We start from the raw sequence: 56,529 nt of genomic DNA on the forward strand, positions 1-56,529 counted from the left end.
CTGAAGGGCTGGTTCGATGCGGGGGTGGCCTGTGTTGGACTGGGCTCGCAACTGATCGGCAGGGAAACCATCCAGAATGGGGATTTCAAAGGATTGGAGAACAATGTGCGCAAGACATTGGCCTTGATAGCCAAGATTAAAAACAAGTGATACCAAATAGAGCAATCTTTTTACGAGCCCATAACCTCCAAAATCCTTTTAAAGCTTATTCAAAAACTTCTTCTAAAAAATGGGTCATCCGTTGCCAAGACCTATCATTGGCCAATGGGTTAAACTGCATGCCACCATCGGGGTCATTGGCATTGGGATTTGTGAACGCGTGGCCTGTATGCCCAAAGACATCGATTTCCCAAGAAGCATTGCGTTCTGTGAGTTCATAGCCCAATGAAACGATGTCTTTTGGAAACGCCATAGGGTCTTCCCACCCGTGAAGCACTAGAATTTTAGCTAGGATGTCGCCTTCATGTTCAATACCCGGTGGATCAAAAATTCCGTGGAAGCAAACCACTCCTTTCATATTAATTCCGGAGCGAGCCAAATCCAAGACACATTTTCCACCAAAACAGAATCCAATGGCGCCTACATTTTTGGCATCGGCCATTTCGTTTTTCTTGATGGTCTCCATGGCAAGAAGTATTCGGTTCAGAAGTTCTTGCCGGTCTTCCAACATTTCGTTCATCAGAGTTTCGGCTTCTTCAGCATTTTTAGCCCTTCTGCCCTGACCAAAAACGTCAATGGCGAAGGCTAGATAGCCAAGTTTGGCCAATTCCTTGGCTTTGTCTTCTTCAAATTGCGATTGTCCCATCCAGGTATGGGAGACCAACACTACGGGACGTTTTCCTTTTTGGGAATCGTCATAGGCAATTACGCCCTCATAGGATTGTTTTTTGTCTGAGTAAATGAGTTGAGTTGTTTGTATCATTAGTTTGAGTTATTCCATAGGCTGCCTAAATTATAGTATTTTTTCGTTGGTTCACAATACTTCCACTTTAAGAATGTAAACATTTTTCTGCGGCCAGTCCCCGTCTCCAACGGGCACTTGGTTAATGGCATCCACTATGTCCATGCCCTCAACCACACGACCAAAAGGGGTGTAGGAACCATCCAAGTGGTACGAACCGGGATTGGTGACCACAATGAAAAATTCATACGGGGAAGCCAATTTATGGGGATTGTCGCGCTCACTGCTGGGCATGGATATGGTACCTCTATGGTGCTTGTATCCTTTTTTGGCATCGGGTGGTAGTAGGTATCTGCCAATATCTCCACGCTTTCTTGCCGTTTTGCGGTCATCCGAGTTTCCCCCTTGAATGATAAAATCTTTTACTACGCGATGGAACTGAGTGCTGTCAAAATACTTTTTTCGTGCCAGATAGATAAAATTGGCCTTGTGGTAGGGCACATCATCATACAATTGAACGATAAAACTGCCCATGGTAGTCGTAATCTTTACCTTATTTTTTTTGAGTTTCTTGGCATAATCAAAAAAGAAATCGATAGCATTTTCCTCATCAAGGACAAATGCATTGTCCTCTTCTTCTTCTTCTTCAGAATCATCTTCAACCTCTTCTTGTTGAACAGAATCAGCAGGAACGGCAGTTTCTACTTTTTGTGGGGTTTTCTTTTTTGGAGATTCCCCACAAGAGACGAAAAAAAATAATAGTATACTTGTAATTAAAGCGAATGGTCTTAGCAACATGAATTTTGATGCATTTTGTGAAATAGCTCTAAAATTAAAAAATCTCCCTCTTCCAGGAGAGGAATCCCACTATAAAATGTCCCCGACAGAGCGGATTCAGTGGTTAAAGCAAAATAATAATAAGAAAATCAATCCAAAAAGAGCGGGGGTCATGGCGCTTTTTTATCCTGATGCCTTTAGGGAAACCCGTTTGCTGCTCATTCTCCGAAAGACCTATGAGGGTGTGCATTCCAACCAAATTGGTTTTCCGGGTGGTAAGGTTGAAAAGCAGGATGCCGATTTGATGGATACCGCCCTTCGGGAGACGTATGAAGAAGTGGGGGTGCATCCTGATTCCGTACAAGTGATACGGGCATTGAGTGAAGTTTATATCCCTCCCAGTAATTTTATGGTGCAACCCTATATGGGGATTTATCCAAAGCCACAACCCTTTGTGCCACAAGAAGATGAAGTGGAGCAAGTGGTGGAAGCTTACGTAAAGGATTTTTTGGATGATGCCAACCTCATTGAAGAATTGTTGAGTACATCGTATGCAAAAAATATAAACGTACCGGCTTATAAATTAAATGGTTATACCGTTTGGGGCGCCACAGCCATGATGTTGAGTGAAATCAGGGAGCTTTTACGGCAAGTCCTTTAGCGGCTATTTTGTAAATTTGCCAACAAGAGTTACCCATGGGTCTATTCAAAACAAATCCTTTCGGTCATATTCTGTTCTTAAAACGTTGGTTGATTCGTATTGCGGGTATGATGACGCACCAACGTTATAAAGGATTCAACACCCTTGAAATAGAAGGTTCACAAATTATCCGTGACCTGCCGGAAACCAATGTACTTTTTGTGAGCAACCACCAAACCTATTTTGCGGATGTTGTGGCCATGTTCCATGTGTTCAACGCCAGTTTAAAGGGTAGGGATGACAATATTAAGAACTTGGGGTATCTATGGAACCCTAAACTGAATATCTACTATGTGGCCGCCAAGGAGACAATGGGAAAAAGTTTGCTTACCAAGATTTTGGCCTACGCAGGTTCCATTAGTATAGAACGGACATGGCGAGCAGACGGTCAGGATGTAAACCGACAAGTAAAGTTTAGCGATATCAGCAACATTGCCAAAGCACTTGATGATGGTTGGGTAATCACTTTTCCACAAGGTACCACGACACCATGGAAGCCACTTCGTAAGGGTACGGCGCACATCATAAAAAGATACAAACCTGTGGTGGTTCCCGTGGTCATTGATGGATTTAGGCGTTCTTTTGATAAAAAGGGACTTCGGGTAAAAAAGAAAGGTATTTTGCAATCCATGCAAATTAAGACTCCTTTGGAAATTGACTATGACAACGAGTCGATTGATGCTATTTTGGAAAAGTTGGAATATGCCATTGAACAACATCCATCTTTCCTAAAGGTAATCTCCAAGGAAGAATTGGCGGCTTATGAGGAGGAAAACCAAAAAAGGAGGTATAGTTACAAAGGGAATTAAACCTCTAACTTTTTCAATTCTTTATAATTCTGGCGCAACCGCTTCAGCAGTATTCCATACAACAGTTTGTAGAAAAGCCAAATAAGGAGCAAAAATACCGCGATGAAAACTATGGAGAAAGCAATGGTCATTGCCCAAAACATGGTGGTATTGCCATCTTGTAGGGCTGCTTCCATAATTTTCTTCCCTTCTGGACCGTAGACCAATGTACCATAGGAATAAATCACCGTGTATATTGTAAAAATGCTTAGGTTGAACCAAACGTATTGGGTAACTATTCTTTTAACGGAAAGTATGGTCTTCATCAACTTTTTGGAAGAATCAGTGAAAGAGATTTTACGGTAATTGGTATAGAACCGGTAGATAAAGTATATAATAATGCCGTAATTGATGAAATTAAGCACCATCAAAACACGATAAATGTGCAACGCTTTGAGTTCTTGCATGGACTCAGCATCGCTAAAGATAATGTTGAGCGCAGCCCAAAAGACAAACTCTATGATGCTAATGTAAAATATCCATTTTACTATAGAAGATGACTTTTTCCAAATCATCTTATAGATTTGGTCATAGGACAATTTGGGAAGGTCGGCCTCCTTCTTTTGCCAGTCTTTTTTTAATAGTTCCAATTCATCCACCATAAGCTACGGATTTAGTATGGTTCTTAATTTATTTTTTACCCGGTTCATTTTCACTCTGGCATTCACTTCGGTGATACCGAGCGTCTCGGCTATTTCTGTATAATTTTTATCTTCCAGATAAAGAAACACTAGTGCTTTGTCGATGTCGCCCAATTGCCGTACTGCATCATACATCAATTTCAGTTGTCGCTCTTCGGTATCGTCATAAGGATCAGCCTTTATTTTATGTACGACTGAATCATAATCTTGCGTATTTACCCTTCTTTTCGACTTTCTGTACAGCGTAATGGCCGTATTCAACGCCACTCTATACATCCATGTGCTGAACTTGGAGTCGCCCCTAAATTTGGGGTAAGCTTTCCACAATTGTATCGTGATTTCTTGAAAGAGGTCATTGTGGGAATCCTTGTCATTGGTATAGAGGCTGCACACCTTGTGAACAATATTTTGATTGTTCTCAAGTTCGGTAACAAAACGATGTTCCAGTTCTTTGTTCAAAAGGTTGGTAAGTAGTTTGACTTATTATATGTAGCTACAAAACGTTTTTTGTTACAACAGTATCCAAAAATCTTTATTTGCGATAATCCAAGGCCGGTGGTCTGTTGCCCAACAAAGGAATGTACTTGAAGTCAGCACCCCGGCGTTCCTCAAGTTCTGCCTTTGCAGCTTTTACGGTTTCAGGATTATTAAAAATATCCATAGCAGTAAGCGTTAGTGTCTTGGCCGCTACCATCATCCCCTTGGTTCCGATGGATGTTCCGCCAGCGGCTACGGCTTGCCAACTGTGGGCTGGCGTACCGGGAACCCATGTTGCGGTTCCCAATCCTGCGGTAGGAACAGTAAAACTTACATCACCTACATCGGTGGAGCCGTAGGCCCGTGCTTCCTCTTTATAGGGTTGAATGTTCTCTGCGGTTTCCATATCTAAGGATTTGGCACCTAAGGTTGTGGATATTTTCTCTGCGAAAGCCTTTTCTTCAGAAGTATAGGTTACCCCTCCAACTTTGGTAAGGTTGTCATACATGATTTTTTGAAGGGTGAGGTTGGGCAGCAGCTCGTGTGTTCCCCCAATCATTTCATATTCCATGGTGGTTCCAGTGCCCAATGCAGCGCCTTCGGCTGCTTTTACAATGCGGTCAAAAATATCGATGACCACATCTCTTTTACCATGCCTTGAATAATAATATACTTCAGCAAAATCGGGCACTACATTTGGTGCTTTCCCACCGTCCGTGATCACATAATGTATTCTGGCGTCCTGCGGAATGTGTTCCCGCATCATATTTACCATGGCGTTCATAGCTTCAACACCATCCAGGGCAGAACGACCTCGTTCTGGTGCTCCAGCGGCATGGGCGGAGACCCCATGAAATCTAAACTTAGCTGATTTGTTGGCCAAGGCAGCCCCTGCGCTGGCTTCATTCTCTGCACCGGGATGCCAGTGTAGGGCAACATCCACATCATTAAAAACCCCTTCACGAACCATATACACTTTTCCTGAACCACCTTCTTCGGCTGGACAGCCATAAAAGCGAATGGTGCCCTGTATTTTTTTGGAAGTAAGCCAATCTTTTACTGCAATGGCTGCGGCTGTGGAAGCTGTGCCAAAAAGATGATGTCCACAGGCATGTCCCGCTGCTTTATCGGCCGATTTCTTTTCGGGAACCGCCTGTTGCGATAAACCGGGTAGGGCATCATATTCACCTAAAATAGCAATTACTGGATAACCGGAACCATATTCTGCCTTAAATGCTGTGGGGATACCAGCAATTCCTTTTTCAATGGAGAAACCCGCATCTGAAAGTGTTTTTTGCAATAAGGCCGAACTCTTCTCCTCCAAATATCCCATTTCTGCCAACTCCCAAATCTCATGGGCAATATCACCGTATTTTTGAGTTTTGGCGTTTAAGTCCTTCAATACTTTTTCTTCATCTTTTTGGGAAAATACAACAGTTGCGGAAAGTAACAGTGCAATACTGATGGGGAGGATTTTTTTCATTGTATGGAGTTTTTGAGTCAGGTTCTAAATATACTAAAAAACCGACCTTTATATGAAAAAGCCAACCTTGTATTGCGTAATTTTGCAGGTATGTCTGCCATGAATATACCGCAATCAAGCTACCCAAGGGTAGTGATTATAGGAGGTGGTTTTGGAGGAATCGCCTTAGCCAAAAAGCTTAGTAAGAAAGATGTACAAGTAGTGCTTTTGGATAAGCACAATTATCACAACTTTCAGCCCCTCTTATACCAAGTTTCAACAGGTGGATTGGAGCCGGACTCCATTGCCTATCCTATCCGAAAAGTCCTTCAGGGATACCCTAATTTTTTCTTTCGATTGGCCAAAGTGACCAGTGTGGATACCATGGCAAGGGAAGTAAAGACCAATATTGGTGAGATTACCTATGATTATTTGGTAGTTGCCGCGGGTTCAGAAACCAATTTCTTCGGAAACAAAAATATTGAGACCAAGGGCATGGCCATGAAGAGCATTCCCCAGTCCTTGAACCTGAGGAGCCTTATTTTGGAAAATTTTGAGCAAGCACTTCTTACGGATGACCTCCACGAACGGGATGCCTTAATGAATTTTGTGATTGTTGGAGGCGGACCTACCGGTGTGGAATTGGCTGGGGCTTTAGCCGAAATCAAAAAGGGAATATTGCCCAAAGATTATCCCGATTTGGATACTCGTAGGGCGCAAATTAATCTGGTGCAGGGTGGAGACCGAATCCTTCCGGCAATGAGCGAAGTGGCTTCGGCCAAGGCTGAACGTTTTTTGGAGGAGTTGGGTGTGAATGTGTGGAAAAACATTAGGGTCATGGATTATGATGGCAATTACGTAACCACCGACACCAAAACCATTTTTGAGACGGCCACATTGGTGTGGGCTGCGGGTGTACAAGCGGTTGGAATAAAGGGATTGGACGCCAAAGAATTTTTGTGTAGGGGAAATCGTTTACGAGTAAACCATTTCCATCAAGTAGAAGGATTCACTGAGATTTTTGCCATTGGCGATGTGGCCCAAATGGAAAGCGAAGATTTTCCGTTTGGCCACCCCATGATGGCGCAGCCAGCCATTCAACAAGGTAGAAGCCTTGGTGAAAATTTGGTACGGTTGGTGGAAGGCCTACCCATGAAACCTTTTGTCTACAAGGACAAGGGAAGTATGGCCACCGTTGGTCGTAACAAGGCCGTGGTAGATATGAAGAGAGTGAAATTCCAAGGTGTTTTTGCATGGTTTGTGTGGATGTTCGTGCACTTGTATTTCTTGATAGGATTTAGAAATAGGGTGGTGGTCTTCATCAACTGGGTGTACAATTATATTCGTTTTGATCGTGAGGCACGGTTGATTATTCGACCGTATAAAAAGCAGAATCAAGAATTGAAAAACCAACTAAATAGGGGGAGCTGACTTATTAAGATTACTATATAAATTTATCTTCTCGGATGATATTCATTCAAGACCTTTGCCAAATGTCCACGATTTACATGCATATAGACTTCGGTGGTAGTAATGCTTTCATGGCCCAGCATTTGTTGAATGGCCCGGAGGTCAGCACCATTCTCCAATAAATGGGAGGCAAAGGAATGCCGAAAGGTATGCGGACTGATGTTCTTCTTCAATCCAATGGTTTCTGCCAATCGTTTTATGATGGTAAAAATCATGGCTCTCGTGAGCTGTTTTCCCCTTCGATTCAAAAAAACGAAATCATTATGTTCTTTTTGAATGGGCAAATGTGTCCGAACCTCATTTCGGTATATGTTGATGTACTTCTGATTGATATTGCTGATAGGAACAAAACGTTGTTTGTTCCCTTTGCCCGTAACCTTAATGAAATCCTCATCAAAGTACAGGTCGGACAATCGCAAGTTCACCAATTCAGATACACGAAGTCCACAGCCATATAAGGTTTCCAAGATAGCTCTGTTGCGTTCTCCCTCTGGCTTGGAGAGGTCTATCGCGGAAATGAGGTCATTTATTTCATCAACGGACAAGGTGTCTGGTAACTTTCTGCCAATTTTGGGAGTTTCTATCAAATCCATGGGATTATCAGAACGATAGTCCTCAAAGACCAAATAATTAAAAAACCCTTTCAAACCCGAGATAATTCGGGCTTGTGATCTTGGGTTTATTGCTTTGGCCACATCATAAATGAACTGCTGTACTGTTTCTTGGCCTATTTGTACTGGTGATTCGGAAATATTGTGCTCATCAAGGTAATCCTTTAGCTTTTGCAGGTCCAAACTGTAATTGGTAATGGAATTGGCACTGAGTCCCCGCTCAATTTTTAGGTAGTTTTTATAATCCTGTGATGCTTGTTGCCAGTTCATGGTTTAAAGATAACCACAATAATTTTGACCACTAGGCTCTTTTTTGGCGATTGGTCAATTGATATGGCTTTTTGGTCAATTTATGATGGATACGGAAGTCGGGTTTGAATACATTCATCACTTGTTTGACATTAGGTTTTTAACATTTGGAAATACTATATCCATTGAAGACCCGTTTAAATGTTTAGCAAATTTTAACAACTATGAACAAGACATTTTTATTGGTGGTGATAGCAATGATTGCCATTAGTTTTTCGTCAATGGCCCAATATGTGGACCGCACTAATTTTAAAGCCGGATTAAATGCAGGTCTTCCTGTGGGAGATGCCGGGGATGTTTCCAGTTTCAGCCTTGGTTTGGATATCGCCTACCATATTGGGGCCTCCGAATTGTTGGATTTAGGTTTTGCAACAGGGTTTATTAATGCCTTTGGGGATACCACAACCATTTCAGGAGGGGGGATAAGTGTAGAAACTGAGTTCGAGGACTTTCAGTTTTTGCCGGTAGCTGCATCACTTCGATTATACCCGACCTATGATTTTAAATTGGGAGCCGATGTAGGCTATGCCGTAGGCATAAACGAAGGCAACGAGGGAGGGTTTTATTTGAGACCCCTAATTGGATACAACATTACCGGAAACACTGAATTGAACATCTCTTATGTGAATATTAACAATGACGGGAATTTTTCAATTGCAACCTTGGGAATCTTGTTTTTGTTCTGATTATTGTCCAAAGTAGTGGTACATCAGAAATAAATTGAAGCTAGAAAGTACATCAAAATTGAATTATGAATATATAATCATAAACTGTTTATAACCCCAAATCCAAAAACAGTTTGAATCATGAATATTAACCAATAAATACTTTGAAATGAAAAAATTACTGTTTGTTTTTACGATTGTTCTCTTGTTTTCAGTGTCGCTAAAGGCCCAAACCAGTTATAAAGCGGCATTGGGACTGGGGGTGGATGCCATAGATAATGCCACATTTGTTGGTGTCACGGGCAAGTATTTTTTTACCTCCAACCATGTTGGTCAAGCCGATCTGGGTTTTGAGGACAATGCAACCATTATCACGGCATTGTATTCGTATCACAAAGGGTTTGCCCGTGCAGCCGGATTGCGTTGGTATGTGGGGGCAGGACCGAGTATCATCCTTTTGGATGGCGGTGAAAATGGTTTTGCGTTGCGACCTCATGCAGGACTTGACTTTAAAATGAACGGAGTACCCTTTGTCATTAATTTTGACTGGAGACCTTTTATTGGTCTTAGTGATGATTGGGGAAATGAGGTAGGATCCTTTGGCTTAGGTCTACAATTTGCTTTTAATTGATTGTGAACATAAATAAATGATATGAAGGGCAGAGTATCCTGCCCTTTTCTTTTTATTGTATTTTTAGCCCCATGAAACTAATGATCATCAATGGACCGAATTTAAACCTGTTGGGCAAACGGGAACCAGAGGTCTACGGAAACACCACTTTTGAGGACTACTTCGGAAAATTGAAGCAAAAGTTTCCAAAGGTGCAACTGGAATATTATCAATCTAACATAGAAGGGGAACTTATCCAAAAGATTCAAGAAGTTGGGTTTGATTATGACGGTATCATCTTAAATGCCGCTGCCTATACCCATACTTCTGTGGGAATTGGAGATGCCATTAAAGCAGTGACCACTCCGGTTATTGAAGTGCACATTTCAAACACACATCAGCGGGAAGAATACCGACATGTTTCCTACATATCCCCAGTTGCCAAAGGCGTTATTTTGGGGTTTGGGCTGCAAAGCTATGACTTGGCGATACAAAGTTTTCTAGGCTAAGGGGTCTAAATATTTTTTATCCGCATAAAACGTCCCAAAAGGTAAAAGGGAGGCTATGAAAAGGACAATGAATCTTTTAATGCTCCATTTGTGTTCCCAACAGAACACAACCGCCACTACCACATACAAAATGAATAGAATGCCATGAGCCATCCCAACCACTTTGTTCGGTTCTGGGATATCGGCCCAATGCTTCAAAGGCATGGTCATGCCAAAAAGCAATAGATAGGAAATTCCTTCTAAAATAGCAGTGGCCCTAAAAAGCTTTAGCATAGTTGAGACTTAAAGATGGATTACTTCATCATAAGCATCGGCTACTGCTTCCATAACTGCCTCGCTCATGGTGGGGTGGGGGTGAACAGCCTTTAACACCTCGTGTCCCGTAGTTTCCAATTTACGGGCCACAACAGCTTCCGCAATCATATCGGTAACACCAACGCCAATCATATGGCAACCCAGCCATTCGCCATATTTGGCATCAAAAATCACTTTTACAAAACCATCAGGGGTTCCAGCAGCTTTTGCCTTTCCGCTTACGGAAAATGGAAACTTGCCTATTTTCAGTTCATATCCTTTTTCTTTGGCCTGTTTTTCGGTCAATCCAACTGAGGCTACTTCAGGAATACAGTAGGTACATCCAGGAATGTTACCGTAGTCAAGTGGTTCTACGTGCATACCAGCAATTTTTTCAACACAAAGAATCCCTTCAGCAGATGCTACGTGAGCCAAAGCTTGCCCAGGGGTGACATCTCCAATGGCATAATAGCCAGGAATATTGGTTTGGTAATAATCGTTTACCAAAATCTTGTCTCGATCTACGGCAATACCCACATCTTCCAATCCAATATTTTCAATGTTGGTCTTTATCCCCACTGCGGAAAGTACGATGTCAGCTTCCAATACTTCCTCACCTTTTGAAGTTTTAACGGTAGCTTTTACGCCATCCCCAGAAGTGTCCACTTTGGTAACCTCTGCAGAAGTCATGATTTTCACCCCAGCCTTTTTAAAGCTGCGCTCCAATTGCTTGGATACGTCTTCATCCTCAACAGGAACAATATGGGGCATATATTCAACCACGGTCACCTCGGTTCCCATGGAGTTGTAGAAATAGGCAAATTCAATACCAATTGCACCACTTCCTACAACAATCATTTTCTTGGGTTGTTTTTCCAAAGACATGGCTTCACGATACCCAATCACTTTTTTGCCGTCTTGTGGTAAACTGGGCAATTCGCGGCTTCGGGCACCAGTTGCAATAATGATGTGGTCTGCTGTGTACTCGGCAGTATCACCATGCTCACCTTTTACCAAAACTTTTTTCCCAGGCTGGACCTTACCAAATCCGTTGAGCACCTCAATTTTGTTCTTCTTCATCAGGAACTGAACCCCTTTGCTCATTCCTTCTGCAACACCACGACTTCTTTTAACCACGGCACCAAAATCGTGTTCTACGTTTTTAGCGCTTAGGCCATAGTCTTCTGCATGCTTCAAATATTCAAAAACCTGAGCTGATTTCAATAGCGCTTTGGTTGGTATACATCCCCAGTTAAGACAAACACCACCTAAACTTTCCTTTTCCACAAGGGCTGTTTTGAATCCAAGTTGTGAGGCTCTGATTGCAGTAACATATCCTCCGGGACCACTTCCCACAACAATTATATCGAACTTGCTCATTAGATTTTGATTTTAGTTGTTAGCATTGAAGCCTGCTTTATGGCGGGCAGGTGCAAAAGTACGGAATTCAATCCCCAAATCCCAAGTACAACAAAGTCAAAAATCACTTAGTTTGTGAAATCAGATTTTATCCTCGCCAAACATCTTTTTATTGAAGGTCTCAGAGGCTCCTTTTGGAATGGAAAGCGATTTCCACTGTGCGCCTTTTATCATTTTTCCGATAAAAACCAATTGCCCCACATGACTGGCATAATGGGCCAATTGCCGGTTGACAGCCTCTACAAGGGTATGTTCTTCCTTTCTTATTTTGATTTTGGCTTCAAAATCCAAGGTTTTCATTTTTTCAAGTGCATCGAACAAGCATTTCCAACCCTTTTCCCAAGCATCGAGCATTTCATTTTTGGTAGTGTAGGGTGCTTCAAATTCCACCTCCCGATTGCGCCAAGGTTTCTCACCATCTTCCATCCAAAAATTGGTCCACCGGCTGAGCATGTTTCCGACCATGTGCTTTACGATAATGGCTATGGAGTTGTCCGTTTGTGAATGGGTCCAAAGGATATCTTCATCGGTTAGTTGGGCAAAAGTTTTATCGCCCATGGTTTTATACCGATGGAATTCAAAAATGACATTGGAAAGGTAGTTTTCTTGAAAATTCATTCGTTTTCTGCGGGATCAAAGCCAATACTGATAGAGTTGATACAATACCGTTGCCCGGTAGTTTCCCGTGGACCATCATTAAAAACATGACCCAAGTGACTGCCACAATTGGCACACACCGTCTCAGTTCGAATCATACCATGTGAAGTATCCCGAATGTATTCAATGGCCCCTTCAACTGCTTGGTCAAAAGAGGGCCAACCGCAACCACTTTCAAATTTATGCTCGCTTTCAAAAAGTTTGGCGTTACATGCTTTACAATGGTAATCACCACTTTCAAAATGGAGATTGTACTGTCCTGTAAATGGGCGTTCGGTTCCCTTTTGGCGCAATACGTAGTATTCTTCTGGGGAGAGTTTTTTTTGCCACTCCTCCTCTGTTTTTTGGATGTCGTATTTCTTGGTCATGTAAGCATTAAAATTAGTTCCCGTCTGGAATGAAGTCCAGAGCCACCCCATTGATGCAATGTCTTTTTCCGGTAGTATTTCTTGGACCATCGTTAAAAACATGCCCCAAATGTCCACCACAGGTAGCACAGTGTTCCTCGGTGCGTGCAACTCCTATTTTATAATCCACATCATAGGCCACGTTGCCCTCAATTTCACGGTCAAAACTTGGCCATCCAGTTCCAGAATTGAACTTGTGCTCACTTCTAAAAACAGGGGTTCCGCATCCGGCGCAAACATAGGTTCCTTTCTGTTTGTTGTCCAAAAGGTCACTGGTAAAAGCGTTTTCGGTAGCTTCTTTCCTAAGAACATAATATTCCATATCCGTAAGTTCGGCTTTCCATTCCGCATCGGTTTTAGTGACTTTAAAAGCGGTTTCTTTTTTAGATTCCTTTTTTTCTTCTTGCGATGTGCCCTTGCAGCCCACAAAGGCCAAAAGTATGATCAATAGCAATTTTCTTCCCATTTCTTCTTCGTTTGTTGAAATAGACGTGGTTTTTTGCCTATCCTTTCAAAAATACCAAAAAGAAAAGTCCCACAGGCAACCCATGGGACTTTGAAAATTTAGTTTTGGATTGACATTAATTCAATTCCAATTTTTGAACTTGATTTTCCTCGATACCCAAAGCGGACATTACATTTTCAATATTGGAAGTATCCATTTTAGAGGAATTGGCAAAAACGCTGGGTACAAATACAATTCTAAAGATTTGATCGTCCGTAAAATCGGTACTCAAGGTAGATAGGTCAAAGTTACCCTCAATAAAGAGTTCGGCATCAACAAAAGTGTGCTCAAATACATATTGGATGGTCCCTTCGGGAAGGAAGAAGTTTTGAGGGATTTGACTCCAAAGGTCCGCATCACTACCATCTTGCAAACCAACGGTACCCGCCCAACGATACACCAAAACGGCATCAGCTTCAAAAACTTCAAAGTCGGTTACATCACTAAAATTGATAAGGGTACTGAAAAGGTTTGAATCCCCATCATACCCAAAGTTGACACCTTCTACTTCCACTACCTGTCCTTGGATGCCATCTGCCCCGTCCAAACCGTCAAGGCCATCAAACCCTGGAGGTCCTGGAGGTCCTGCTGGACCCTCACAGGCTACGGTAAATAATACGAGCAAGGCTCCGATAATTGTGTTGAATTTATTCATGATTTTGGATTTTTGATTTGTTTTCATTTTTTTCTGTTTTTCAATAAAAATCAAAAAGCATTCCATTTTTTCAAAAGAACTGGATTTATTTGATAGGATTCAGCTAAAATCGTAATCTTGAGCAAAGATGTGTTATATTGTAAATGCTAAATGTAGTTTATGTCCAACGTAATTGTCCATAGTTTATTTTCAGAATTTGATATCAATCTTTTTAAGGCCGGAAAGCATTTTCGACTATATAATAAATTAGGTTCACACCTTATTGAGGTTGATGGGGTCAAGGGGACTTATTTTGCAGTTTGGGCTCCTTCGGCCAAGTCAGTGTCCGTGATTGGTGATTTCAATTACTGGAATGCAGGTGAACATGAACTCAATGTTCGCTGGGATGCCAGTGGAATTTGGGAAGGCTTTATTCCCGGTGTGGACAAAGGCACCAAATACAAGTATAAAATTCATTCGCACAACAATGATATTTGGACCGAAAAAGCTGACCCATTTGCACGATTCTGTGAGCATCCCCCCAATACGGCTTCACTTGTCTGGGATGCGCCTTACGACTGGAAGGACAAGAAATGGATGGACTCCCGCGAGGAAAAAAATGGTCTGGACAAACCGTATTCGGTCTATGAAGTTCATTTGGGCTCATGGAAAAAGAAAAATGGTTGGGAATCGCTCACATACATTGAAATGGCGGACCAGTTGGTGGACTATGTGGACAAAATGGGATTCACCCATGTGGAGTTCATGCCGGTGATGGAATATCCGTACGATCCTTCATGGGGGTATCAAATCACCGGATATTTTGCACCTACCTCCCGTTTTGGAAAACCAGAGGATTTTAAGGTTTTGGTGGATAAATTCCACCAAAAAGGAATAGGAGTAATACTTGACTGGGTACCGTCCCATTTTCCAGAAGATGCCCACGGTCTTGGTTTTTTTGATGGCTCTCATTTGTATGAACACCCAGACCGAAGAAGGGGATACCACCCCGATTGGAAAAGTTTGATTTTCAATTACGGAAGAAATGAGGTGAGGGCCTTTTTAATCAGCAATGCCATTTTTTGGTTGGACCACTACCATGTTGACGGACTTCGGGTCGACGCCGTGGCTTCCATGTTATATCTGGATTATTCACGTGAAGATGGCGAGTGGGAACCCAACATGTATGGAAATAATGAGAATTTAGAGGCACTTTCCTTTCTTCGGGAGATGAACCAAGAGGTCTATGCCAGTTTTAAAGGGGTACAGACCATTGCAGAGGAATCAACGGCATTTTCTGGAGTTACCAAACCTGTACATTTTGGCGGACTGGGCTTTGGCATGAAATGGATGATGGGTTGGATGCACGATACCTTGGAGTTCTTTAAAAAAGAACCCATTCATCGTTCGTATGATTTAAATGACATCACCTTTAGTATGACTTACGCATTTACTGAAAACTTTGTGTTGCCGTTTTCGCATGATGAGGTGGTTTACGGGAAACAATCACTTTTATACCGAATGCCTGGGGACGAATGGCAACGTTTTGCTAATCTGAGGCTCTTATTTGGATACATGTTCACGCACCCAGGAGGTAATCTGTTGTTTATGGGCGGTGAATTTGGTCAATCTTCAGAATGGAATTTTCAGGAAAGTTTGGCTTGGCATCTTACTCAATACGATTTTCATTCTGGAATTCAAGAAGTTATCAAGGATCTTAACAAGTTATATAAAAGCAATCCTGCACTGTATCAAAAACAGTTCAGTTCGGAGGGGTTCCAATGGATTGAGTATAACGATAAGGAAAATACCGTGATAACGTACCTTAGAAAAGGTGAGGATCCCAAAGATGACCTGATTATTGCGTGTAATTTTACGCCTGTACCCCGTGAAAATTATAGAGTTGGAGTGCCCAAGAGTACTCAACTGAAACTGGTTTTTAATAGTGATGAAACCAAGTATTCCGGAAGTGGAATGGGCAAGAAAACCCTAAAACCCTCAAAAACTTCATGGAATGGGCATCCTCAATCGGTTGTAATGACACTTCCCCCTTTAGCCGTAGTAGTTTACAAGTAGTGAACAAACTATAACGTTGTAGTTGGGTTCTTGTTCAAAATATCTTTTTATTTTGTCAAGGTAAAGTATTTCTTTTGTCAGTCTGATAAGCCAGCTATGATTACCAACACGGAAATTGAAAAGAGAGGGAATCAGGTTCCCAACCATATAGTCGATTTCAAGCAGGAAAACGACAAACTATATTTTACCACACAGAACGGGGTCATTTTGCAAGTGACCATATTGCGAGACAGTGCCATCCGTTTCAGATATGCCACAGAATACGTTTTTGAACCCGATTTTTCCTATGCCATCAGTGAAGATGTAAGTTTAGGTTATAATGAGCTCACTGTCAAGGAAGAAATCCCAGAGTATGTCATCACAACGTCCAAAATAAAAATCTATATCAACAAGACAGACCTAAAGGTTCAAATTGTGGATTTGGAAGACATGGTGATTCTTGAGGATGAACTCGGTTTTCATTGGGAAGAGAATTACGATTACGGGGGCAACATTGTAAAAATGAGCAAGACCTGTCATTCCGGTGAAAGCTATTACGGAATGGGAGACAAGGCGTCCCATACCAACCTGAAAGGAAAACGGGTGAACAATTGGGTTACGGATTCTTATGCTTATGGCAAGGACCAAGAACCACTTTACAAAGCCATTCCCTTTTATGTGGGCCTTAAGGAAGGCGCTGCATATGGAGTTTTCTTTGATAACTCCTTCAGTACCTATTTTGATTTTGCCAACGAGAAACGCAATGTGACCAGTTTTTGGGCCGATGGCGGGGAGATGAACTATTATTTCTTTTATGGGCCAAAAATGAGTCAGGTGGTTGAGGCTTATACGGATTTGACCGGAGTGCCTGAGCTTCCGCCGTTATGGGCATTGGGCTTTCATCAATCCAAATGGAGTTACTACCCAGAAAAAAAAGTAAAAAAGATAGCCTCAACTTTTAGAAAACTCAATATCCCATGTGATGCCATTTACTTGGATATTGATTATATGGAAGGCTTCCGATGCTTTACGTGGAACAACCGATACTTTCCTAATCCAAAAAAAATGGTCGAAGAGATGGAAGAGGATGGCTTTAAGGTCATTACCATGATCGACCCAGGGATTAAAATAGACCGAGATTATTGGGTATACCAACAAGCCATGGACAATGGCTTTTTCTGCAGACGTGCCGACGGTCCTCATTTTAAAGGAAAAGTCTGGCCAGGGGAATGCAAATTCCCGGATTTTACAGACCCTGAAGTCCGCGAATGGTGGGCAGGCCTGTACAAAGAAATGATAGCCGGAATGGGTGTTAGGGGTGTATGGAATGATATGAACGAGCCTGCCGTTATGGAAGTCCCTACAAAAACGGCCAATTTAGATGTCCGCCATGATTATGATGGCCATCCTTGCAGTCATAGAAAAGCCCACAACGTCTATGGAATGCAGATGGTTAGGGCCACCTATGAGGGGGTAAAGAAGTTCACTTTTCCTAGAAGACCTTTTGTACTTACCCGTGCGGCATACGCAGGAACCCAACGGTACTGCGCCACATGGACGGGTGACAATGTGGCAACCTGGGAACATTTATGGATTGCCAATGTGCAGATGCAACGTATGTGTATGAGTGGATACTCTTTCGTTGGGTCTGATATTGGAGGTTTTGCAGAGCAACCCAACGGCGAACTATTCGCTAGATGGGTACAGTTGGCCATATTCCATCCATTTTGTAGGGTACACTCCAGTGGTGACCATGGTGATCAAGAACCTTGGTCTTTTGGGGAGGAGATAACCAATATAGTTCGAAAATACATCGAACTAAGGTACCAGCTATTGCCCTATTTGTATACCATGTTCTACAAGTATATCAAAGAGGGAATGCCCATGCTTCAATCGTTGGTCTTTTATGATCAAGAGGATACCCAGACCCATTTTAGGACGGATGAGTTCCTATTTGGCGAAAAAATATTGGTATGTCCAGTCCAGGAACCCAATGCCCAGGGCAGAAGAATGTATTTCCCAAGAGGTAAGTGGTACAGCTATTGGACAGATGAGGTAATTACTGGAGGTATGGAAAAGTGGGTGCCTGCTGAGATTTACAAGATTCCACTGTTTGTAAAGGAAGGCGCCATGATTCCAAAGTATCCGGTTCAGCAGTATGTTGGCGAAAAAGAGATCAAGGAACTACGGATTGATGTCTATTACAAAGAAGGACTTGAAACATCAACCGTATACGAAGACCAACAAGACGGGTATGATTATAAAAAGGGGCGTTTCAGCCTTAGAAACTTTAGGTTGCGTGGAAAGCCAAATGAAGTGATTATTCAACAGTTCAAAGACGGTAACTTTATTACTCCATATGAAAAATTCCAATTGTACTTCCATGGTTTGCCCTTTGAAATTGGAATGGTGGAACTGGACAATGAGGAGGTGGACCCAAAAGACATTAAATTGAACGGAAGCAACTCCATTGAGGTGAGCAAGGATTTTACGGCCCTCCATATTTTTGGAAAATAATTTTGTAATTTCCCTACTACTAAACACTATTAAAAATTACGTATGAAAAGGTTGATTTTGACAGTGGCTGTATTCTTTGCGGTTGCTGCATGCAAGACGAATCCGTTTACGGGAAAAAGCACTTTGAATTTTTATCCCAATAGTCAAATCTTTCCCATGGCGTTTGCCCAATATGATCAGTTTTTGGATGAAAATAAAGTAATCACGGGCACATCAGACGCGCAAATGATAACCAGGGTAGGTCAGCGTATATCTTCTGCTGCTGAACGATGGTTGGATGCCAACGGATACCCGGGATACCTGAAGGATTATAAATGGGAGTACAATCTGGTGGATGATGAAACGGTGAACGCATGGTGTATGCCCGGAGGAAAAATCGTCTTTTATACAGGAATACTTCCCATTACGCAGAATGAAACAGGCATAGCAGTTGTTATGGGGCACGAGGTGGCCCACGCCTTGGCCGATCACGGTGCACAACGTATGAGTGCCGGAATGCTGCAACAGATAGGAGCTGTTGCAGGAAATGTGGCCATACAAGACCCCGAGAAAAGAAATATGTTTAACCAAGCCTATGGATTGGGTTCACAGGTTGGGGTGATGCTACCATTCAGCAGAAGTCATGAGACCGAAGCGGACCGAATAGGATTGCAGATTATGGCCATTGCCGGCTACAATCCAGATGAAGCAGCCCAGCTTTGGCAGCGTATGAAAGCGAAGTCGGGAGGACAAGCACCACCGGAATTTTTGAGCACACACCCATCCAATGATACCCGAATCAGCAATTTAACGGCATGGGCTCCGGCCGCAAAACAAGAAGCCCGTAAATTTGGGGTGACAACATTCAAATAAATTGGGATTCAACAAAAACCAAAAATGTCATTTAGAGCTACTGGAAAATCCAGACCACCAAAAGAAAGGGTTTCCGCACAGTTTCAAATGACATTTTCTTTTTAACCAACCACAACCACTATGGCGCAAGTACTGGCATTAAAAGGAAGCAAGAAACTATTGAATGCGTGGGCATTTTACGATTGGGCCAACTCGGTCTATAGCTTGGTCATTTCTTCTGCGGTCTTCCCTATTTTTTACGGAGCCCTGTTCCGTGTGGCGGGTATTGAAAAAGTGACTGTTTTTGGCGGGGAAATAGCCCGTGCACCACTAATCAGTTATGTGACCTCCTTGGCTTTTGTGTTCATAGCCATTGTAACCCCATTGGTGTCCGGTATTGCAGATTATATGGGGAACAAGAAGATTTTCCTGAAGTTTTTCTGCTACTTGGGTGCCCTTTCCTGTATTGGATTGTACTGGTTCTCCTTGGAAAACATTTATTTTGGTTTAACCTGCTATTTCTTTGGATTAGTAGGCTTTTGGGTCAGTTTTGCCATCAATAATTCATATCTACCAGATATAGCCTATCCCGAACAGCAAGACGGCATTAGTGCCAAGGGGTTTTCCTTGGGATATGTGGGCAGTGTTATTTTGTTGGTGTTCAATTTGGCTATGGTTATGCAACCTAATGTTTTTGGAATTACCGATGGTGGGGGAGAAGTTGCTGAAATCAAGGCCATGAAATACTCTTTTATTTCTGTGGGTATTTGGTGGATTCTTTTTAGCCAATACACCTTTACACATCTTCCTAAAGGCTATAAGCGGGAAGGAGAACGAAAAAATATTATCATGAACGGGTTTCAAGAACTCCAAAGTGTTTGGAGGCAATTAGGAAATCAAACCCGGTTGAAACGCTATTTGGGAGCCTTTTTTGTATACAGTATGGCCGTACAGACTGTAATGTTGATAGCCACCTATTTTGGTGAGGAAGAAATAGCTTGGGGCTCCGATAGTGAACGAACCACAGGACTCATTGTGAGTATTTTGGTCATTCAGATTGTGGCCATTTTAGGAGCTACACTTACCGCAAAGGCTTCTGGTAAGTATGGAAACATCAAAACATTGATGGTCATAAACTGTATTTGGGTGATGCTTTGTGTGTACGCCTATTTCTTGCAAACCCCAACGGATTTTTATATTGCTGCTGGTTTGGTGGGTATGGTTATGGGTGGTATTCAAGCCCTTTCAAGATCAACGTATTCCAAATTTTTACCGGAAACAACGGACACTACCTCTTTTTTTAGTTTTTATGATGTGGCTGAGAAGATAGGGATCATCATAGGAACCTTTATGTACGGATTTGTCTCACAGGTAACCGGAAGCATGAGGAATAGCATTATATTTTTAGGACTTTTCTTTTTAATGGGAATATTTCTGTTGGCACGGGTCAACCACAAAGAATAGGGTTCCAAAAAAAAAGCCCCGATGATAATCGGGGCCCTTACGTTTTTTGATTGGTAGTGATAAACTCCTTTTAGCCTTTGGAAATGTCTCCAGACCCAGAGGACTTACTATTGATTTTCTTTGGGTTTCCACGATAATGGATGTCCCCAGACCCAGACACACGGGCATCTATGGATTGATTAGCGGTAACTTTTATATCTGCTGAACCTGAGACCGCTGCCGTAACAAACTCTGCCTCCAGGTCATACGCCTTAATATCACCAGACCCAGAAACCTGAACTTTGAAATCTGTAGTTCTTCCAGAAAGATTGATGTCCCCGGAACCAGAGAGGGATGCTTCAACACTTTGGGCTTCAACGGTAAGGCTAACATCCCCAGAACCTGCAATCCGAGTGCTAAAATTGTTGGCTTTGATGGTGGTTTGCCCAACAATATCTCCAGAACCGGATAGTGAAACTTCACTAATGGACTCAACCGGAACGGTTATGTGAATTCCCTTACCCCATGTGGAGGGCCTAAGATTGAGTCCTTTTTCCACCTTAATCACCAAGGTTCCATTCTTAACTTCTGTTTTAATGTGCTCCAATAGGTTCGATTCTCCCTCAAGGGTAATCTCCCCTTCATTACCGTTCACCAAGTCAACGTCGAACCAGCCGGCCAAGGCAACCCCATCATAATTCCCAACCGAGCGTTCAATGGTTACGTAATTTCCATCCCCTTTAATTCTTCTGCCCCACTGGGCGCTTGTAATGGCAACTGTGCATAGTGCCAATAATAATGTGATACCTTTTTTCATGACTTTGGTTTGTTTATTGTTTTTTGATATGATTTAATTTTTAAAAAATGTGATGCCTCCGTAATCGGTGGTGATGTTGATCTTGTTCCCGGAGTTTTCTTTTCCGTAATAGCCTTTGTAATATTTTTCGTTGGATTTTTCCCTGCTGATATTGATTTCAAAATCGTCTTTTCCACTCACACCAGCATATTCCGCCACAATCTCAAAATCAAAGTAATATTCAGGATGGTATCCAATTTTTATTCCTGTATAATCAGTTCTAATTTCTACGTTTCCGGCATCCGGGGCCAGCTCATCAATCCGCAGGGAACCATAATCACTGGTGATGCTCACATTTCCGTGGACCTTCCCCAGTTTTACCCCGATGTAATCGCCATTTCCATTCACATTTTTAACTTTGTGGGCCTCTAGTGAACCATAATCGCTTGAATATTCCAAATTGCCCATTTCCTCGATTACGGCATTGGTATAATCCGCTTTTACAGTAAGGTCTCCAGCTTTTTCAACAGTAAAACCAGAATAATCTGCAACAATTTCGGCGCTGTTTATGTAGCCAAAATGGGATCTAGAAGTATAATCAAACTTCAATTCATTGTTACGTCCGCGAAGTTCCCCCGCATCAATTTTACCATAATCGCACTTGATTTTGGCATGACCATCAATACGATCTAAAAAGATGTTGCCATAATCATTACTAAGATTAACACTGTTCTTCACGGGCAATTTAATGGTATAGTTTACCTGTACATTTACGTTTCTGCGTTTGCCCCAGTTCCATCCCCAGCTATTGCCACGATCACCAAAAAGGGTCCTGGCGGATACCATCCCGGAATTGTTCTCAAAATCAACATCAATTTCATTCAACCGATCTTGAACACGATCCTCATCGTTACCGTTGGCTTTGATATGAACCTCTATCAGTATCCTGTTTTCGTTCCAAGAGGTGATGTTGAGGTTACCGTAGCTGTTGTTCACCTTGAAAAGGGCATCTGAGTTTACATTGAACTCCCGTTTTATGGTCTTTTCTTTGGTATATTTCCCATTCATGCCATCGGTAAGTGCGCTCATCGTTAAGGGAAAGAGCGTCATGGCCAAAAGGAAACTCTTAAATAGTAATGTTTTCATCATTGTACGATTTTAAATTTTTAATATTCTCTATTTGGCTCAAAACATCTTTTAAAAGATCAATTCTTGTTTGGAAGTTGAATATCATGGCGTTCAAAATAATCTTACTATCTCCGCCATTGACAAGGTCTTGTTCCAATGCTTTATAATCTTTTTCCAATTTTTTCAGTTGCAACAACGTGTCATCCACCAATCTTGCGGTTTCTGGTGATTTTTCATTTTTCAATTGGGCCACCTGCTCTTCAATGAGGTTGGCAAAATAAAACTCGGTTTGCGACACTTCCGGGGAAATCTCTACAACCTGTTGCTCTATGCTGGGGTTTGTGTTCAAAACCTGAAAGGCCAATACCCCAATGATTGCAATGGATGCAGCAATGGATAGGGGTTTCCACCAACTTGTCTTTTTACTTTGAATGGAAACCGTACCATTGGTCTGGTTCAGTTTCTCCAAAAAACGATTTTGGTGTCCACTTTGTGGTTCTTCAAGGTCTAACTGTCCTTGAAGCCTATTAAACAATTGATCTAATTTATCTTCCTTCATGGTCAAGCATTTAATGTCAATTTTTTTCTAAGGCTTTCCTTGGCCCTGGAAATTGTAGTTCTGCAATTGGCATAACTAATGTTCATTATTTCACTAATTTCTTCGTAATCGTACCCTTCAATTAAATGTAAGGTCAAAGAAACTCTGTAGTTGTCTTTCAAACTTTTCATGGTTTCCATCACTTTTTGAGCCTTTAGTTCAGCAAAACCATTTTGATTCGAATCAACTTCATCATTATCTTCGACCTTGTACATTATGTCATCCAAGTCCACAGCCCTTCTTTTTTGCTGTTTTTTGTAATGATGGATACTGTTGTTGATCACAATTCGCTTTAACCATGCACCAAAGGCAACCTCCCCTTTAAATGTGTGCAGTTTTGTAAACGCGTTCAAGAACGATTCCTGCATTACATCCTCTGCTTCGGCGGAGTCCTTTACAATTCTAAAAGCAGTATTGTACATAGCTTTGTAATAGCGATTGTAAATCTCCAATTGTGCACTTTGTTTCCCCTGCATGCACGATTTCAGCAGTTCATCAATATGTTCATTTTGGTGGCTCAAAAAATGATTGATTTGTCTTATAGAGGTATGAATTTATCAATTGTTACACTTTTTTCGCAAAATTTCAATTTTAATCAAAAAGAATTCCGCGCAGCTTGCTGCGTGGTTTCCGCTAAAATTGTCATTCCCATAAAATGGGAATCTAAATAACAGAATTTCGGTTTTGACCTTTAGGTCAAAATGAAAATGGTGAAATACTCCTTGGCTTGAGGTAGATAGTTAGTTTCAAGAAATTCTTTTATTGGCATAGGAATTGCCTAATTAGGAGTGTAGTTAAGCCTAAATCTCCCTATATCTTTTGAAAATGAGGGAGTTGTAACGGCTTTTGGATTTAATAAACAAGGTCGAATTTTGTGGTTTCTGACAAAATGACCGATATGACGATATGAAAGAGATGAAAATTTCAAGTTTTGACAATATAGATTTTCAAGGACTGGATGAGGAAGCGGAACTGATACCGTTGCTTACGCCGGAAGACGAAGAACAAATGAACAAGGAGAGCCTGCCACAGGTTCTGCCAATTTTACCTCTTCGGAATACCGTACTTTTTCCGGGTGTGGTAATTCCCATTACGGCCGGAAGGGATAAATCCATCAACTTGATCAAGGACGCCAATAATGGGTCAAAAACCATTGGCGTGGTTTCCCAAAAGGATGAGGAGACCGAAAACCCGGGGGTGGATGATATCAATACATTGGGTACCGTAGCTAGAATTTTACGTGTACTTCAAATGCCAGATGGGAATACTACGGTTATTATTCAGGGGAAAAAACGTTTTCAGATTGACAGCATTGTTTCTGAAAAACCTTACTTGACAGCTACTGTAAAGGAAGCGCAAGAAGCACGACCCGATGAGACAAGCGAGGAATTTGGGGCCATTATCGATTCTATTAAAGATTTGGCCTTTAAGATCATTAAGGATAACCCCAATATTCCAAGTGAGGCCACTTTTGCCATTAAGAACATTCAGAGTAATTCGTTCCTGATCAATTTTGTGTCCTCCAACCTTAACCTTAGTGTTGCTGAGAAACAACAATTGTTAGAGATTCCCAACTTACAGGAACGCGCATTGACCACCTTGCGGTATATGAACATGGAGCTGCAGCGTTTGGAACTAAAAAATGATATTCAGTCCAAGGTACGTAGCGATATGGACCAGCAACAGCGTGAATATTTCCTTCACCAGCAGATGAAGACCATCCAAGAAGAATTGGGCGGGCTGTCCTATGAGCAGGAAGTGGATGAAATGCGTGAACGGGCCAAAAAGAAAAAGTGGAGCAAGAAAGTTGAGGAGCATTTTGAGCGTGAGCTTGGAAAAATGCAACGCATGAACCCGCAAGTGGCTGAGTATTCCATTCAACGCAATTATTTGGACCTGATTCTGGATTTGCCTTGGAACGAGTATTCAAAAGATAAGTTCGATTTAAAACTAGCCGAACAAATTTTGGACCGTGACCATTATGGACTTGAAGACGTAAAGCGTAGGATTATAGAGTACTTGGCAGTGTTGAAGCTACGAAACGATATGAAATCTCCTATCCTTTGTCTGTATGGACCTCCTGGCGTGGGTAAAACCTCCTTGGGAAAATCCGTGGCAGAGGCTTTGGGCCGAGAATATGTGCGTATGTCCCTAGGGGGATTACGCGACGAAGCTGAAATCCGAGGTCATAGAAAAACCTACATCGGCGCCATGCCCGGACGAATCATACAAAGTTTGAAAAAGGCAGGAACGTCCAATCCTGTTTTTATCTTGGATGAGATTGATAAATTGTCCAACAGCCATCAAGGAGACCCTTCTTCGGCCATGCTGGAGGTTTTGGACCCCGAACAGAATAGCGAATTCCATGATAATTTCTTGGAAATGGGCTATGATTTATCTAAAGTAATGTTCATTGCCACAGCCAATAACCTGTCAACCATTCAACCTGCCCTACGTGATCGTATGGAGATCATCAATGTAACAGGTTATACCATTGAGGAGAAAGTGGAAATCGCCAAACGCCATCTACTTCCCAAACAATTAAAGGAACATGGCCTTTCCAATAAAGATTTGAAGATTGGTAAACGTCAATTAGAGAAGATTGTGGAAGGATACACCCGAGAATCAGGGGTGCGTGGATTGGAGAAGCAGATAGCCAAAGTGGTTCGTTTTGCAGCCAAATCCATTGCTATGGAAGAGGAGTACAACATCAAAATCACTAATGAGGATATTGAAAAAATACTCGGCCCAGCACGATTGGAGCGCGACAAATATGAACACAACCAAGTGGCCGGTGTGGTCACTGGATTGGCTTGGACCAGCGTGGGAGGTGATATTCTGTTTATTGAATCCATACTTTCTAAAGGAAAGGGAACCCTAAATATTACTGGAAACCTCGGTAAAGTGATGAAGGAATCCGCCACCATTGCCATGGAATACATTAAATCCAACGCCGATACCTTTGGTATAGCACCTGAGGTGTTCGATAAGTATAATGTGCACATCCACGTTCCTGAAGGTGCCACGCCCAAAGATGGCCCCAGTGCAGGAATCACCATGCTGACGTCTTTGGTATCCCTCTTTACGCAGCGCAAAGTCAAGAAAAGCTTGGCCATGACCGGGGAAATTACGCTTCGGGGCAAAGTACTGCCTGTAGGTGGAATCAAAGAGAAGATTTTGGCGGCCAAACGCGCCCGAATCAAGGAAATCATTCTGTGTGCGGACAATAGAAAGGATATTGAGGAAATCAAAGAAGAATATCTTAAAGGTCTTACGTTTCACTACGTGACGGATATGAGCGAGGTGATTGACATTGCCATTACGGACCAAAAGGTGAAAAATGCCAAGGCCCTGTAATTCATGTCAAGTATCATAAAATTTGTCTTTGACCATTTTTTGAAATTCGTCAATTCGAGTGATCTTTTGGAATGAAAACGAAGAAAGGTTGTATCGAGAATTAAAATTTCAACGGCTATACTTTGTTCTCTACCTGCCTACCAGTAAGCAAGTCGAAGTGGGAAATTAGGGGTGTAATTCCTATTTTTAACCAATGGGAAAAATTACAATCGCCGTAGACGGCTATTCCTCAACTGGAAAAAGCACCATCGCTAAACGTTTGGCCACCGCTTTGGGCTATATATATGTGGATACCGGTGCCATGTACCGTGCCGTTACGCTTTATGCTTTGGATAATGGGTACATCGGAACCAAAGATGATATTGCTGGGTTGGTTAAGGAGTTGCCAAAAATCAAGTTGAAGTTTGTACCGAATAAAAAAACGGGTCGTTCTGAAATGTACCTGAACGGTGAAAACGTGGAGCAGGAAATCCGCACCATGAAAGTCTCCCGACAAGTGAGTAAAGTAGCGGCTATTGGTGAGGTACGCACCAAGTTGGTGGAGATGCAGCAACAAATGGGCAAGGACAAGGGCATTGTTATGGATGGTAGGGACATTGGTACAGTGGTTTTCCCAGATGCCGAACTAAAATTGTTTATGACGGCTTCCGCTGAAATTCGCGCTACGCGCCGTTATAAGGAACTGTTGGAGAAAGGGGAGAAGGTTACCTTTGCAGAAGTCTTAAAAAATGTACAAGAACGCGATCGAATCGATTCTACCCGAAGTATTTCACCCCTTAAAAAAGCAAAGGATGCCCTAGAGTTTGATAATGGCGATATGGGCTTGGATGAACAATTTGAGCGTATCCACGAATTTGCCAAGCGAGTTATTGCCAATAAAAGATAAAAAGACAATTTTGACTTCGGCTATAATGGGATAGTGTCTAGGGTTCCAACTTATGCATTAATTTATAACAATGGGCAATAAGTCTATTTTCCAAGCAAAATCTTGACTCTATTGTTAGGTCTTGTTTCAGTTTATTGTTATCAAGCCATAGGAAAAGTTTTTCATTCTCAAAATAGTACCTATCCTCTTCAATTATTGTTTTTTTATAGTCAAATACTTCATTTTTTTCATTTTCCTTATCTATATTTTGGTTTATGTAAATAGGTTGGTTGTATATGAAATTTTGTTCAAATGCGAAGATTAATTCACCATCATTAAAATAGTATTCAATATGTTTTTTACCCGATTCCCCCAGCAATACAACTTCTATTAATTTAATCTCGGTAACACCATAGTAGGCTGTTGCCTGTCCACCTTCAGCTGATTGGCCCCGTATTTCAATCTTGGTGGTTTCATAAGAGTCAAGTTGGGCTCTTATTTCAGAATAATTTCTTCTAATCTTATTCAGTAAAGAATCTTTTTCTTGAGCAGACATGAAGTTATTTATAAAGACAACAAATAGGATAAAAAACTTTATCATTTTTAGATTGATGGTTACCAATAAACCGAACATAGTTTTACCGAGTTTTATGTGTTTAGTGAAAGTCAAATTTTTCACCATAAAAACCATAGTCTAATTGATGGATATGCTTTTTGGATTCATACATGCTTGATTGATAATAGCAATATGGGTTTGGAAGAACAATTTGAGCGTATCCACGAATTTGCCAAACGGGTGATTATAAGCAATACAACTTAGCGAGTTGACAAGATTGAGTTCTGAAGATTATTTTATTCTTCCTATTTTCTGGGGGAACGCCCATTATCCCATCATGGTGCTCGTTGCAATAAAACCCGTATTCGCTGCCATCATGCGTTCCCAAATGTTTATGAATTTCAACACATTCATCCAAATCTAATCTCTTGGAGAGCGAAACAGCATCGATAAAACAGTCGTAGTACACCCACTCCCTACAGTTTTTAGACCAAACTTGTCCTCGATACGTTTCCTTGATTCCTTTTTCAAGGATGAGTTGTTCAATGGGTTGTAGGTGTTTGCAGATCATATTTTGGTTTCACGAAGATATTGATACATGAATTCTAATCCTGAATGAAGATAGTAAGTTCTGCTTCTATCATAGTGTGAAAATTGATGAAGGGATGCATGGGGTTAGTAGAATACTGTTTACAATGGATATTGCCTTAAGCTTCTTATAAATTTGATAAATGGGTGATTAAAACGCAATGCGGTACGCAGTTCATATATCCCCTGCTATGGCAAGTGTGGGATTTTGGGGTCGAATCTTTGTTTACCAGACCCAATGTCATTTAATTGTAACACCTTCATTTTTAAGTAGGAAACCCAAATTTACAAAAGCCACAGTTGGCAGTAATTCACCTTTTATTGTGCTGGTCTTAATTTTTCTATCACTTCTGTGCTTACCCAATGGATATTGGCCAAACCACCTCCCGTGTCATTTTCGTCCCTTCCAAAAAATAAATACTTTCCGTCAGGGCTTATAGTTGGGACTTTTTCATTTAACAGGGTATTGACTGCAGTTCCAAGATTGATTGGGTTGGACCACGTTTTATCTTGATTCTTGAAATAAACATAAATGTCATTGTCCTTTCTGTTTTCATCTTCATTATTCCGAGCGGCTACCAACAAATAGTCATTGTTAGGTGAGATAAATGCATGATGTCCCATACTAATATTTACTTCTTGCGGTTCTATAAATTGTCCATTTTTCTGGGGAGCATAATACGTTTTTCTTTTTGATAAATCGTAATAATAGAGTCCGTCGTTTTTTGAATGATTTGGAAAGAATATTTTATCATCATTTATTGGAGAATCCAGTTTAGTGGCCTCACTCCATGAATCCTTAAGACGCTTTACATACCATACTCGTTCGTCTGAAAAAATAGAGTCCAAAGCGACAAAATAAATTCGTTTGCCATTTGGACTCACGAAAGGTTGTAATTCTTCTTTCTTATTTCCCTTTGTAAAACTTGCCTTTTTTATAGATGTCCAAGAGTCGCCGACAAGTTTAGAGAAATAGATTTGAGTAATTCTGTCTTCATGCATCGCATCAAAATACATCTCCTTCATATTTGGAGAAAATGAAACAGTGCTTTCAGTCCTTCCGTTAATCGAGACTTTACCTGGAGCGAAAACTTCTGGTATTAAGCCAGGCGGCTTTTGACCAAAATACGAAACTTCTTCAATTGATAAATTATCTCCTTTTGTATTCGATTTTTCAGATTTGCATGCACTTAAAAATAGAATAAAAACCAGTACTGATAATTTAGTCCTGTTGTTTTTCATTGCTTAATCAGTTTCAATGATTTATATCCAACGATACTGAAACAAGTTCAGCACAGATACCTAACTCTGGGCAGAAAGCCGTGAAGTTAGCTTTTTTTACATAAAATAGCCCATAAATAGAGTTTCCCAAATCATAAATCTTTATGAAAATTGTGCTTGCCATGAAATGTGCCCCAGGGCTTTCCGACTGACCTAATGGAAAACCAATCCTTATGGGAAAGAGTATCATAGTTTTTGATGGAGAGTGCAATCTATGCAACGGTGTTATTGGTTGGTTGATACGTTTAGCTCCCCATAATGTATTTGAGTTGGTTCCTTTTCAATCTCCAAAGGGGCATGATATACTGTTGGCCCAAGGCTTCCCAACCGAAGAGCTAACTACGGTAATCCTCGTAGATGAGTTGGGGTACCATACCCATTCCGATGGTTTTTTAAGAATTGTAGAAAAAATTCCGAAATGGCGTTTGGTCGCAAATGTATTGGCCTATGTACCGCTCATTATTCGGGACACCCTCTACAACTTGGCTTCAAAGAATAGGGTTAAATGGTTTGGTAAGTCAAAGGCCTGTTTCATCAGCTTCTAGGAAATGTGGAGTCGAGCCTAAAATCATAAAGTTCAACACGGTGTTTCTGCATCAAACAATAACACATTGTTTTGATACTTGGACTGAGTATGTCATACAAGCCAGGAGTTAGTCTTTTTCTAATTGTGCAATCATTTTTTTCGCTCGACCCGAAACAGATTTTCGTCCATCTGTTGTCAATCTTTCCAAGTGAGGCACAATAAAATCTTTTAGCTTCGTGTCCTTTTTAGACCATTTGGTTAGCGTGGCCATTGTTTCGTTCAGTACAATCCAGTCGTTGTGATTTACGAGATTTCGCTTCATGATTTTTTTCGCCTCTTCAATTTGATTTTCAGTCATATCTTTTTCAAGCATTTCAAACAGTTGGGACAAAGTCCATTGGGTTGAGGCTTGGTCAATTTGGGCAATCTCTGTTAAAAACTGGTCTAAGTATGGAATTAAAATCGATTTTTTCGCTTTGCAAATCCGTTTCATTGCATTTGAAGTCCGGAGCCGTACAACTTCATCATCACTGAAATAGCAATTAAAAAGTTCATTGAAGTGTTTGTTTTCAGCCAAAACTTCTTCAACAATTTCAATGGTATTTCCCAAAGAATTTGGATGCCCGCCTTTTAATCGCTCCTCAAAATTTTTCATTCAATCGCAATATTGGTTTATAAATGTGCCGCAGTTCTATGGTATGAATCGTTGGAACAATTCACTTCCAATAGCAAGTTAAGGTAGCATTTTTCCTTTAGAGCTTCCCAAAAACAAAAAAACGCCACAAGGGCGCCTTTTGGTTGTTGTATACTGCCAGTTCGAGCCTGCCTTTGTCGGCAGACAGGCGCAGTCGAGAACTCAAGTACATCTCGACTGCACTCGATGTGACACTATTCTACAAATTCGGGATTACCAACACCTGATCAGGGTGAATCAAGTCTGGATTCTTCAACTGATCTGTATTTGCTTCAAAAATTTGCTTGTATTTCATGGGGTCACCATAATAATGCTTGGCAATCTTGCTCAACGATTCACCGCTTTTTACGGTATGTCGGGCGTAGACAGATTCATCCGCAACGGTAATGTTGGCTTTAATATCGGATGGGCTTTGTCCGCCGATTTCCTTGATTTTGTCCCATAGCAGGTTTTTCTCATATTGGGTGGAAGCTTGCCCCTTTATTTTTAGGACGCCGTTTTCCTCAGAAACATCTCCATCCTTAATGTTCAATTTTTGACCTAGATCTAATACGGGTTGATACTTTGCTTTTACACTCATAACGCAATATTTACAGTTAATAGTTAAGACTTTCAAGATAACCATTATGGCAACATTCCACTATTAAATTTTTGTAATACTTTCTTCATTGCAAACCTTTGGAGCAGATACTTTGTGAATCAAGAATTTAATTGTATTTTTGCACTCCTTTTTTAGCAAAGCAGTAAGAGGAAAAAGGAACTGAAAATAAAATGTAAAAACCACTTCCGCGGTAATTGCCAGCTCTTATAAAACGTGGAATACAAATTTTAGGTCAGCACATGGCTGAAGAAAAAGCAAACGTTGCAGAGGTTGAAGAGACCACTGCAGCACCAGAAACAAAAAAAGAAACCCAACCCCAACAAGACCCACAGGAGTATCTTGAGAATTTTGATTGGGAAAAGTACGAAGAAGGAATTGAGCGCGTAGATGACAAAAAGCTCAAGGAATTTGAAACACTTGTAGAGGAAAATTTTGTGGACACTGCCGATGAGGAAGTAGTGGAAGGAAAAGTGGTTCACATGACCGACCGTGAAGCTATCATCGACATCAACGCGAAGTCTGAAGGTGTTATTTCTCTGAACGAGTTCCGCTACAATCCCGATCTTAAAGTGGGTGACAAAGTTGAGGTACTTATAGATATCCGTGAAGATAAGACCGGTCAATTGGTATTGTCCCACAGAAAAGCAAGGACCATCAAAGCTTGGGAACGTGTTAACAACGCCCATGACAAAGAAGAAATCGTTACCGGTTTTGTTAAATGTCGTACCAAAGGTGGTATGATCGTTGATGTTTTTGGAATTGAAGCGTTCTTGCCTGGTTCCCAAATCGATGTAAAACCTATCCGTGACTACGATCAGTACGTAGGGAAGACCATGGAGTTCAAGGTGGTGAAAATCAACCACGAGTTCAAGAACGTGGTGGTATCTCACAAAGCGTTGATCGAGGCCGATATTGAAGAACAGAAAAAAGAAATCATTGGTCAATTGGAGAAAGGCCAAGTATTGGAAGGTATCGTCAAGAACATTACTTCTTATGGAGTATTTATCGACCTTGGCGGTGTGGACGGATTGGTTCACATTACCGACCTTTCTTGGAGTCGTATCAACCACCCCAACGAAGTTGTTGAGTTGGATCAGAAATTGAATGTGGTTATCCTTGACTTTGATGATAACAAATCAAGAATCCAATTGGGTCTTAAGCAGTTGGAGAAACACCCATGGGATGCCCTTGGAGATGAGATAAAAGTTGGTGACAAAGTAAAAGGTAAAGTTGTTGTAATCGCAGATTACGGTGCCTTTATTGAAGTTGCCGAAGGTGTTGAAGGTCTTATCCACGTTTCTGAAATGTCATGGTCTACGCACTTGCGTTCTGCCCAGGATTTCGTAAACGTTGGTGACGAGGTTGAAGCGGTTGTTTTGACCCTGGATAGAGAAGATCGTAAAATGTCTTTGGGCATCAAGCAATTGTCTCCAGACCCATGGACAGATATCACTTCCAAGTATCCTGTTGGATCTAAACACAAAGGAATCGTTAGAAACTTTACCAACTTTGGTGTTTTTGTGGAGTTGGAAGAAGGAATCGACGGTTTGATCTATATCTCTGACCTTTCTTGGACCAAGAAAATCAAGCACCCGTCTGAGTTTGTGGCCGTAGGCGATACCTTGGAGGTTGAAGTATTGGAATTGGATGTTGAAGGTCGTAAGTTGAGTTTGGGTCATAAGCAAACCACAGAGAACCCTTGGGACAAGTATTCTGAAGAATTTGCTGAAGGAACCATCCATAAAGCAGCTATCGCTGAAGTGGTTGACAAGGGAGCTACCATCAACTTCAATGAGGACATTGTAGGATTCGTTCCGCAACGTCACATGGAAAAAGAAGATGGTAAGAAACTTCAAAAAGGAGAAGAGGCAGAATTCAAGATCATCGAGTTCAACAAAGATTTTAAACGCGTTGTGGCCAGCCACACTGCCATCTTTAGAGAGCAAGAAGAGAAGAATGTAAAAGCCGCCAAGAAAAGGTCTTCATCTTCAGATGAAGCAGCACCGACCCTTGGTGATGCCAATTCACAATTGCAAGCATTGAAGGATAAAATGGAAGCTGATTCCAAGAAAAAGTAATCAGGTTTTCCCAATAGCACAAAAAGCCCCCGCTGGGAACAGTCGGGGCTTTTTTATGCCTTTTGCATTCTAAAGAATTGTTTACTTTTGCATTCAACAGAGTCGGTTGCATAGCATATGAGTCAAAGAGTACTGCTTACTTCAAAAGAAATCAACATCATACTGCACCGGTTGGCTTGTCAACTGTTGGAAAACCATTTAGACTTTTCGAATACCGCCCTTATCGGCATTCAGCCCAGAGGTATTTTTTTGGCGGAAAGGCTTGCTAAAATTCTCAAAGAGGAGTATAAGGTGAAGGATATACCCCTTGGATTTTTGGACATCACCTTTTTTAGGGATGATTTTGGAAGAGGAGAAATTTTAAAGGCCAACTCCACAAAAATGAACTTTTTAGTAGAAGATAAAAAAGTGGTCTTTATTGATGATGTACTCTACACAGGAAGGAGCATTAGATCAGCTTTAACGGCCATTCAGTCTTTTGGCAGACCCAAAAGTATAGAATTATTAACGTTGATTGACCGACGTTTTAGCAGACATTTGCCCATTCAGCCTAATTATCGAGGTAGGCAAGTGGATGCAATAAATGAAGAAAAAGTAAAGGTGATGTGGGAGGAAAATGATGGTGAAGACATGGTATATTTGGTAAGTAAATAAGTTGAAATGAGTGAATTGAGTGTAAACCACCTGTTGGGAATAAAATATCTGAACAAAAAGGATATCGCACTCATTTTTGAAACCGCAGACCATTTTAAGGAGGTCATTAACCGATCTATTAAAAAGGTACCTACGCTTCGCGATATCACCATCGCCAATATCTTTTTTGAAAACAGTACCCGAACCAGACTCTCCTTTGAACTCGCTGAAAAGCGATTGTCGGCAGATGTGGTGAACTTCTCTGCGGCGTCATCTTCGGTAAAAAAAGGGGAAACCCTTATCGATACGGTCAACAATATCCTGTCTATGAAAGTGGATATGGTGGTGATGCGACATCCCAATCCGGGAGCAGGGATTTTCCTGTCAAAACATGTTAAGGCATCCATTGTCAATGCTGGGGATGGAGCCCATGAACACCCAACCCAAGCCTTGTTGGATTCGTATTCTATTCGCGAGAAGTTTGGGGATGTAGGTGGAAAAAATGTGGTCATTGTGGGGGATATTCTCCATTCTAGAGTGGCACTCTCCAACATTTTTGCCTTAAAGTTGCAAGGAGCCAACGTAAAAGTCTGCGGCCCCAAGACATTGATTCCAAAGTATATTGAATCGCTCGGGGTTACCGTGGAAACCAACCTGAGAAAAGCTTTGGAATGGTGTGATGTGGCCAACATGCTCCGTATTCAGAATGAGCGGATGGATATCAGTTATTTTCCTTCCACTCGGGAATACACCCAACAATTTGGGGTGAACAAACAGCTACTGGACAGCTTGGATAAACAAATTGTGATTATGCACCCTGGACCAATCAATAGGGGTGTGGAGATTACAAGTGATGTTGCGGATTCTGACCAATCCATAATTCTGCACCAAGTGGAGAATGGGGTAGCCATCCGTATGGCAGTATTATATTTATTGGCATCAAAAATCAACTAATATGATTTTCGACAAAGAGGGCACAACCACAATCGTTTTTCAAGAGAAAACTTCACTTTCCACCTTCATGGAAAATTTGAACAACGCCTATCCAAAAATCAAGCACGACAATATTATCATTAATCTTTTTTCTTTTAAAAAATTGACAGAGGCAGATATTTTAGAGTTTTTGGATATTTCTAACACCCACAAAGCTTCTGGGCAATCCTTTGTCTTGGTAACTGATAAGGTTTCTTATGATGAAGTTCCGGATGAAATCAGCGTGGTGCCTACCATTCAAGAAGCCAAAGACCTCATTGAAATGGAAGAAATAGAACGTGATCTCGGAATTTAGAAATCGGACATCAGATTTCTGACTTTAAACTTCTGACCCCTGAGTCCAGCTATTCAAGAATCTAGGCGTCCAATTATCCATTTTCCAATTTCAATTAGTAACTTTCCGTTTTAATTTTCAATTATTCGTGAAGCTTACCATTCTGGGCTGTTATTCAGCAACCCCAAGAACCTTTACCAATCCCACCTCCCAGGTGCTCGAAGCAAAAAATCATCTTTTTTTGATTGATTGTGGTGAAGGTACCCAAGTACAGTTACGTAGATACAAGGTTAAATTTTCCAGAATCAGACATATTTTTATTTCACATTTGCATGGTGACCATTTTTTTGGATTGCCAGGGCTGGTTTCCACGTTTAGACTGCTGGGTCGGGAGAACGAACTGCACATTTATGGCCCAAAAGGTATTAAAGAGGCTGTTACACTTCTCCTAAAATTGGGTGATAGTTGGACCAATTACCCTCTGGTTTTTCATGAATTGGATTCCAAGGAATCTGAATTGCTGTTTGAGGATGAAAAAATAAGTGTGCGCACCATTCCTTTGGAACATAGAGTCTATACCAATGGTTTTTTGTTTCAGGAAAAGCCTGCTCCACGGACGCTGGATATTGAAATGGCCAGAAAATTTGAAATAGATAAGAGCCAGTTCAACAAAATAAAGAACGGCGCAGATGGGTTGTCCAAAAACGGGGAGGTCATTTCTAACAAGCAAATAACCTTGCCGCCTCCAAAGCCCAAAAGCTATGCTTTTTGCAGTGATACGGTGTACAAAGAGTCCATAGTACCTATTATAAAAAACGTGGATGCTTTATATCATGAATCTACTTTTTTGGAAACGGAGGAACATTTGTGTGCCAAAACAAAACATTCCACCGCCAAACAAGCAGCCAAGATTGCCAAAAAAGCTAATGTGAATACATTGATATTGGGGCACTATTCCACGCGCTACAAGTCTTTGGAACTTTTTAGGGAGGAAGCACAGCAGGTTTTTCCGAATGTGGAGCTATCAGATGATGGTAAAATCTTCAATTTGTGAGTTTTTCGGTCATTTCGAAATAAAAAGTGAAGCTTTGATTGAGAAATCCCAAATAATAGATTTCCCACATATGTTCTACGTGACAAATAACTCATTGAAACCAATTTAGGTGAAAACTCAAAAAGCATAACTTTTCCATTCACCGCGCTTTGTTGCCATTTGAATTTTACCGAAATTCACATCATGCAAAAAAACTTGGGCAACTATAGAAAATCCTACGAAAAAAGCAGCTTAACAGAAGGGACTATTAAAGAAAACCCCCTAGAGCAGTTTCAAAAATGGTTTTATGAAGTTGAAGCAACCGAAGGTGTGGATGAACCCAATGCCATGACCATTTCCACCATTGGCTTAGACGGTTTTCCAAAGAGTAGGGTGGTACTGCTTAAAAAGTATACCCACGAAGGATTCATTTTTTACACCAATTATGATAGCGAGAAGGGAAAGGCCATTGCCCAGAACCCATCAGTTTGCCTCTCGTTTTTTTGGCCCAACTTGGAACGTCAGGTGATTATTAAGGGCACCGCGGAAAAAATACCAGAAAATCTTTCAGATGGTTACTTTGAGTCGAGACCCGTTGGGAGTCAATTGGGCGCTGTGGTTTCCAATCAAAGCGAAGTGATAGGCTCCCGCGAAGTTTTGGAAAGGGAACTGGAAGCTTTGGAAAAAAAATACGAAGGCAAGTCTATTGAGAGGCCTAAACACTGGGGAGGATATTTGGTAAGGCCCATTTCCATGGAGTTTTGGCAAGGACGTCCCAATAGATTACACGATCGCATCAGATATACACTACAAGAGGATTACAACTGGAAAATAGAACGTTTGGCACCCTAATTCAACGCAAATGAAACAATTGATACTAATGAGGCACGGCAAATCGTCTTGGGAGTATGAGGTCTCGGACAAGGACAGACCACTCCAACAAAGAGGTATAAAAGATGCCCACTTGGTTGCAAAGGCATTCAAGGAGAGTGGACCGGTTATCGACTTTGCCTTTTCCAGCCCTGCAAATAGAGCATTGCACACAAGTATGATTTTTCTAAGGGATATTGATTTTGACCTTATCCGTTTTAAGGTGGACAAACATCTTTATGACTTTTCTGGGGATAGTGTGGATGGCTTTATAAAACGATTGAACAACGAATGGGATACAGTGGCGATTTTTGGACACAATTATGCCTTTACATCCCTTGCAAATACTTGGGGAGATCAGTATATTGAGAACGTTCCCACCGCTGGGCTGGTCCACGTCACATTCGATGTGGACGATTGGTCTAAAATTTTAAAGGGAACCACTAAAAAAACAATCTTTCCTAAAGACTTAAAACAATAAATGGTCAAAACAAAGAATGAATATATAAATAGAGAAATCAGTTGGTTACATTTTAACGCACGGGTGCTTCAGGAATGTGATGACCCCAACGTACCACTGATTGACCGTCTTCGGTTTCTGGGAATCTTCAGTAATAATTTGGATGAATTTTTCAAGGTGAGATATGCTACGGTAAAGCGTATTGTGGATGCTGGGAAAAGCGGCAAAAGTGTATTGGGGGGTGAAAAAGCCAATGACCTTTTAGAGGAGATCACCAAAATAGTGATTGCACAACAGGCCAGGAGCCTGGAAATTTTTACGGGAATAGAGGATGAACTTGCCGCTGAGAATATCTTCATCATCAATGAGAATGAAGTAAGTGAAAGTCAGGCAGAGTTTATACGGGATTATTTCTTTAGCAAGGTCAACCAAGAGTTGATGACCATTATTTTGAACGATCTTACCGAGTTTCCTTTGTTGAAGGACACTGCTGCCTATTTGGCCGTTAAAATCGTAATGAAAAACGGCTCTGAAAAGGGCAGGCACAACCGGTACGCACTTATAGAAATTCCAAAAGGAATTGATCGCTTTGTGGTATTGCCCAAAGAAGGGGACAAGAATTACATCATTATTCTGGATGACCTGATCCGTTTTTGTTTGGATAATGTCTTCACCATGTTCGAGTTTGAATCCATCACAGCGCATATGATCAAGATTACCCGTGATGCAGAACTCGATATTGATAATGACCTTAGTAAAAGTTTTATAGAGAAAATTTCCTCCAGCGTGGAGCATCGGAAAATCAGTGATCCCGTACGTTTTGTCTATGACAAGAAAATTGACAAGGACACCCTTCAGTTCTTAAAGGAAAAAATGGACATTATGGGTACGGATAGCGTAATTCCTGGTGGGCGGTATCACAACCGAAGGGATTATATGGGCTTTCCCAGTTTGGGACGGCATGACCTTATGTATGAGAAAATAGATCCCCTGCCTGTGAAGGGACTCAGTATGAAGGGAAGTCTATTGGAAATGATTGCCCACAAAGACTATATGATCTATGCTCCCTATCACACATTTAGCTATGTTACCAAGTTTTTGCGTGAAGCCGCCCTGGACCCCAAGGTTAGGACGATACAGATTACGGTATATCGACTAGCAAGTGATAGTCAGATTGCATCTGCATTGATCAATGCTGTAAAAAATGGAAAACAGGTCACCGTGCAGATTGAATTACAGGCCCGTTTTGATGAGCAGGCCAATATTGAGTATGCGAACCAGTTGCAAGCTGAGGGAATCCGGTTGATTTTTGGTGTTTCTGGTTTAAAAGTGCACAGTAAAATCTGTATGATTGAACGAGAAGAGGCAGAAGGTATAAAACGCTACGGATTTATTAGTACGGGTAACTTTAATGAATCCACGGCTAAAATTTATACAGATTATACCCTTTTCACGGCCCATGAAGGCATTTTAAAGGATATGAGTAAAGTATTTGCCTTCTTTGAAACCAATTATAAAATCAACAAGTACAAGCATCTCATTGTATCGCCCCATTACACCAAGTCTACTTTCCTAAAGTTGATTGATAAGGAAATTACCAATGCAAAAGCTGGGAGAGAAGCGTATATCAAGATAAAGATGAATAGTCTTACCTCATATAAAATGGTGGACAAGCTCTATGAAGCCAGTAGGGCAGGGGTAAAGATTCAAATGATCATTAGGGGTATATGTTGCCTTATTCCTGGTGTTGAAGGTATGAGTGAGAATATAGAGGCCATCAGTGTGGTGGATAAATTTTTGGAGCATCCCCGACTCTTTATTTTTGCGAATGGAGGGAATCCCAAAATTTATATTTCCTCTGCAGATTGGATGACCCGTAACCTCGATTTTAGGGTAGAAGTGGGCTGCCCCATTTACGACCCCGATATAAGACAAGAACTATTGGATACCTTTGATATTTCATGGAGGGATAACCTGAAAGCTCGTATTTTTTCGGATAAGCAGGACAACGCCTATAGAAAGAGAGATGAGAACGAGCCCGAGTTACGATCTCAATTTGAAATGTACTACTATTATCAAAAAAAGCTGGAATCCTAATACCTCCCTACCTTGGTCATACGAAAATTTGCTGCTATTGATATTGGGTCAAACGCCATACGGTTATTGATTCATAATGTTATTGAACACAAAGAAAAACCAACCGTATTCAAAAAAAGTGAACTGGTGCGGGTACCCGTGCGATTGGGTGAGGATTCGTTTTTGAGAGGTGAAATATCAGAAAGAAACCTAAAGCGTCTCATAAAGACCATGCGTTCCTTTGATCTTTTGATGCAGGTTTATGCGGTGGAAAAGTACATGGCATGTGCTACCTCTGCGCTTAGGGAAGCCAAAAATGGCCAAGAAGTTATTGAAAAAGTTCAAAAGGAGTCTGGGGTACAAATCCAGATAATTGATGGAAAAAAGGAGGCTTCCATCATTGCTTCCACGGATTTAAAAGACCTTATCCAGAATGACCGATTCTATCTGTATGTGGATGTTGGGGGAGGAAGTACGGAGTTTACCATTTTTGACAAAGGAAAACCTATTATGTCCAGGTCATTTGAGATAGGAACCGTTCGTATTCTAAATGATTTGGTAAAGGATTCGGTTTGGGATGAAATCAAACATTGGATTACCTCAAATATGAACGTGGAAAACAAGGTTGAGATCATCGGTTCAGGCGGAAACATTAACAAGCTTCATAAAATGTCGGGAAGAAAAGTGGGGCAGCCCCTGTCCTACATTTGGTTGAACGCCCAATACCACTTTTTGAATAGTATGGATTATGAAGATCGTATTTCAGAATTGGGACTAAACCAAGATAGAGCCGATGTTATCATTCCCGCCACCAAAATATTTTTGAATGCCGCCAAATGGAGCAAGGCGAAGAAAATTCACGTCCCTAAAATTGGTTTGGCCGATGGAATGATCAAAACGCTCTACTATCAATAACTACCCGTGCATGGTTTCTCTTTTGCCCAAGTCTTTCATTAAGCTGGCTTCATACTCCAAAAGGTCCTGCCATTTTTTATCCACCTCTTCCTTATTACCATATTTACGGGCAAATTTTAAGAACATGGTATAATGATTGGCTTCACTGGCCATAAGATTGCGATAGAATTCGGAGAGCTCTTCATCTTGTATTTCTTCAGAAAGTAGCCGGAACCGCTCACAACTTCGAGCTTCAATCAAGGCCGCGTACAGCAACTTGTGCACCAAATGGGTATCACGGCTTCCGCCTTTTGGGAAGAATTTCATCAGCTCCAAAACATATTCGTCCTTACGCTCGCGCCCCAAGACCCAACCACGTTTCAAAATTTTATCATGGACCATATTAAAATGCCCCATTTCTTCACGAGCCAAAGCGGTCATTTCCTTTACCAATTCAGATTTTTCAGGGAAACCAATGATGAGGGATATGGCCGTACTTGCTGCTTTTTGCTCGCAATAGGCATGATCGGTCAGGATTTCTTCTATATTCTTTTCAACAATGTTTACCCAACGTGGGTCCGTAGGTAGTTTAAGCCCTAACATGTTTGTATGTTTAAATTCTGTGGTGCAAAGATAGGAGTATTGGGGAAAGCAGCTTAGAAATCAAGGTCAAACTCCTTCCGTAAAAGGTCTATGGCCGGATTTTTCTCTTTAAGTTTTTCGTACTTCTCCTGTGGTGTAAAGGCAAATTTCTTGGCAACCTCTTCATTTACCGTAATATGAAGTGTAATGGAGTAGTTGTTCAGCTTTTGTTTTAGGTGGTCTAGCATTAGACTTTGTTCCCGTTCTACTTCCTTTTTCATGGTGCTGTTGGGCAGCTCAATCCAAATGGTGTTTTCATTTTTAAGTTTGGGTACATCGGTCTGAAGATTACTGGCCAAGATTTTTCGGCCTTTGCCTTCTAGGATATGGACAAAATCGTCCCAATGCTGTTGCATATCGGCCTCAGTAAATGGTTCACTCGGAAGTTCTTCATGGGGAACATCTGGAGACTTGGTTTGTTCGTGGGCCTTTTTTGCTTTGATACTGGACAAGGAGAGACCGGAAACCCGTTTCTCAGGGTTCTTTATTTGAATCTTTTTGGCTGGCTGGTAATTTTCCTTTGGTTCTTGAACAGTAACTTCTTGTGGTTCTGCAACCTCAACAATTTCTTCTTTGCTCTGCTCTTCAACCGGTTTTGGAGAGGTACCATTTGTTTTGGGTACTACTGTTCCATTTTTGGTGGAATTAGAAGTAAAATGGGAAGCGGGGATTATGAAATTAGCGTTTTTTTTTTCTCCATCGAAAGTGATGGATGCTAATTTCATTAAGGTAAGTTCTACCAACAACCGCTGATTTTTACTGGTTTTGTATTGAAGGTCGCAATCATTGGCCATATCTATGGCTTTGAGCAAGAATTCTTTTGATGTTTTCTTCGCTTGCTCTTGATAGTGCTGTTGTACATCTTCACCCACTTCCAATAGGGGTAGGGTGTCGGGATGTTGACATACCATCAAATCCCTAAAATGTGAAGCCAATCCTGTGATAAAATGGTGTCCATCAAAACCAAGAGACAAGGTTTTGTTGAAAAGTACCAAAAGCTCCGGAATTTTGTTTTCCAAAATCAAATCTGTTGCCGAGAAGTATGTGTCGTAATCAAGCACATTGAGATTATCCGTCACAGCTTTTCGAGTCAACTGCTTTCCAGAAAAACTCACCACGCGGTCAAAAATGGAAAGGGCATCCCGCATGGCGCCATCCGCTTTTTGAGCAATGATGTGCAATGCACTTTCTTCCGCTTCAACCCCTTGCTGCTCAGCGATATATTTTAGATAATCCGCGGCATCTTTTACAGTAATGCGTTTAAAATCAAATATTTGGCATCGGGACAGGATGGTGGGAATGATTTTATGCTTTTCTGTAGTGGCCAAAATAAAGATGGCGTGCTTTGGCGGTTCTTCCAAGGTCTTCAAAAAAGCATTGAATGCCGATTGGGACAACATGTGGACCTCGTCTATGATGTAGACCTTATATTTTCCAACCTGCGGGGGTATGCGAACTTGGTCAATAAGACTTCGGATATCATCCACTGAATTGTTGGAAGCTGCATCCAACTCAAAGATGTTGAAAGCAAAGTCCTCATCTTCCCGTTCAGTACCATCTTGATTGATTTTTTTGGCGAGAATTCGGGCACAAGTGGTTTTACCCACACCTCTGGGGCCACAGAACAAAAGGGCTTGCGCCAAGTGGTTATTCTCAATGGCATTCAGCAGGGTATTGGTAATGGATTCCTGGCCCACAACATCCTTAAATGTCTGGGGACGGTATTTTCGCGCTGATACTACAAAAGGTTCCAAAATCTGGGAAAAGATTGTATTACTACAAATATAAAAATAGCTACTTGCAAAGCTATCAATACACCCTATTCTAGCCCTTTTTTTATTAACAATTAGGTTACCTTTGCGGTCAGCAGGCCACCTTATCGCTCCGATAACCTTCGGGGAGGAAAGTCCGGACACCGTAGTGCAGCATAGCGGGTAACGCCCGTCCGCCGAAAGGCGAGGACCAGTGCAACAGAAAGGATGTACAGTTCGGCTGTAGTGAAATCGTGTAAACTCTATGCGGTGAAACGTCACGTAAACCAGCGTTTTAAGGGCTGCACGCCCAAGCTGGAGGGTAGGCGGTTAGAGCTTTTGGGCAACCAAAAGTCTAGATAAATGATAAGGCTCGACAGAATCCGGCTTATGGCCTGCTTTTATTCAAAAAAACTAAAAATACTCCCACCGTATTTTCTACTTTCCGTAAAATGTTCATGCTCGGATAAGTCCGTCTGGTCGGAATGTTCAATGATTAAAAGGCCATCTTCCAACAAGAGTTCATTTTGAAAGACAAGATCGGCAATGTTCAAAAATTGCGTTGTTTCAAAATCGTAGGGAGGGTCGGCAAAAACAAGGTTGAACTTTTCCGGGGTTCGTTGCAGATATTTGAACACATCCGATTTAATGGGTGTGATGGAAAAACCCAATTCTTGCGCTGTTTTGGAAATAAACTGTACACAGCCTGCAAATCCATCTACAGCAATAATATCTTCCGTACCCCTTGAAGCGAATTCAAAACTGATATTGCCCGTACCCGAGAACAGGTCCAAAACCCTGAGTTCATCCAAATAATAGCGATTGTTCAAAATGTTGAAGAGGCCTTCCTTGGCCATATCGGTTGTAGGGCGAACGGGAAGTTTCTTAGGGGCAATAAGTCTTCTGCCTTTATATTTTCCCGATATAATTCGCATTACAGGGCACTAAGTATGGAAAAATCAATGGCGTCGTTCTCCAATTCATCCAAAGGTAAGGAAGGGTTGTTTGGGATGAAAACCGAAATGTGTTTTATGTATTGGTAGCACAGATCATAAATAGGGTCACCTTCCTCAATTTTGCCAAACAATTTCAATTGAATCTTTTCAGGGTTCATCTGCAATTGCTCTAAACTGAACAACAAATAGTAAAGAAAATCTTCTTTTGTCTTGAATTCAAACTGGTTGTAGAAGGTTAGTTTTTTTTCTGAAACCACCATCATTTCCATTTCTTTTTCAGCGACTTGAACATAGCATATGGGTTCTGGGGAAACCCGGGTTTGGTTTAGCAGTTTGTTGATCAGTACAGTACCGCTATGCTTGAACTCAAACTCACCAAAAAGGTCGAAAATATAGTTATTGATGTTGGTGTAGGGCACATAAACGTTAACCATCTCCTGATTGGGAATTTCATCAAAAGCAATAAGGTCATTTGCCATTATCTTAGCATTGAACTTGAGATAATTGGGAAGCTCATCAACGTTAAAAAGTGGTTTTGGAACCAAACTGAACATATTGTTTTTGTGGATGACCACCACTTCGGAAAAGTTACTCCCAATATCACTCTTTTGATTTAAAATTGCTTTCAATTCCTTGAGCATCAAATACGGAGTGGAAGGGGTTTTAAAGGACACTTTCTCAAATGCTAAGATTTTGTTTGAGATTGTGTCCAGCACACAAAAAGAAAGTCCATTCAAGCCGACTTGAATGGACAATTTTCTAAAGGTGTTATTTTCTTCGGATTGTACTATCCTAGTTATTTTTTCTGTCATAGATGGGAGGCCAGTTACCATTTGTACTTACATCGGTAAGTGAACCAACTTTTATTTCGGTTCCGTTGACTTCCTCTACACTTTGGTGGGCATTCTCCCTTGCCAATAAATCTTCGGGCTGATCGTAAAGAACAACATTCTTTTTGACCTTCACCTCAAAGACAGGAGCTTTGTAACCACTTTTGTCGATGATGTCAGCCTTCATTTCAAACTTTTCATCATTTTGGGCAAAAGGAACATTCATCATACTCTTGTAACGGTCATCGGCCCCAAAAAGAGAATCCTTCACCTTAACCTGTCCAAGGGTATCAATGATGGTGGTGTCTTGTTGAAGCTCAATTTGATATACCTTATCATAACGCATGAAAGAAGAATCTCTTTGCGTAGTAATGGTGTAATTTCCAGTATCGATAAACTGAATCAGGCTATTGAAGTTGTCCGCATATTTACCGTTAACGGTCTTGTAAGCTTCTTGGGCATCCCTAATATCTTTCAATTTGGAAATAACCTGGGAAAATCTTTCTTGACGAACTTTGTTAAATTCAATGGGTGCATTAACGGATTGGTAGATTTTATAGCCCAGAAAAATGCTCACAAGTCCAAAAAGGATTACAAGTACGGGCTTAACTTTTTGGGGTAAAAACCTGTCAATCAGGAAAACAAGGCCTATGGTCAGAAGGCATATTAATACTACAATAAGAATTAAGTTTAACATATCTGCTATTGTCTTTCTAAGTTAATTTAGTGGTTACAGACAAATCTACAATTTTTTTTTAATCACGAAACTTTTTGCTTTAAAAAACCATGCTATCTTTAGGAGCCCATGGACAAGCCCACAGCATCTAATTTTTTATCGATTTTAACCCAAAAATTTCCCCATTCGCCAACCCTAAAACAGGAAATGGCCTTGGAAAAGTTGTCCCAATTTGTGGTAAATGGGGTAAAAGACGAGATTTTTCTATTAAAGGGTTTCGCTGGTACAGGTAAGACTACGATTGTAGCCACCATTGTAAGCAGCCTTTGGAAGATTAGAATGAGTTCCATTCTTATGGCCCCAACCGGAAGGGCGGCCAAAGTAATGTCCGTTTATTCAGGGAATAAGGCCTTTACCATTCACAAGAAGATTTATTACCCTAAAAAGCAAGCTGGTGGTGGCGTGCAGTTTGTTTTGGCGCCCAATAAGCATAGGAACACCATTTTTATTGTCGATGAGGCTTCCATGATTCCAGACACCCCTGCAGATTCCAAACTTTTTGAAAATGGATCATTACTGGATGACCTTATGTTTTATGTACATTCAGGTCATAATTGCAAATTGGTTTTGATAGGAGACACCGCACAGTTACCTCCCGTAAAGCTCGAACTCAGTCCAGCTTTGGAGGAAGACCGACTTTCCCTAAACTATAATAAGGAGGTAAAGTATTTGGAGTTGGATGAGGTGATGCGCCAGAGCGATGATTCCGGTATTCTTCACAATGCAACTAACTTAAGAGAACAACTGCAAGGTGAGTTTTTTGATGGGTTTAAGTTTGAAGTAGGACCCTTTACGGATATTAAAAGGCTCATTGAAGGAATGGAAATTCAAGAAGCCATTGATTCATCGTACAGTGAAAATGGCAAGGAAGAGACGGTGATTATTGTACGATCCAATAAAAGAGCTAATCTGTACAATCAAAACATTAGGGAGCGTATCCTTTTTTTTGACAATGATATTGCTGTTGGGGATTATATGATGGTGGTAAAGAACAACTATTTTTGGTTGAAGCCCACTTCGGAGGCCGGTTTCATTGCCAATGGGGATATCATTGAAATCTTGGAACTTTTCGCGATCAAAGAGTTGTATGGATTTCGATTTGCCGAGGTAAAGGTGAAAATGGTGGATTATCCCAATCAAAAACCGTTTGAGACAGTGCTAATGTTGGACACCATTAACGCGCAGACCCCCTCACTTTCCTATGAAGATGGCAACAGGCTCTACCAAGAGGTTATGAAGGATTATGCCCATGAAAAATCTAAATATAAACAGTTTTTGGGGGTAAAGAACAATAAGTATTTTAATGCCTTGCAGGTAAAATTTTCCTATGCCATCACCTGTCATAAGTCGCAAGGCGGCCAATGGAACACCGTATTTGTGGAACAGCCCTATCTGCCCAATGGTGTGGACAAAGATTATCTTCGTTGGCTCTACACAGCGGTGACCCGGGCCAAGCAGCAACTCTTTTTGATTGGTTTTAAGGATGATTTTTTTCTTGACTAGGAATACCCTATTTTAGACCATACCATGAATATGACTCCAGACACCATAATAAGTATCTTTTTGGGCATTGGCCTCGCCGCCTCAGTGGGGTTTAGGGTCTTTTTGCCCTTGTTCGCCCTTAGTTTTGCAGCATATTTGGGCGTATGGGAACTGAACGCCAATTGGCAATGGATAGGAAGTCTAGCTGCATTGATTACCTTGGGTGTGGCTACTTTGATTGAGATTTTTGCCTATTTTATCCCTTGGGTGGACAATGCTTTGGACAGTTTGGCCATTCCCCTGGCGGGAATTGCGGGAACCGCAGTTATGGTTTCCACTGTGGCCAATTTGGACCCTGTGGTAACTTGGTCGTTGGCCATTATAGCTGGAGGAGGAACAGCAACCGCCATTAAGGGAGCGAATGCCACGGGCAGATTGACCTCCACTGCAACAACAGGCGGAATAGCCAATCCTATAGTATCAACAGTTGAAACAGGGACCGCTGTGGTCGTTTCAACCGCTTCGATTTTGGTGCCACCCATTGCTGCAATTTTGGTAATCATAATTTTGATTTTCATCTTTAGGATTTATCGCAAATTGCGACCTAAAACAAAACAATAACATCAATCAATAGTTCAAAAAAGTGAGAATAATTTCCATGATTCCGGCTCGGTACCAAGCCTCCAGATTCCCTGCAAAGTTAATGCAGGACCTCTGCGGAAAACCGGTCATTGTCCGTACATACGAAGCAGCCATTAACACGGGGCTATTTGATGCCGTATATGTGGTTTCTGATAGTTCAATAATTTCAGATGTTATTTCAGAAATTGGAGGTAACGTCATCATGAGCAAAAAGGAACATCAAAGCGGAAGTGATAGAATCGCCGAGGCCGTGGAGGATATGGATGTGGATATTGTAATCAACGTACAAGGGGATGAACCTTTCATTGATGGTGAAAGTCTTGGGAAAATTATTGAGGTTTTCAAAAAAGATGAAAAGGAAGAAATAGATTTGGCCTCATTAATGACCCCCATCACCGATTGGGAGGAAATTTCAAACCCTAACACAGTGAAGGTTATAGTGGACAATCAAAATTGTGCGCTTTACTTTTCCCGTTCCCCTATACCGTTTCCTCGCGACAAAGAAGTTGAGGCCACATATTACAAACACAAAGGAATCTATGCCTTTAGAAAAAGGGCATTGATGGATTTTCAAAGATTGCCCATGCTGCCCTTGGAAGCCAAGGAAAAAATTGAGGCCATCCGATTTTTGGAATATGGAAAGAAAATAAAAATGGTGGAAACCCACGTTACCGGAATTGAAATTGATACTCCCGAAGATTTAGAACGAGCCGTAAAAGCATGGAAGTAGATTTTAGCAATATAAAAGTAATCGGCTTTGATGCTGATGATACACTTTGGGTGAACGAAACCTATTTTAGGGAAACCGAAGAGCGTTTTGCCGATTTATTGGAGGGATATGAAACCAAGAACAAGGTGGACCAAGAACTGTTCAAAAAAGAAATGGACAACCTTGAAATCTATGGGTATGGTATAAAAGGGTTTATGCTCTCCATGATAGAATCGGCATTGGAACTGTCCAACAACAGGGTTCCCCAAGAAACCATTTCCGAAATATTGAAATTGGGAAAGGATATGATTTCCCACCCGGTGGAACTGCTGGATGGCGTGGAAGAGGTTCTATCGGCATTGGTGGACAAATACCGATTGATCGTCCTCACCAAAGGAGATCTTCTCGATCAAGAACGCAAATTGGAAAAGTCGGGCCTCTCTAAATATTTTCACCATGTGGAGGTGCTAAGTGATAAAAAAGAAAGCAATTACAGCAACCTTTTGGAGCATTTAAATATCCAAGTAGATCAATTTTTAATGATTGGGAATTCTCTAAAGTCAGATGTATTACCTATCTTGAATATTGGTGCCAAAGCTGTACATGTACCTTTTCATACCACTTGGGCCCATGAAATGGTTTCTGAAACAGAACAAATAAACGGCCACCTCAAACTCAACAACCTAAAGGATATTTTAAAGTATTTGAATAAACATTGAAGACCGAAAGCAACTTGAAAAAAGAAGAGATTACATCGCACCAAAAAACAGTGTATCGCAATTTTCCAATGGTACCTCGCGTAGTTTTTGGACAAGGAAGTTTTTCGCAGTTGGGTGAAATATTGTTGCCGAAACGAAAAAATGCAGATGCACCATTCATCTTTTTGATAGATGATTATTTTGAAACCCGGGATTTGGTTGCACAAATTCCATTGATGTTCAATGATAAGATCATTTTCGTTTCCGCTGATGAAGAACCAAAGACGGCACAAGTGGATGCGTTGGTCAAAATGATCAAAGAAGAATATGATGAGCAACCTTCGGGAATTATTGGAATAGGAGGTGGTACGCTTCTGGATTTGGCAAAAGCCGTTGCCATTCTGTTGAGCAACAAAGGGCTTGCCGAAAAGTATCAAGGATGGGATTTGGTGCATAAACCTGCGCTTTATCATGTTGGAATTCCCACGATCAGCGGTACTGGAGCAGAAGTTTCCCGTACAACGGTTTTGTTGGGCCCCGAAAAGAAATTAGGTATCAATTCAGATTATACCACCTATGATCAAGTGTTGCTTGACCCTGATCTCACCAAAACCGTACCCAAAGAACAGTGGTTTTATACGGGCATGGATTGCTACATCCACTGTATAGAATCTTTAACGGGAACTTATTTAAATGCTTTTAGTCAGAGTTATGGAGAGAAAGCGCTAGAGCTTTGTAAGGATGTGTTTTTAGAAGATATTCCAGATGAAGAATCACGTGATAAGCTAATGATGGCCTCATGGCACGGAGGCATGAGCATTGCGTATTCACAAGTGGGGATTGCCCATGCCATGAGCTACGGGTTGTCTTACCTCCTCGGAATTAAACACGGGGTTGGAAACTGTATGGTCTTTCAACACTTGGAAGAATTTTATCCAGAAGGTGTGGCACTCTTCAAGAAAATGGTTGAAAAGCATGCCATCAACATACCTAAAGGCGTTTGTGCCAACCTTGCTCAGACCGATTTTGATGTTATGGTAAATGTTGCCTTGGGATTGGATGCCCTTTGGGAAAATGCGCTTGGTAAGGAATGGAAATCCATAATGACACCAGAGCGTCTTCAGGCTTTGTACCAAAAAATGTAAAGGTAGCGCCTTTTAACTGTCTACTTCCATTGAAAAAATGCATGCACTGGCCAAGCTTATCTATTTTAAAATCCTCGGCTGGAAACTGAACGGCTCATTTCCTAAGTTGGATAAATGCGTAGTGATTGTTGTTCCCCATACCCATTGGATTGACTTTTTCTTGGGATTGTTGGTCAGAAAAGTGGTCAACGAGGAAATCAATTATATAGGTAAAAAAAGCCTTTTTAAACCTCCGTTTGGGTGGCTTTTTCGTTGGACAGGGGGAGCGCCCGTAGACCGTTCCAAAAATTCCAATACTGTGGAGAGCGTGGTACAAATCTTTAATGAACGAAAGGTATTCCGATTCGCATTGGCTCCAGAGGGTACTCGTAAAAAAGTAGGTCAACTAAGAACAGGCTTCTATCATATTGCCACTAAAGCCAACGTTCCCATTGTCATGGTCGCTTTTGATTTCGGAAAAAAAGAAGTGAAAATCGCTGAACCTTTTTACCCATCCAATCTTCAAAACGACTTCAAAAAAATACAAGATTTCTATAAAGGGGTTGTAGGTAAAATCCCGGAATATAGTTTTTGAGATGCTGTCCTCAAACCATTTATGTTAATTTTTTTCAAAAGATGAAAACCCACTTTGGTAATTTTCCGTAGGTATGGGAAACGAAGAAGTTTAGGTTGGTAATTAGGTTCTTAAGGGTTCGCGTTATGCGGGCCCTTTTGATTTTAACACAATCTATTCCTGCATGGTGTGGTACACGTTCTGCACGTCGTCATCCTCTTCAATTTTTTCGAGGAGCTTTTCAACATCAGCGACTTCTTCTTCGGAAAGTTCTTTGGTCACCTGAGGGATTCGATCAAAACCGGAGGAGAGAATCTCAATGTCCCTTGATTCCAATTCCTTTTGTATGGCACCAAAGCTTTCAAAGGGGGCATAAATATGTATGCCTTCCTCATCCGTAAAGACCTCTTCGGCACCAAAGTCAATCATTTCCAGTTCCAGTTCTTCTGGGTCAATACCTTCCCCATTAATGGTAAAGTTGCAGGTATGGTCAAACATGAACTCTACGGAACCTGAAGTTCCCAAACTGCCATTACATTTGTTGAAATAGCTCCGAATGTTGGCTACGGTGCGGGTATTGTTGTCTGTAGCGGTCTCAATCAATATGGCGATTCCATGTGGTGCATAGCCTTCAAAAAGTACCTCTTTATAATCCCCAAGGCTTTTGTCCGATGCTCTTTTAATGGCCCGCTCAATATTGTCCTTGGGCATGTTCACTGCCTTGGCATTCTGAATCACCGCACGAAGCTTTGAATTGGCATCTGGGTCAGGGCCTCCTTCTTTGACGGCCATTACAATATCCTTTCCAATTCTGGTAAATGCTTTGGACATGGCTGCCCAACGCTTCAATTTACGTCCCTTTCTAAATTCAAATGCTCTTCCCATACAAATTATTGGTTACGGCTGGGGGCAAATTTAGCAAAAAAAGCACCGCTGTCAAGAGGGTAAATGGCTAGGAAAAATATTAGTTGTTGACAATATTTTCAATGGTTTGGGCCAGATGAATATCTTTTTCGGTTACGCCACCGGCATCGTGTGTATTCAATTTTATAGTAAGGTTGTTGTAGACATTTTCCCAATTGGGATGGTGGTTTTGCTGCTCACATTCAAAAGCAATTCGGGTCATTACCGAAAAAGCTTCCTTGAAATTTTTGAATTTGAAGGATTTCTCAATCATACCATTTTTTAAAGACCATCCCGAAAGGTTTTTAAGGGATTCTTCAATTTTTGCAGTGTTCAACTTTTCCATAAACTTTTTGATTTATTGAAAGGTAACCAAATGAACACGAAAAAGCGAAAAGAATAGGTTGAATATCAATCCACGTGAAGATGGTGGTCAATAATTTCCTGACAGCTAACCTTTAAATTCTTTGGTAATGGGTTGTCTTTTGGAAGTGCGGCCAAATAGCGGTCTTCATTGGTGGTAAAAACCCGCTTGAATATGGGCTTTTGGTTAGTGCCCATGCGTTCAACAATCTCTTTGATGAACTCCTCATGATGGATAAGGTCCATGCTGCCCAAATGAAAAATACCCATTTTATCTCGGTTGATGAGATAATGTATTTGCTGGGTGAGCTTGTCATCATTGGTAACGTTGATGATAAGGTTCGGGAACACTTCAATGGGTTCCTTATTTTCCAAATTTGCTTTGATTTCCCTGATTCTCGGTGAAGTATTGCCAAAGACCATAGGAACGCGGAGGATGGTTGTTTTATCCTTGGGCATGCGCATCAACATGTTTTCTATCTTGATCTTGAGTCGACCGTAGACACTTTCTGAAAGAGTTTTGTCAAACTCGTAGGAGGGAAACTTGCTGTAGGCATCAAAAACATTGGCAGATGAGATGAAATACAATTTGGCATGGTTTCTCATCAAGTACTCCATTAAATGATGGTGCGCTTGAATTTGGGCAGGGAAATTTCCTCTAAGCGAAGAAATAATGACATCTGGCTTTACCTTATGTAGTATCCCAAAAATATCATCCTCCTCCAAATCGTATCGGAAAAACTGTTTGTTATTGGAAAAACTTCGATTGGAATAGTAGGTGCCGTAGGTGTCAAAATAAGAGCAGAGTTCCTTGTATATGGCGTTTCCCACAAATCCACTCGCTCCCAATATCAATATCTTCTTTTTATCCAAACGCTGTTATGAAGTTTTATAAAATGGCAATTTTACCAGGGTAGCCGGAACTTTGTTGATGCGTATCTGAATATAAACAGTGCTATCCGGCTGGGCATTTTCCGTGGTCACGTAGCCCAAGCCTATGCCTTTGGATAGGGAAGGGGACATGGTTCCTGAGGTTACTTTCCCGATTTCATTTCCTTGGGCATCTAAAATGGAATATCCATTTCTGGGGATGCCTCTTTCTTCCATTTGAAAAGCGACCAATTTTCGTTTTGGACCCTCTTCTTTTTCTTTGGCAAGAGCATCGCTGTTCACAAAATCCTTTGTGAATTTGGTAATCCATCCCAGTCCAGCTTCAAAAGGAGAGGTGGTGTCGTCAATGTCATTTCCGTAAAGGCAATAGCCCATTTCCAAGCGTAAAGTATCACGGGCGGCCAATCCAATAGGTTTGATTCCAAAATCAGCTCCAGCTTCCAACACCTTGTCCCAAACCTGTTGCGCTTCTTCATTCTTGCAATAGATTTCAAATCCGCCAGAACCAGTATAGCCTGTGGCGGAAATAATGACATGGTCGATTCCAGCAAAATCACCTACTACAAAATTGTAGAATTTGATAGCAGAAAGGTCAACCGAAGATAAAGACTGCATGGCTTCAACCGCTTTTGGCCCTTGAATGGCCAACAAGGAATAATTATCCGAAATATTTCGCATCTCAGCCCCAATGGACGCATTGTATTTTGAAATATGGTCCCAATCCTTTTGAATATTGGAAGCATTGACCACCAAAAGATAGGTTTCGTCCTTAACGCGGTACACGATTAAATCATCCACAATACCCCCTGTCTCGTTAGGCATACAGCTGTATTGCGCTTTGCCAACGGTCAATTTGGAGGCATCATTGGAGCTCACTTTTTGAATCAGTTCCAAAGCTTTTGGCCCCTCAATTAAAAACTCGCCCATATGGGACACATCAAAAACCCCAACACTTTTCCTAACAGTTTCATGTTCAATGTTTACGCCTTCATAGGATACAGGCATGTTGTAGCCCGCAAAGGGAACCATTTTAGCGCCCAATGCAATGTGGGTGTCGGTCAACGCAGTCGTTTTCATTCCTTTTGGTTTATGGGGTAAATTTATTGAATTCGCACAAGACAGGGCTTTATCCTTGCTAATGTTTTGAACAACCCACTGTTAAATTCAAACTAAGAAAATGCTAGTTGCCCTGTAGATAGTCTTTTAAGTCTTCGTAGGTTTTTATTTTGATGGAATGTTTTTCCTTCCCCATCACTTTTTGGATTTGGGATGGAATTTCTGGACTTAACCCAAGCGTTTCTTCAACCACATCCAAAAACTTTACGGGATGGGCCGTTTCCAAGAAAATACCGTAGGTATGGGCTTTGCCTTTCTGATACTCCTTCAATCCCAAATAGCCCACAGCGCCGTGGGGGTCCATAACATATCCTGTTTGGGCATACACCTCTTTCATAGCGGCTCTGGTTGCTTCATCCGTAAAGGCATAGGAGGAAAGATTTTCCTGAAGCGTGGACAAATCATCTTGGTACATATGCCTAATGCGAACAAAATTACTTGGGTCACCCACATCCATAGCATTGGAAATAGTAGCAATGGACGGCACGGGATTGTAAATACCCCGCTCCATGAATTTGGGCACCACATCGTTTACATTAGTGGAGGCTACAAAATGGTTTACGGGCATACCCAGTTTTTGGGCCACCATTCCAGCGCAGATATTCCCAAAATTTCCAGAGGGTACAGAGAATACAATCTCTTTCCCTTTGGATTTAGCTTGCTTGTAGGCAAATAAAAAGTAAAACAACTGTGGTAACCATCGTGCCACATTAATACTGTTGGCCGAGGTCAATTTTCGGTTGTCTGTAATTTCTTCATCCAAAAAAGCTGTTTTCACCATACGTTGACAATCATCAAAAGTACCATCCACCTCCATGGCCACAATATTTTGACCTAAGGTGGTCAACTGCTTTTCTTGAATGTCGCTGACCTTCCCGCTGGGATACAGAATCACCACGTTAACACCATCAACCCCTAAAAACCCATTGGCCACAGCACCACCGGTATCCCCAGAGGTGGCGACCAATACGGTGACTTCCTCTTTTTCGTCTTGTGAAAAATACCCCAAGCAATTGGCCATAAATCGTGCGCCAACATCTTTAAAAGCCATGGTGGGGCCATGAAAAAGCTCCAATGTGGCCACATTTTCTTCAATCTGGACCACCGGGAAATCAAAATCAAGTGTATTTTCCAAGATTTCTTTCAGAACATTATCTGGAATGTCATCGCTTACAAATTGTCGTATGGCTTGAAATGCGATGTCTAAGTTGGATAACTTTTCTATGGAATCGAAGAAATTGGAGGGAAGCGGGGTTATGCTTTCGGGAAAATATAATCCTTTATCGGGTGCAATTCCAGCGATAACGGCTTCTTTGAACGAAGTATTTGGGATAAGTTGGTTTAAACTGTAAAATTTCATGGGATTAAGCGATTTTTTTTACGCCTTGGGTGTTCACTTTAGAGATATGGATATCAAAAGGAACACCGATATTTTTATAGGTTTCTTGCATGGACTCAGCTACTTTTTTAGCGTTGGATTCCCCTTTGCTCAACGCAAAAATGGAAGGCCCTGAACCGGATATGCCACAACCTAACGCACCTGCCTCAATGGCATTGGCTTTGATTTTATCAAACGCCGGGATTAAAATGGAACGGATAGGCTCCACAATATAATCATGTAAGGAACGCCCAATGAGGTCGTAATCACTTTGGTACAATCCAGCGATAAGTCCTCCCAAATTACCCCACTGCTGAATACCTTGCGCCAAGGAAATGGTGGTCCTAAGGATTTTTCTTGAATCCGAGGTTTTGATTTCTATTTGTGGATGAATTACTGTGGCGAACAATTCCGAAGGGGTGGGAATGGGAATAATGTCCAACGGCTCATAACTCCGTACCAAAGTGAAGCCACCATAAATGGCAGGCGCCACATTGTCGGCATGGGCCACATCACTGGCCAACTTTTCGCCTTGCATGGCAAATTGTACCAATTCCAATTTAGAAAATGGCTTACCCAACAATTCGTTCATGGCCCAAACCGCGCCAGCTGAACTCGCAGCACTGCTTCCAATCCCACTTCCGGGTTTGATTCGTTTGTCAATTTCGATTTCAAAACCGCCCTCGTAATC

Annotated in this window: 60 protein-coding genes and 1 other RNA gene (1 of these 61 only partly in view); 29 read left to right on the plus strand and 32 right to left on the minus strand. The window is 41.3% G+C overall.

All coding sequences use genetic code 11. The features are described 5' to 3' along the window. Positions 1–205: 205 nt before the first annotated feature. Positions 206–922: a dienelactone hydrolase family protein gene (locus tag AB1A65_RS16140; RefSeq protein ID WP_366590966.1), complete on the minus strand. Its 717-nt coding sequence runs from the start codon at positions 920–922 to the stop codon at positions 206–208. 51 nt (positions 923–973) lie between these two features. Next, positions 974–1,699, minus strand: coding sequence for a peptidylprolyl isomerase (locus tag AB1A65_RS16145; RefSeq protein ID WP_366590967.1), 726 nt, complete (start codon positions 1,697–1,699; stop codon positions 974–976). On the opposite strand from AB1A65_RS16145, the gene AB1A65_RS16150 reads away from it, so the two are divergent. Together AB1A65_RS16150 and AB1A65_RS16155 are read left to right on the plus strand one after the other, a co-directional pair. Beyond that, positions 1,698–2,339: a CoA pyrophosphatase gene (locus AB1A65_RS16150; RefSeq protein WP_366590968.1), complete on the plus strand. Its 642-nt coding sequence runs from the start codon at positions 1,698–1,700 to the stop codon at positions 2,337–2,339. The genes AB1A65_RS16145 and AB1A65_RS16150 overlap by 2 nt on opposite strands. Before the next feature lie 35 nt (positions 2,340–2,374). Beyond that, entirely contained in the window at positions 2,375–3,187 is an 813-nt protein-coding gene (locus AB1A65_RS16155; protein WP_366590969.1) for a lysophospholipid acyltransferase family protein, read from the plus strand. Here AB1A65_RS16155 and AB1A65_RS16160 read toward each other — a convergent pair. The 3 genes from AB1A65_RS16160 to AB1A65_RS16170 all read right to left on the minus strand — a co-directional run bounded on the left by AB1A65_RS16160 (position 3,184) and on the right by AB1A65_RS16170 (position 5,827). Beyond that, the gene (locus AB1A65_RS16160) at positions 3,184–3,828 is read right to left on the minus strand and encodes a hypothetical protein (RefSeq protein ID WP_366590970.1); all 645 of its coding nucleotides are present in this window, start codon (positions 3,826–3,828) and stop codon (positions 3,184–3,186) included. The two genes, AB1A65_RS16155 and AB1A65_RS16160, sit on opposite strands and share 4 nt — an antisense overlap. Before the next feature lie 3 nt (positions 3,829–3,831). Further along, positions 3,832–4,326, minus strand: a complete 495-nt coding sequence (locus AB1A65_RS16165; protein WP_366590971.1) for an RNA polymerase sigma factor — start codon at positions 4,324–4,326, stop codon at positions 3,832–3,834. 73 nt (positions 4,327–4,399) lie between these two features. Next, positions 4,400–5,827 (minus strand): amidohydrolase, encoded by a 1,428-nt coding sequence (locus AB1A65_RS16170; RefSeq protein ID WP_366590972.1) that lies wholly within the window; start codon positions 5,825–5,827, stop codon positions 4,400–4,402. A gap of 99 nt (positions 5,828–5,926) precedes the next feature. Between AB1A65_RS16170 and AB1A65_RS16175 the strand changes: the two genes are divergently transcribed. Beyond that, positions 5,927–7,237, plus strand: a complete 1,311-nt coding sequence (locus tag AB1A65_RS16175) for an NAD(P)/FAD-dependent oxidoreductase (protein ID WP_366591035.1) — start codon at positions 5,927–5,929, stop codon at positions 7,235–7,237. 23 nt (positions 7,238–7,260) lie between these two features. Here AB1A65_RS16175 and xerD read toward each other — a convergent pair whose 3' ends face one another. Further along, positions 7,261–8,157 carry a site-specific tyrosine recombinase XerD gene (xerD, locus tag AB1A65_RS16180; protein WP_366590973.1) on the minus strand — a complete coding sequence of 299 codons (897 nt, stop codon included), beginning with the start codon at positions 8,155–8,157 and terminating at the stop codon, positions 7,261–7,263. A gap of 203 nt (positions 8,158–8,360) precedes the next feature. Between xerD and AB1A65_RS16185 the strand changes: the two genes are divergently transcribed. From AB1A65_RS16185 to aroQ, 3 genes are all read left to right on the plus strand, one after another. Beyond that, positions 8,361–8,882, plus strand: coding sequence for a hypothetical protein (locus AB1A65_RS16185; protein ID WP_366590974.1), 522 nt, complete (start codon positions 8,361–8,363; stop codon positions 8,880–8,882). Between the two features lie 148 nt (positions 8,883–9,030). Beyond that, positions 9,031–9,492, plus strand: coding sequence for a hypothetical protein (locus AB1A65_RS16190; protein WP_366590975.1), 462 nt, complete (start codon positions 9,031–9,033; stop codon positions 9,490–9,492). Positions 9,493–9,563: 71 nt separating this feature from the next. Continuing rightward, on the plus strand, positions 9,564–9,980 hold the full coding sequence (gene aroQ / locus AB1A65_RS16195) for a type II 3-dehydroquinate dehydratase (protein WP_366590976.1): 417 nt from the start codon (positions 9,564–9,566) through the stop codon (positions 9,978–9,980). On the opposite strand, the gene AB1A65_RS16200 is transcribed toward aroQ, so the two are convergent. The 6 genes from AB1A65_RS16200 to AB1A65_RS16225 form a co-directional block, all read right to left on the minus strand. Continuing rightward, positions 9,972–10,253, minus strand: a complete 282-nt coding sequence (locus AB1A65_RS16200; protein WP_366590977.1) for a DUF3817 domain-containing protein — start codon at positions 10,251–10,253, stop codon at positions 9,972–9,974. The genes aroQ and AB1A65_RS16200 overlap by 9 nt on opposite strands. Before the next feature lie 9 nt (positions 10,254–10,262). Continuing rightward, positions 10,263–11,654: a dihydrolipoyl dehydrogenase gene (gene lpdA / locus AB1A65_RS16205; protein WP_366590978.1), complete on the minus strand. Its 1,392-nt coding sequence runs from the start codon at positions 11,652–11,654 to the stop codon at positions 10,263–10,265. 120 nt (positions 11,655–11,774) lie between these two features. After that, positions 11,775–12,311 carry a DUF1572 family protein gene (locus tag AB1A65_RS16210; RefSeq protein WP_366590979.1) on the minus strand — a complete coding sequence of 179 codons (537 nt, stop codon included), beginning with the start codon at positions 12,309–12,311 and terminating at the stop codon, positions 11,775–11,777. Further along, positions 12,308–12,718 carry a peptide-methionine (R)-S-oxide reductase MsrB gene (gene msrB, locus AB1A65_RS16215; RefSeq protein WP_366590980.1) on the minus strand — a complete coding sequence of 137 codons (411 nt, stop codon included), beginning with the start codon at positions 12,716–12,718 and terminating at the stop codon, positions 12,308–12,310. The genes AB1A65_RS16210 and msrB (AB1A65_RS16215) overlap by 4 nt, the downstream gene beginning before the upstream one ends. Before the next feature lie 13 nt (positions 12,719–12,731). After that, positions 12,732–13,223, minus strand: coding sequence for a peptide-methionine (R)-S-oxide reductase MsrB (gene msrB, locus AB1A65_RS16220; RefSeq protein ID WP_366590981.1), 492 nt, complete (start codon positions 13,221–13,223; stop codon positions 12,732–12,734). Between the two features lie 115 nt (positions 13,224–13,338). Then, positions 13,339–13,944 (minus strand): collagen-like protein, encoded by a 606-nt coding sequence (locus AB1A65_RS16225; RefSeq protein ID WP_366590982.1) that lies wholly within the window; start codon positions 13,942–13,944, stop codon positions 13,339–13,341. 132 nt (positions 13,945–14,076) lie between these two features. On the opposite strand from AB1A65_RS16225, the gene glgB reads away from it, so the two are divergent. The 4 genes from glgB to AB1A65_RS16245 all read left to right on the plus strand — a co-directional run bounded on the left by glgB (position 14,077) and on the right by AB1A65_RS16245 (position 20,763). After that, positions 14,077–15,972 (plus strand): 1,4-alpha-glucan branching protein GlgB, encoded by a 1,896-nt coding sequence (gene glgB, locus AB1A65_RS16230; RefSeq protein ID WP_366590983.1) that lies wholly within the window; start codon positions 14,077–14,079, stop codon positions 15,970–15,972. Between the two features lie 96 nt (positions 15,973–16,068). Continuing rightward, positions 16,069–18,468, plus strand: coding sequence for a glycoside hydrolase family 31 protein (locus tag AB1A65_RS16235; RefSeq protein ID WP_366590984.1), 2,400 nt, complete (start codon positions 16,069–16,071; stop codon positions 18,466–18,468). 42 nt (positions 18,469–18,510) lie between these two features. Beyond that, entirely contained in the window at positions 18,511–19,320 is an 810-nt protein-coding gene (locus tag AB1A65_RS16240; protein ID WP_366590985.1) for a M48 family metallopeptidase, read from the plus strand. A gap of 120 nt (positions 19,321–19,440) precedes the next feature. Then, positions 19,441–20,763: an MFS transporter gene (locus AB1A65_RS16245; protein ID WP_366590986.1), complete on the plus strand. Its 1,323-nt coding sequence runs from the start codon at positions 19,441–19,443 to the stop codon at positions 20,761–20,763. A gap of 70 nt (positions 20,764–20,833) precedes the next feature. Here the strand turns inward: AB1A65_RS16245 and AB1A65_RS16250 are convergent, their stop codons facing one another. The 4 genes from AB1A65_RS16250 to AB1A65_RS16265 are packed head-to-tail and all read right to left on the minus strand — an operon-like array spanning position 20,834 to position 23,785. Continuing rightward, the gene (locus AB1A65_RS16250) at positions 20,834–21,559 is read right to left on the minus strand and encodes a head GIN domain-containing protein (RefSeq protein ID WP_366590987.1); all 726 of its coding nucleotides are present in this window, start codon (positions 21,557–21,559) and stop codon (positions 20,834–20,836) included. A 33-nt stretch (positions 21,560–21,592) separates the two neighbouring features. Further along, a complete protein-coding gene (locus tag AB1A65_RS16255; RefSeq protein ID WP_366591036.1) occupies positions 21,593–22,684 on the minus strand; it encodes a hypothetical protein in 1,092 nt (363 codons plus the stop codon). Further along, positions 22,665–23,225, minus strand: a complete 561-nt coding sequence (locus tag AB1A65_RS16260) for a hypothetical protein (RefSeq protein ID WP_366590988.1) — start codon at positions 23,223–23,225, stop codon at positions 22,665–22,667. The genes AB1A65_RS16255 and AB1A65_RS16260 overlap by 20 nt, the downstream gene beginning before the upstream one ends. Positions 23,226–23,227: 2 nt before the next feature. Further along, the gene (locus AB1A65_RS16265; protein WP_366590989.1) at positions 23,228–23,785 is read right to left on the minus strand and encodes an RNA polymerase sigma factor; all 558 of its coding nucleotides are present in this window, start codon (positions 23,783–23,785) and stop codon (positions 23,228–23,230) included. 385 nt (positions 23,786–24,170) lie between these two features. Between AB1A65_RS16265 and lon the strand changes: the two genes are divergently transcribed. After that, the gene (gene lon, locus AB1A65_RS16270) at positions 24,171–26,621 is read left to right on the plus strand and encodes an endopeptidase La (RefSeq protein WP_366590990.1); all 2,451 of its coding nucleotides are present in this window, start codon (positions 24,171–24,173) and stop codon (positions 26,619–26,621) included. 193 nt (positions 26,622–26,814) lie between these two features. Continuing rightward, positions 26,815–27,507 carry a (d)CMP kinase gene (gene cmk, locus AB1A65_RS16275; protein ID WP_366590991.1) on the plus strand — a complete coding sequence of 231 codons (693 nt, stop codon included), beginning with the start codon at positions 26,815–26,817 and terminating at the stop codon, positions 27,505–27,507. Between the two features lie 37 nt (positions 27,508–27,544). Here the strand turns inward: cmk and AB1A65_RS16280 are convergent, their stop codons facing one another. The 3 genes from AB1A65_RS16280 to AB1A65_RS16290 form a co-directional block, all read right to left on the minus strand. Further along, a complete protein-coding gene (locus tag AB1A65_RS16280; protein WP_366590992.1) occupies positions 27,545–28,042 on the minus strand; it encodes a hypothetical protein in 498 nt (165 codons plus the stop codon). Between the two features lie 244 nt (positions 28,043–28,286). Further along, on the minus strand, positions 28,287–28,613 hold the full coding sequence (locus AB1A65_RS16285) for a hypothetical protein (protein WP_366590993.1): 327 nt from the start codon (positions 28,611–28,613) through the stop codon (positions 28,287–28,289). Between the two features lie 335 nt (positions 28,614–28,948). Further along, positions 28,949–29,872: a hypothetical protein gene (locus tag AB1A65_RS16290; RefSeq protein ID WP_366590994.1), complete on the minus strand. Its 924-nt coding sequence runs from the start codon at positions 29,870–29,872 to the stop codon at positions 28,949–28,951. A gap of 212 nt (positions 29,873–30,084) precedes the next feature. Here AB1A65_RS16290 and AB1A65_RS16295 point away from each other — a divergent pair, with 212 nt between their 5' ends. Next, complete coding sequence (locus AB1A65_RS16295) at positions 30,085–30,456, plus strand: DUF393 domain-containing protein (RefSeq protein ID WP_366590995.1); 372 nt, start codon at positions 30,085–30,087, stop codon at positions 30,454–30,456. A gap of 108 nt (positions 30,457–30,564) precedes the next feature. Here the strand turns inward: AB1A65_RS16295 and AB1A65_RS16300 are convergent, their stop codons facing one another. Further along, positions 30,565–31,092, minus strand: a complete 528-nt coding sequence (locus tag AB1A65_RS16300; protein ID WP_366590996.1) for a hypothetical protein — start codon at positions 31,090–31,092, stop codon at positions 30,565–30,567. Between the two features lie 238 nt (positions 31,093–31,330). After that, on the minus strand, positions 31,331–31,711 hold the full coding sequence (locus tag AB1A65_RS16305; protein ID WP_366590997.1) for a LysM peptidoglycan-binding domain-containing protein: 381 nt from the start codon (positions 31,709–31,711) through the stop codon (positions 31,331–31,333). Between the two features lie 260 nt (positions 31,712–31,971). Between AB1A65_RS16305 and rpsA the strand changes: the two genes are divergently transcribed. The 9 genes from rpsA to AB1A65_RS16350 all read left to right on the plus strand — a co-directional run bounded on the left by rpsA (position 31,972) and on the right by AB1A65_RS16350 (position 41,064). Further along, positions 31,972–33,810, plus strand: coding sequence for a 30S ribosomal protein S1 (gene rpsA / locus AB1A65_RS16310; protein WP_366590998.1), 1,839 nt, complete (start codon positions 31,972–31,974; stop codon positions 33,808–33,810). A gap of 117 nt (positions 33,811–33,927) precedes the next feature. Further along, a complete protein-coding gene (gene pyrR / locus AB1A65_RS16315; protein ID WP_366590999.1) occupies positions 33,928–34,464 on the plus strand; it encodes a bifunctional pyr operon transcriptional regulator/uracil phosphoribosyltransferase PyrR in 537 nt (178 codons plus the stop codon). A 6-nt stretch (positions 34,465–34,470) separates the two neighbouring features. Further along, positions 34,471–35,397, plus strand: coding sequence for an aspartate carbamoyltransferase catalytic subunit (locus tag AB1A65_RS16320; protein WP_366591000.1), 927 nt, complete (start codon positions 34,471–34,473; stop codon positions 35,395–35,397). Between the two features lies 1 nt (position 35,398). Then, entirely contained in the window at positions 35,399–35,731 is a 333-nt protein-coding gene (locus tag AB1A65_RS16325; RefSeq protein WP_366591001.1) for a ribonuclease Z, read from the plus strand. A gap of 127 nt (positions 35,732–35,858) precedes the next feature. After that, entirely contained in the window at positions 35,859–36,764 is a 906-nt protein-coding gene (locus AB1A65_RS16330) for a ribonuclease Z (protein ID WP_366591002.1), read from the plus strand. Positions 36,765–36,947: 183 nt separating this feature from the next. Continuing rightward, positions 36,948–37,595 (plus strand): pyridoxamine 5'-phosphate oxidase, encoded by a 648-nt coding sequence (pdxH, locus tag AB1A65_RS16335; protein ID WP_366591003.1) that lies wholly within the window; start codon positions 36,948–36,950, stop codon positions 37,593–37,595. A gap of 10 nt (positions 37,596–37,605) precedes the next feature. Next, a complete protein-coding gene (locus tag AB1A65_RS16340) occupies positions 37,606–38,094 on the plus strand; it encodes a histidine phosphatase family protein (RefSeq protein ID WP_366591004.1) in 489 nt (162 codons plus the stop codon). Next, positions 38,095–40,170 carry a polyphosphate kinase 1 gene (gene ppk1, locus AB1A65_RS16345; RefSeq protein WP_366591005.1) on the plus strand — a complete coding sequence of 692 codons (2,076 nt, stop codon included), beginning with the start codon at positions 38,095–38,097 and terminating at the stop codon, positions 40,168–40,170. A gap of 12 nt (positions 40,171–40,182) precedes the next feature. Beyond that, positions 40,183–41,064, plus strand: a complete 882-nt coding sequence (locus tag AB1A65_RS16350; protein WP_366591006.1) for an exopolyphosphatase — start codon at positions 40,183–40,185, stop codon at positions 41,062–41,064. Here AB1A65_RS16350 and AB1A65_RS16355 read toward each other — a convergent pair whose 3' ends face one another. Next, the gene (locus tag AB1A65_RS16355; protein ID WP_366591007.1) at positions 41,065–41,646 is read right to left on the minus strand and encodes a tRNA-(ms[2]io[6]A)-hydroxylase; all 582 of its coding nucleotides are present in this window, start codon (positions 41,644–41,646) and stop codon (positions 41,065–41,067) included. Between the two features lie 53 nt (positions 41,647–41,699). After that, on the minus strand, positions 41,700–43,439 hold the full coding sequence (locus AB1A65_RS16360) for a DNA polymerase III subunit gamma/tau (RefSeq protein ID WP_366591008.1): 1,740 nt from the start codon (positions 43,437–43,439) through the stop codon (positions 41,700–41,702). A gap of 109 nt (positions 43,440–43,548) precedes the next feature. Between AB1A65_RS16360 and rnpB the strand changes: the two genes are divergently transcribed. After that, an RNA gene (rnpB, locus tag AB1A65_RS16365) (RNase P RNA component class A) lies at positions 43,549–43,842 on the plus strand. On the opposite strand, the gene AB1A65_RS16370 is transcribed toward rnpB, so the two are convergent. From AB1A65_RS16370 to AB1A65_RS16380, 3 genes are read right to left on the minus strand one after another with little or no spacing between them, the layout of a single operon-like run. Continuing rightward, the gene (locus AB1A65_RS16370) at positions 43,838–44,371 is read right to left on the minus strand and encodes an RsmD family RNA methyltransferase (protein ID WP_366591009.1); all 534 of its coding nucleotides are present in this window, start codon (positions 44,369–44,371) and stop codon (positions 43,838–43,840) included. The genes rnpB and AB1A65_RS16370 overlap by 5 nt on opposite strands. Then, on the minus strand, positions 44,371–45,204 hold the full coding sequence (locus AB1A65_RS16375) for a DUF3822 family protein (RefSeq protein ID WP_366591010.1): 834 nt from the start codon (positions 45,202–45,204) through the stop codon (positions 44,371–44,373). The genes AB1A65_RS16370 and AB1A65_RS16375 overlap by 1 nt, the downstream gene beginning before the upstream one ends. Beyond that, a complete protein-coding gene (locus AB1A65_RS16380; protein WP_366591011.1) occupies positions 45,185–45,919 on the minus strand; it encodes a hypothetical protein in 735 nt (244 codons plus the stop codon). The genes AB1A65_RS16375 and AB1A65_RS16380 overlap by 20 nt, the downstream gene beginning before the upstream one ends. Before the next feature lie 108 nt (positions 45,920–46,027). Between AB1A65_RS16380 and AB1A65_RS16385 the strand changes: the two genes are divergently transcribed. The 6 genes from AB1A65_RS16385 to AB1A65_RS16410 all read left to right on the plus strand — a co-directional run bounded on the left by AB1A65_RS16385 (position 46,028) and on the right by AB1A65_RS16410 (position 51,208). Then, complete coding sequence (locus AB1A65_RS16385) at positions 46,028–47,461, plus strand: ATP-binding domain-containing protein (protein WP_366591012.1); 1,434 nt, start codon at positions 46,028–46,030, stop codon at positions 47,459–47,461. 30 nt (positions 47,462–47,491) lie between these two features. Further along, positions 47,492–48,061, plus strand: coding sequence for a DUF4126 domain-containing protein (locus tag AB1A65_RS16390; protein WP_366591037.1), 570 nt, complete (start codon positions 47,492–47,494; stop codon positions 48,059–48,061). A gap of 37 nt (positions 48,062–48,098) precedes the next feature. Then, complete coding sequence (kdsB, locus tag AB1A65_RS16395; RefSeq protein WP_366591038.1) at positions 48,099–48,812, plus strand: 3-deoxy-manno-octulosonate cytidylyltransferase; 714 nt, start codon at positions 48,099–48,101, stop codon at positions 48,810–48,812. Then, the gene (locus AB1A65_RS16400; protein ID WP_366591013.1) at positions 48,803–49,510 is read left to right on the plus strand and encodes an HAD family hydrolase; all 708 of its coding nucleotides are present in this window, start codon (positions 48,803–48,805) and stop codon (positions 49,508–49,510) included. Before kdsB ends, AB1A65_RS16400 begins: the two co-directional genes overlap by 10 nt. Before the next feature lie 68 nt (positions 49,511–49,578). Further along, the gene (locus AB1A65_RS16405; RefSeq protein ID WP_366591039.1) at positions 49,579–50,634 is read left to right on the plus strand and encodes an iron-containing alcohol dehydrogenase family protein; all 1,056 of its coding nucleotides are present in this window, start codon (positions 49,579–49,581) and stop codon (positions 50,632–50,634) included. A 37-nt stretch (positions 50,635–50,671) separates the two neighbouring features. Further along, positions 50,672–51,208 carry a 1-acyl-sn-glycerol-3-phosphate acyltransferase gene (locus tag AB1A65_RS16410; protein ID WP_366591014.1) on the plus strand — a complete coding sequence of 179 codons (537 nt, stop codon included), beginning with the start codon at positions 50,672–50,674 and terminating at the stop codon, positions 51,206–51,208. A gap of 153 nt (positions 51,209–51,361) precedes the next feature. Here the strand turns inward: AB1A65_RS16410 and AB1A65_RS16415 are convergent, their stop codons facing one another. The 6 genes from AB1A65_RS16415 to AB1A65_RS16440 all read right to left on the minus strand — a co-directional run. Further along, complete coding sequence (locus AB1A65_RS16415; RefSeq protein WP_366591015.1) at positions 51,362–52,072, minus strand: YebC/PmpR family DNA-binding transcriptional regulator; 711 nt, start codon at positions 52,070–52,072, stop codon at positions 51,362–51,364. 79 nt (positions 52,073–52,151) lie between these two features. Beyond that, positions 52,152–52,436, minus strand: coding sequence for a 4a-hydroxytetrahydrobiopterin dehydratase (locus AB1A65_RS16420; protein ID WP_366591016.1), 285 nt, complete (start codon positions 52,434–52,436; stop codon positions 52,152–52,154). A gap of 65 nt (positions 52,437–52,501) precedes the next feature. Beyond that, a complete protein-coding gene (locus AB1A65_RS16425) occupies positions 52,502–53,326 on the minus strand; it encodes a sugar nucleotide-binding protein (protein WP_366591017.1) in 825 nt (274 codons plus the stop codon). Between the two features lie 6 nt (positions 53,327–53,332). Next, the gene (gene gcvT / locus AB1A65_RS16430) at positions 53,333–54,421 is read right to left on the minus strand and encodes a glycine cleavage system aminomethyltransferase GcvT (RefSeq protein WP_366591018.1); all 1,089 of its coding nucleotides are present in this window, start codon (positions 54,419–54,421) and stop codon (positions 53,333–53,335) included. A gap of 103 nt (positions 54,422–54,524) precedes the next feature. Continuing rightward, on the minus strand, positions 54,525–55,820 hold the full coding sequence (gene thrC / locus AB1A65_RS16435) for a threonine synthase (RefSeq protein ID WP_366591019.1): 1,296 nt from the start codon (positions 55,818–55,820) through the stop codon (positions 54,525–54,527). Positions 55,821–55,824: 4 nt separating this feature from the next. Then, a protein-coding gene (locus AB1A65_RS16440; RefSeq protein ID WP_366591020.1) for a homoserine kinase crosses the window boundary here: on the minus strand, positions 55,825–56,529 show its 3' portion. 219 nt of this gene lie beyond the right edge of the window; the window shows 705 of its 924 coding nt (coding positions 220–924); its start codon lies off the right edge, out of view; it ends in the stop codon at positions 55,825–55,827.

The sequence above is a fragment of the Allomuricauda sp. ANG21 genome, from assembly GCF_040705235.1.
Taxonomy (GTDB): Bacteria; Bacteroidota; Bacteroidia; order Flavobacteriales; family Flavobacteriaceae; genus Flagellimonas; species Flagellimonas marina.

Excerpts from the sequence above, each read along its gene's own strand:
- AB1A65_RS16140 (WP_366590966.1), bottom strand. The coding sequence starts at position 922 with ATGATACAAACAACTCAACTCATTTACTCAGACAAAAAACAATCCTAT.
- AB1A65_RS16150 (WP_366590968.1), top strand. The coding sequence starts at position 1,698 with ATGAATTTTGATGCATTTTGTGAAATAGCTCTAAAATTAAAAAATCTC.
- AB1A65_RS16145 (WP_366590967.1), bottom strand. The coding sequence starts at position 1,699 with ATGTTGCTAAGACCATTCGCTTTAATTACAAGTATACTATTATTTTTT.
- AB1A65_RS16155 (WP_366590969.1), top strand. The coding sequence starts at position 2,375 with ATGGGTCTATTCAAAACAAATCCTTTCGGTCATATTCTGTTCTTAAAA.
- AB1A65_RS16160 (WP_366590970.1), bottom strand. The coding sequence starts at position 3,828 with ATGGTGGATGAATTGGAACTATTAAAAAAAGACTGGCAAAAGAAGGAG.
- AB1A65_RS16170 (WP_366590972.1), bottom strand. The coding sequence starts at position 5,827 with ATGAAAAAAATCCTCCCCATCAGTATTGCACTGTTACTTTCCGCAACT.
- AB1A65_RS16175 (WP_366591035.1), top strand. The coding sequence starts at position 5,927 with ATGAATATACCGCAATCAAGCTACCCAAGGGTAGTGATTATAGGAGGT.
- xerD (WP_366590973.1), bottom strand. The coding sequence starts at position 8,157 with ATGAACTGGCAACAAGCATCACAGGATTATAAAAACTACCTAAAAATT.
- AB1A65_RS16185 (WP_366590974.1), top strand. The coding sequence starts at position 8,361 with ATGAACAAGACATTTTTATTGGTGGTGATAGCAATGATTGCCATTAGT.
- AB1A65_RS16190 (WP_366590975.1), top strand. The coding sequence starts at position 9,031 with ATGAAAAAATTACTGTTTGTTTTTACGATTGTTCTCTTGTTTTCAGTG.
- aroQ (WP_366590976.1), top strand. The coding sequence starts at position 9,564 with ATGAAACTAATGATCATCAATGGACCGAATTTAAACCTGTTGGGCAAA.
- AB1A65_RS16200 (WP_366590977.1), bottom strand. The coding sequence starts at position 10,253 with ATGCTAAAGCTTTTTAGGGCCACTGCTATTTTAGAAGGAATTTCCTAT.
- lpdA (WP_366590978.1), bottom strand. The coding sequence starts at position 11,654 with ATGAGCAAGTTCGATATAATTGTTGTGGGAAGTGGTCCCGGAGGATAT.
- AB1A65_RS16210 (WP_366590979.1), bottom strand. The coding sequence starts at position 12,311 with ATGAATTTTCAAGAAAACTACCTTTCCAATGTCATTTTTGAATTCCAT.
- msrB (WP_366590980.1), bottom strand. The coding sequence starts at position 12,718 with ATGACCAAGAAATACGACATCCAAAAAACAGAGGAGGAGTGGCAAAAA.
- msrB (WP_366590981.1), bottom strand. The coding sequence starts at position 13,223 with ATGGGAAGAAAATTGCTATTGATCATACTTTTGGCCTTTGTGGGCTGC.
- AB1A65_RS16225 (WP_366590982.1), bottom strand. The coding sequence starts at position 13,944 with ATGAAAACAAATCAAAAATCCAAAATCATGAATAAATTCAACACAATT.
- glgB (WP_366590983.1), top strand. The coding sequence starts at position 14,077 with ATGTCCAACGTAATTGTCCATAGTTTATTTTCAGAATTTGATATCAAT.
- AB1A65_RS16235 (WP_366590984.1), top strand. The coding sequence starts at position 16,069 with ATGATTACCAACACGGAAATTGAAAAGAGAGGGAATCAGGTTCCCAAC.
- AB1A65_RS16240 (WP_366590985.1), top strand. The coding sequence starts at position 18,511 with ATGAAAAGGTTGATTTTGACAGTGGCTGTATTCTTTGCGGTTGCTGCA.
- AB1A65_RS16245 (WP_366590986.1), top strand. The coding sequence starts at position 19,441 with ATGGCGCAAGTACTGGCATTAAAAGGAAGCAAGAAACTATTGAATGCG.
- AB1A65_RS16250 (WP_366590987.1), bottom strand. The coding sequence starts at position 21,559 with ATGAAAAAAGGTATCACATTATTATTGGCACTATGCACAGTTGCCATT.
- AB1A65_RS16255 (WP_366591036.1), bottom strand. The coding sequence starts at position 22,684 with ATGAAAACATTACTATTTAAGAGTTTCCTTTTGGCCATGACGCTCTTT.
- AB1A65_RS16260 (WP_366590988.1), bottom strand. The coding sequence starts at position 23,225 with ATGAAGGAAGATAAATTAGATCAATTGTTTAATAGGCTTCAAGGACAG.
- lon (WP_366590990.1), top strand. The coding sequence starts at position 24,171 with ATGAAAGAGATGAAAATTTCAAGTTTTGACAATATAGATTTTCAAGGA.
- cmk (WP_366590991.1), top strand. The coding sequence starts at position 26,815 with ATGGGAAAAATTACAATCGCCGTAGACGGCTATTCCTCAACTGGAAAA.
- AB1A65_RS16280 (WP_366590992.1), bottom strand. The coding sequence starts at position 28,042 with ATGTCTGCTCAAGAAAAAGATTCTTTACTGAATAAGATTAGAAGAAAT.
- AB1A65_RS16285 (WP_366590993.1), bottom strand. The coding sequence starts at position 28,613 with ATGATCTGCAAACACCTACAACCCATTGAACAACTCATCCTTGAAAAA.
- AB1A65_RS16290 (WP_366590994.1), bottom strand. The coding sequence starts at position 29,872 with ATGAAAAACAACAGGACTAAATTATCAGTACTGGTTTTTATTCTATTT.
- AB1A65_RS16295 (WP_366590995.1), top strand. The coding sequence starts at position 30,085 with ATGGGAAAGAGTATCATAGTTTTTGATGGAGAGTGCAATCTATGCAAC.
- AB1A65_RS16300 (WP_366590996.1), bottom strand. The coding sequence starts at position 31,092 with ATGAAAAATTTTGAGGAGCGATTAAAAGGCGGGCATCCAAATTCTTTG.
- AB1A65_RS16305 (WP_366590997.1), bottom strand. The coding sequence starts at position 31,711 with ATGAGTGTAAAAGCAAAGTATCAACCCGTATTAGATCTAGGTCAAAAA.
- rpsA (WP_366590998.1), top strand. The coding sequence starts at position 31,972 with ATGGCTGAAGAAAAAGCAAACGTTGCAGAGGTTGAAGAGACCACTGCA.
- pyrR (WP_366590999.1), top strand. The coding sequence starts at position 33,928 with ATGAGTCAAAGAGTACTGCTTACTTCAAAAGAAATCAACATCATACTG.
- AB1A65_RS16320 (WP_366591000.1), top strand. The coding sequence starts at position 34,471 with ATGAGTGAATTGAGTGTAAACCACCTGTTGGGAATAAAATATCTGAAC.
- AB1A65_RS16325 (WP_366591001.1), top strand. The coding sequence starts at position 35,399 with ATGATTTTCGACAAAGAGGGCACAACCACAATCGTTTTTCAAGAGAAA.
- pdxH (WP_366591003.1), top strand. The coding sequence starts at position 36,948 with ATGCAAAAAAACTTGGGCAACTATAGAAAATCCTACGAAAAAAGCAGC.
- AB1A65_RS16340 (WP_366591004.1), top strand. The coding sequence starts at position 37,606 with ATGAAACAATTGATACTAATGAGGCACGGCAAATCGTCTTGGGAGTAT.
- ppk1 (WP_366591005.1), top strand. The coding sequence starts at position 38,095 with ATGGTCAAAACAAAGAATGAATATATAAATAGAGAAATCAGTTGGTTA.
- AB1A65_RS16355 (WP_366591007.1), bottom strand. The coding sequence starts at position 41,646 with ATGTTAGGGCTTAAACTACCTACGGACCCACGTTGGGTAAACATTGTT.
- AB1A65_RS16370 (WP_366591009.1), bottom strand. The coding sequence starts at position 44,371 with ATGCGAATTATATCGGGAAAATATAAAGGCAGAAGACTTATTGCCCCT.
- AB1A65_RS16375 (WP_366591010.1), bottom strand. The coding sequence starts at position 45,204 with ATGACAGAAAAAATAACTAGGATAGTACAATCCGAAGAAAATAACACC.
- AB1A65_RS16380 (WP_366591011.1), bottom strand. The coding sequence starts at position 45,919 with ATGTTAAACTTAATTCTTATTGTAGTATTAATATGCCTTCTGACCATA.
- AB1A65_RS16385 (WP_366591012.1), top strand. The coding sequence starts at position 46,028 with ATGGACAAGCCCACAGCATCTAATTTTTTATCGATTTTAACCCAAAAA.
- AB1A65_RS16390 (WP_366591037.1), top strand. The coding sequence starts at position 47,492 with ATGACTCCAGACACCATAATAAGTATCTTTTTGGGCATTGGCCTCGCC.
- kdsB (WP_366591038.1), top strand. The coding sequence starts at position 48,099 with ATGATTCCGGCTCGGTACCAAGCCTCCAGATTCCCTGCAAAGTTAATG.
- AB1A65_RS16400 (WP_366591013.1), top strand. The coding sequence starts at position 48,803 with ATGGAAGTAGATTTTAGCAATATAAAAGTAATCGGCTTTGATGCTGAT.
- AB1A65_RS16405 (WP_366591039.1), top strand. The coding sequence starts at position 49,579 with ATGGTACCTCGCGTAGTTTTTGGACAAGGAAGTTTTTCGCAGTTGGGT.
- AB1A65_RS16410 (WP_366591014.1), top strand. The coding sequence starts at position 50,672 with ATGCATGCACTGGCCAAGCTTATCTATTTTAAAATCCTCGGCTGGAAA.
- AB1A65_RS16415 (WP_366591015.1), bottom strand. The coding sequence starts at position 52,072 with ATGGGAAGAGCATTTGAATTTAGAAAGGGACGTAAATTGAAGCGTTGG.
- AB1A65_RS16420 (WP_366591016.1), bottom strand. The coding sequence starts at position 52,436 with ATGGAAAAGTTGAACACTGCAAAAATTGAAGAATCCCTTAAAAACCTT.
- gcvT (WP_366591018.1), bottom strand. The coding sequence starts at position 54,421 with ATGAAAACGACTGCGTTGACCGACACCCACATTGCATTGGGCGCTAAA.
- thrC (WP_366591019.1), bottom strand. The coding sequence starts at position 55,820 with ATGAAATTTTACAGTTTAAACCAACTTATCCCAAATACTTCGTTCAAA.